This window comes from Pseudomonas sp. p106 (genome assembly GCF_003936645.1).
Taxonomy (GTDB): domain Bacteria; phylum Pseudomonadota; class Gammaproteobacteria; order Pseudomonadales; family Pseudomonadaceae; genus Aquipseudomonas; species Aquipseudomonas putida_E.
In genome coordinates this window covers 1-57194 of sequence record NZ_RHQR01000023.1, presented here as the reverse complement: position 1 = coordinate 57194, position 57194 = coordinate 1, and the positions used below count along the sequence as shown (strand labels likewise).

46 protein-coding genes (1 of these 46 running past the window's edge) are annotated in these 57194 nt (G+C 62.8%); 21 read left to right on the top strand and 25 right to left on the bottom strand.

The window, feature by feature from the left end; genetic code table 11:
* Together EGJ09_RS22830 and EGJ09_RS22825 are read right to left on the bottom strand one after the other, a co-directional pair.
* Positions 1-632 carry the 5' end (the start) of an AAA family ATPase gene (locus EGJ09_RS22830; protein WP_125924848.1) on the bottom strand. Its footprint begins 3013 nt before the window's first position, so the window shows 632 of its 3645 coding nt (coding positions 1-632); the start codon lies at positions 630-632; its stop codon lies beyond the left edge, outside the window.
* On the bottom strand, positions 629-1867 hold the full coding sequence (locus EGJ09_RS22825) for an exonuclease SbcCD subunit D C-terminal domain-containing protein (protein WP_125924847.1): 1239 nt from the start codon (positions 1865-1867) through the stop codon (positions 629-631). The genes EGJ09_RS22830 and EGJ09_RS22825 overlap by 4 nt, the downstream gene beginning before the upstream one ends.
* A gap of 308 nt (positions 1868-2175) precedes the next feature.
* On the opposite strand from EGJ09_RS22825, the gene EGJ09_RS22820 reads away from it, so the two are divergent.
* Positions 2176-2607, top strand: a complete 432-nt coding sequence (locus EGJ09_RS22820) for a DUF2628 domain-containing protein (RefSeq protein ID WP_046786507.1) — start codon at positions 2176-2178, stop codon at positions 2605-2607.
* Between the two features lie 85 nt (positions 2608-2692).
* Here the strand turns inward: EGJ09_RS22820 and EGJ09_RS22815 are convergent, their stop codons facing one another.
* The 6 genes from EGJ09_RS22815 to EGJ09_RS22790 are packed head-to-tail and all read right to left on the bottom strand — an operon-like array spanning position 2693 to position 9498.
* Positions 2693-4318 (bottom strand): BatD family protein, encoded by a 1626-nt coding sequence (locus EGJ09_RS22815; RefSeq protein WP_125924846.1) that lies wholly within the window; start codon positions 4316-4318, stop codon positions 2693-2695.
* Positions 4315-6033 carry a tetratricopeptide repeat protein gene (locus EGJ09_RS22810; RefSeq protein WP_119688550.1) on the bottom strand — a complete coding sequence of 573 codons (1719 nt, stop codon included), beginning with the start codon at positions 6031-6033 and terminating at the stop codon, positions 4315-4317. The genes EGJ09_RS22815 and EGJ09_RS22810 overlap by 4 nt, the downstream gene beginning before the upstream one ends.
* Positions 6030-7106 (bottom strand): VWA domain-containing protein, encoded by a 1077-nt coding sequence (locus EGJ09_RS22805; protein ID WP_115275435.1) that lies wholly within the window; start codon positions 7104-7106, stop codon positions 6030-6032. The genes EGJ09_RS22810 and EGJ09_RS22805 overlap by 4 nt, the downstream gene beginning before the upstream one ends.
* Positions 7099-7593: a DUF4381 domain-containing protein gene (locus EGJ09_RS22800; RefSeq protein ID WP_046786503.1), complete on the bottom strand. Its 495-nt coding sequence runs from the start codon at positions 7591-7593 to the stop codon at positions 7099-7101. The genes EGJ09_RS22805 and EGJ09_RS22800 overlap by 8 nt, the downstream gene beginning before the upstream one ends.
* Positions 7590-8534: a DUF58 domain-containing protein gene (locus EGJ09_RS22795; RefSeq protein ID WP_125924845.1), complete on the bottom strand. Its 945-nt coding sequence runs from the start codon at positions 8532-8534 to the stop codon at positions 7590-7592. Before EGJ09_RS22795 ends, EGJ09_RS22800 begins: the two co-directional genes overlap by 4 nt.
* Before the next feature lie 4 nt (positions 8535-8538).
* On the bottom strand, positions 8539-9498 hold the full coding sequence (locus EGJ09_RS22790) for a MoxR family ATPase (protein ID WP_012313500.1): 960 nt from the start codon (positions 9496-9498) through the stop codon (positions 8539-8541).
* Between the two features lie 216 nt (positions 9499-9714).
* Here EGJ09_RS22790 and EGJ09_RS22785 point away from each other — a divergent pair, with 216 nt between their 5' ends.
* Entirely contained in the window at positions 9715-11025 is a 1311-nt protein-coding gene (locus EGJ09_RS22785) for a DUF2235 domain-containing protein (RefSeq protein WP_371928100.1), read from the top strand.
* Between the two features lie 88 nt (positions 11026-11113).
* Here the strand turns inward: EGJ09_RS22785 and EGJ09_RS22780 are convergent, their stop codons facing one another.
* Complete coding sequence (locus tag EGJ09_RS22780; protein ID WP_012313505.1) at positions 11114-11467, bottom strand: hypothetical protein; 354 nt, start codon at positions 11465-11467, stop codon at positions 11114-11116.
* Positions 11468-11716: 249 nt separating this feature from the next.
* Between EGJ09_RS22780 and EGJ09_RS22775 the strand changes: the two genes are divergently transcribed.
* The gene (locus EGJ09_RS22775) at positions 11717-16582 is read left to right on the top strand and encodes an NAD-glutamate dehydrogenase (RefSeq protein WP_046786499.1); all 4866 of its coding nucleotides are present in this window, start codon (positions 11717-11719) and stop codon (positions 16580-16582) included.
* 210 nt (positions 16583-16792) lie between these two features.
* On the opposite strand, the gene EGJ09_RS22770 is transcribed toward EGJ09_RS22775, so the two are convergent.
* Positions 16793-17611: a pyruvate, water dikinase regulatory protein gene (locus tag EGJ09_RS22770; RefSeq protein WP_012313507.1), complete on the bottom strand. Its 819-nt coding sequence runs from the start codon at positions 17609-17611 to the stop codon at positions 16793-16795.
* Positions 17612-17786: 175 nt separating this feature from the next.
* On the opposite strand from EGJ09_RS22770, the gene ppsA reads away from it, so the two are divergent.
* The 8 genes from ppsA to EGJ09_RS22730 all read left to right on the top strand — a co-directional run bounded on the left by ppsA (position 17787) and on the right by EGJ09_RS22730 (position 25941).
* Positions 17787-20162 (top strand): phosphoenolpyruvate synthase, encoded by a 2376-nt coding sequence (gene ppsA, locus EGJ09_RS22765; protein WP_012313508.1) that lies wholly within the window; start codon positions 17787-17789, stop codon positions 20160-20162.
* Between the two features lie 101 nt (positions 20163-20263).
* Positions 20264-21256, top strand: a complete 993-nt coding sequence (locus EGJ09_RS22760) for an alpha/beta fold hydrolase (RefSeq protein ID WP_223255122.1) — start codon at positions 20264-20266, stop codon at positions 21254-21256.
* Between the two features lie 139 nt (positions 21257-21395).
* A complete protein-coding gene (rraA, locus tag EGJ09_RS22755; RefSeq protein ID WP_012313510.1) occupies positions 21396-21887 on the top strand; it encodes a ribonuclease E activity regulator RraA in 492 nt (163 codons plus the stop codon).
* A 27-nt stretch (positions 21888-21914) separates the two neighbouring features.
* Positions 21915-22910, top strand: a complete 996-nt coding sequence (locus EGJ09_RS22750) for a zinc transporter ZntB (RefSeq protein ID WP_046786497.1) — start codon at positions 21915-21917, stop codon at positions 22908-22910.
* Between the two features lie 112 nt (positions 22911-23022).
* The gene (locus EGJ09_RS22745) at positions 23023-23286 is read left to right on the top strand and encodes a CrfX protein (protein ID WP_115275429.1); all 264 of its coding nucleotides are present in this window, start codon (positions 23023-23025) and stop codon (positions 23284-23286) included.
* Between the two features lie 2 nt (positions 23287-23288).
* The gene (locus EGJ09_RS22740; RefSeq protein WP_012313513.1) at positions 23289-24113 is read left to right on the top strand and encodes a mechanosensitive ion channel domain-containing protein; all 825 of its coding nucleotides are present in this window, start codon (positions 23289-23291) and stop codon (positions 24111-24113) included.
* Positions 24114-24226: 113 nt separating this feature from the next.
* Positions 24227-24793, top strand: coding sequence for an RNA polymerase sigma factor SigX (gene sigX / locus EGJ09_RS22735; RefSeq protein ID WP_039603739.1), 567 nt, complete (start codon positions 24227-24229; stop codon positions 24791-24793).
* A gap of 110 nt (positions 24794-24903) precedes the next feature.
* A complete protein-coding gene (locus tag EGJ09_RS22730) occupies positions 24904-25941 on the top strand; it encodes an OmpA family protein (protein ID WP_039603738.1) in 1038 nt (345 codons plus the stop codon).
* Between the two features lie 97 nt (positions 25942-26038).
* On the opposite strand, the gene cobA is transcribed toward EGJ09_RS22730, so the two are convergent.
* The 5 genes from cobA to EGJ09_RS22705 form a co-directional block, all read right to left on the bottom strand.
* The gene (cobA, locus tag EGJ09_RS22725) at positions 26039-26779 is read right to left on the bottom strand and encodes a uroporphyrinogen-III C-methyltransferase (protein ID WP_125924843.1); all 741 of its coding nucleotides are present in this window, start codon (positions 26777-26779) and stop codon (positions 26039-26041) included.
* Between the two features lie 27 nt (positions 26780-26806).
* On the bottom strand, positions 26807-28474 hold the full coding sequence (locus tag EGJ09_RS22720; protein ID WP_119688552.1) for a bifunctional protein-serine/threonine kinase/phosphatase: 1668 nt from the start codon (positions 28472-28474) through the stop codon (positions 26807-26809).
* Positions 28475-28483: 9 nt separating this feature from the next.
* Entirely contained in the window at positions 28484-29695 is a 1212-nt protein-coding gene (locus EGJ09_RS22715; protein ID WP_046786493.1) for a NarK/NasA family nitrate transporter, read from the bottom strand.
* Positions 29696-29860: 165 nt separating this feature from the next.
* Positions 29861-30436, bottom strand: a complete 576-nt coding sequence (locus EGJ09_RS22710; protein WP_039602393.1) for an ANTAR domain-containing response regulator — start codon at positions 30434-30436, stop codon at positions 29861-29863.
* 11 nt (positions 30437-30447) lie between these two features.
* Positions 30448-31650: a CmpA/NrtA family ABC transporter substrate-binding protein gene (locus tag EGJ09_RS22705; protein ID WP_115275427.1), complete on the bottom strand. Its 1203-nt coding sequence runs from the start codon at positions 31648-31650 to the stop codon at positions 30448-30450.
* Between the two features lie 128 nt (positions 31651-31778).
* Here EGJ09_RS22705 and EGJ09_RS22700 point away from each other — a divergent pair, with 128 nt between their 5' ends.
* Entirely contained in the window at positions 31779-32804 is a 1026-nt protein-coding gene (locus tag EGJ09_RS22700) for a quinone-dependent dihydroorotate dehydrogenase (protein ID WP_115275426.1), read from the top strand.
* Positions 32805-32902: 98 nt separating this feature from the next.
* Here the strand turns inward: EGJ09_RS22700 and rmf are convergent, their stop codons facing one another.
* On the bottom strand, positions 32903-33118 hold the full coding sequence (rmf, locus tag EGJ09_RS22695; RefSeq protein WP_003248687.1) for a ribosome modulation factor: 216 nt from the start codon (positions 33116-33118) through the stop codon (positions 32903-32905).
* A 562-nt stretch (positions 33119-33680) separates the two neighbouring features.
* Between rmf and rlmKL the strand changes: the two genes are divergently transcribed.
* Complete coding sequence (gene rlmKL, locus EGJ09_RS22690; RefSeq protein WP_119688554.1) at positions 33681-35873, top strand: bifunctional 23S rRNA (guanine(2069)-N(7))-methyltransferase RlmK/23S rRNA (guanine(2445)-N(2))-methyltransferase RlmL; 2193 nt, start codon at positions 33681-33683, stop codon at positions 35871-35873.
* Between the two features lie 94 nt (positions 35874-35967).
* Complete coding sequence (locus tag EGJ09_RS22685) at positions 35968-38358, top strand: diguanylate cyclase (protein WP_125924842.1); 2391 nt, start codon at positions 35968-35970, stop codon at positions 38356-38358.
* Between the two features lie 63 nt (positions 38359-38421).
* Here EGJ09_RS22685 and dacB read toward each other — a convergent pair whose 3' ends face one another.
* Positions 38422-39885 (bottom strand): D-alanyl-D-alanine carboxypeptidase/D-alanyl-D-alanine-endopeptidase, encoded by a 1464-nt coding sequence (dacB, locus tag EGJ09_RS22680; protein WP_046786488.1) that lies wholly within the window; start codon positions 39883-39885, stop codon positions 38422-38424.
* A 187-nt stretch (positions 39886-40072) separates the two neighbouring features.
* Between dacB and EGJ09_RS22675 the strand changes: the two genes are divergently transcribed.
* Positions 40073-40417, top strand: coding sequence for a YggL family protein (locus EGJ09_RS22675; protein ID WP_012313525.1), 345 nt, complete (start codon positions 40073-40075; stop codon positions 40415-40417).
* Positions 40418-40456: 39 nt separating this feature from the next.
* Here EGJ09_RS22675 and EGJ09_RS22670 read toward each other — a convergent pair whose 3' ends face one another.
* From EGJ09_RS22670 to EGJ09_RS22645, 6 genes are all read right to left on the bottom strand, one after another.
* On the bottom strand, positions 40457-44059 hold the full coding sequence (locus EGJ09_RS22670; protein ID WP_125924841.1) for a transporter substrate-binding domain-containing protein: 3603 nt from the start codon (positions 44057-44059) through the stop codon (positions 40457-40459).
* Positions 44060-44067: 8 nt separating this feature from the next.
* Positions 44068-44688: a response regulator transcription factor gene (locus EGJ09_RS22665; protein ID WP_046786486.1), complete on the bottom strand. Its 621-nt coding sequence runs from the start codon at positions 44686-44688 to the stop codon at positions 44068-44070.
* A 279-nt stretch (positions 44689-44967) separates the two neighbouring features.
* Complete coding sequence (locus EGJ09_RS22660; protein ID WP_046786485.1) at positions 44968-46299, bottom strand: deoxyguanosinetriphosphate triphosphohydrolase; 1332 nt, start codon at positions 46297-46299, stop codon at positions 44968-44970.
* Positions 46300-46461: 162 nt separating this feature from the next.
* Positions 46462-46791 carry a hypothetical protein gene (locus EGJ09_RS22655; protein WP_046786484.1) on the bottom strand — a complete coding sequence of 110 codons (330 nt, stop codon included), beginning with the start codon at positions 46789-46791 and terminating at the stop codon, positions 46462-46464.
* Positions 46788-47162, bottom strand: a complete 375-nt coding sequence (locus tag EGJ09_RS22650; protein ID WP_115275423.1) for a phage holin family protein — start codon at positions 47160-47162, stop codon at positions 46788-46790. Before EGJ09_RS22650 ends, EGJ09_RS22655 begins: the two co-directional genes overlap by 4 nt.
* Before the next feature lie 9 nt (positions 47163-47171).
* Positions 47172-47486 carry a YqjD family protein gene (locus EGJ09_RS22645; RefSeq protein ID WP_012313531.1) on the bottom strand — a complete coding sequence of 105 codons (315 nt, stop codon included), beginning with the start codon at positions 47484-47486 and terminating at the stop codon, positions 47172-47174.
* A 313-nt stretch (positions 47487-47799) separates the two neighbouring features.
* On the opposite strand from EGJ09_RS22645, the gene EGJ09_RS22640 reads away from it, so the two are divergent.
* The 5 genes from EGJ09_RS22640 to EGJ09_RS22620 all read left to right on the top strand — a co-directional run bounded on the left by EGJ09_RS22640 (position 47800) and on the right by EGJ09_RS22620 (position 51174).
* Positions 47800-49008 carry an ammonium transporter gene (locus tag EGJ09_RS22640; RefSeq protein WP_119689136.1) on the top strand — a complete coding sequence of 403 codons (1209 nt, stop codon included), beginning with the start codon at positions 47800-47802 and terminating at the stop codon, positions 49006-49008.
* Positions 49009-49082: 74 nt separating this feature from the next.
* The gene (locus EGJ09_RS22635) at positions 49083-49322 is read left to right on the top strand and encodes a glutaredoxin family protein (protein WP_039603811.1); all 240 of its coding nucleotides are present in this window, start codon (positions 49083-49085) and stop codon (positions 49320-49322) included.
* Positions 49323-49426: 104 nt separating this feature from the next.
* Positions 49427-49858, top strand: a complete 432-nt coding sequence (locus tag EGJ09_RS22630) for a D-Ala-D-Ala carboxypeptidase family metallohydrolase (RefSeq protein WP_125924840.1) — start codon at positions 49427-49429, stop codon at positions 49856-49858.
* 71 nt (positions 49859-49929) lie between these two features.
* Positions 49930-50238, top strand: a complete 309-nt coding sequence (locus tag EGJ09_RS22625) for a hypothetical protein (RefSeq protein ID WP_039603809.1) — start codon at positions 49930-49932, stop codon at positions 50236-50238.
* A 51-nt stretch (positions 50239-50289) separates the two neighbouring features.
* Positions 50290-51174, top strand: a complete 885-nt coding sequence (locus EGJ09_RS22620; protein WP_046786480.1) for a pseudouridine synthase — start codon at positions 50290-50292, stop codon at positions 51172-51174.
* A gap of 40 nt (positions 51175-51214) precedes the next feature.
* Here the strand turns inward: EGJ09_RS22620 and EGJ09_RS22615 are convergent, their stop codons facing one another.
* Positions 51215-52780 (bottom strand): PAS domain-containing methyl-accepting chemotaxis protein, encoded by a 1566-nt coding sequence (locus EGJ09_RS22615; protein ID WP_046786479.1) that lies wholly within the window; start codon positions 52778-52780, stop codon positions 51215-51217.
* Between the two features lie 260 nt (positions 52781-53040).
* Entirely contained in the window at positions 53041-55782 is a 2742-nt protein-coding gene (acnA, locus tag EGJ09_RS22610; RefSeq protein ID WP_115275419.1) for an aconitate hydratase AcnA, read from the bottom strand.
* Between the two features lie 223 nt (positions 55783-56005).
* Here acnA and rlmM point away from each other — a divergent pair, with 223 nt between their 5' ends.
* Complete coding sequence (gene rlmM, locus EGJ09_RS22605) at positions 56006-57073, top strand: 23S rRNA (cytidine(2498)-2'-O)-methyltransferase RlmM (RefSeq protein ID WP_046786477.1); 1068 nt, start codon at positions 56006-56008, stop codon at positions 57071-57073.
* Positions 57074-57194 lie beyond the last annotated feature (121 nt).

Sequence of the window (57194 nt, the reverse complement as noted above, 5' to 3'; positions counted from 1 at the left end):
GTTTCCCGCGCCTTGGTGAAGGCGCGCTGGCCGAGGCGGGTGTAGATGGCGGTGTTGGTAAGCTTTTCCAGCAGCTCGCTGCGTTCTCTGTCGTCGGCCTTGAGGAAGGCACTGAACTCGCTTTGGGCCAGCATCACCGCGCGGGTGAACTGCTCGAAGTTCAGGCCCAGGCGGGCTTCGATCAGCTGCTTGTATTCGTTCTTGCCGCTGCCCAGCACCTGCTCGCTGTCAAGGTCGTAGAGGCTCTGGCGGCTGAGCTGCAGCTTGCCGTTGGCTTTGTCGCGGGCGCGGTTGGCCTCCCAGCGTGCGCGGTAGCGGTGGCCGTCGATGCCGATGAAATCGACCTCGGCAAAGCCGCTGCCGGTACCGCGGCGCAGCAGGTTGCGCGGGTCGGATGTGGGGATGTCGCCATCGGCGTCCGGCACCTTGGCTTCGCGGCCGATGGCGTTGAGCCGCGGCACGGTGCCGAACAGGGCCAGGCACAGGGCGTCGAGCAGGGTGCTCTTGCCGGCACCGGTCGGCCCGGTGATGGCGAACAGCCCGGCACTGGCCAGGGGTTCGGCGGTGAAGTCGATGTCGACCGGGCCGGCCAGGGATGCCAGGTTCTTCAGGCGGATGGCGAGAATCTTCATGGCTGTTCCTCTTCCAGCTGAACGTCCTGCAGCAACAGGGCGAAGTCGGCCAGGGCCTGCTCGTCGACGGGGTTGCCGTAGGCCTGTTCCCAGGCGCGGCTGAACAGGTCCTGCGGGGTCATCTGCGACAGTTCGACGAACTCAAGATCGCTTTCTTCGTCGTTACCACGGCCAGCATATTCGGCGCCGATGCGGATCAGTCGCACCGCTTTGCCTTCCAATGCGCTTTCGATTTGCTGGCGCAGGTCGGGCTGCGGCTCGTCCAAGAGCACACGCACTTCGAGCCAGGGCTGGCGGTTGGGGTCTTCGAGCAGGTCGATCACCGGCAGCTCGGCCAGTTGCTCCAGCAGCTCGCCCAACGGCGCAGGGCCGATGCGCTGCAGGGCCACGGCGCGCGGCACCGGGCGCGCTTCGACGCTGACCAGTTCAGTGTCCTCGAGCTCGACTTCCAGCACCTGGTGCGGGTAATTGATTTCAGCGAACGACAATGGGATCGGCGAGCCGCTGTAGCGGATGCGGGTTTCGCGGTTGACCTTCTGCGGCTTGTGCAGGTGGCCCAGGGCAACGTAGCTGATGGCCGTGTCGAACAGTTTGGCCGGAAGGGCCTCGGCGTTACCGATGATCAGGCTGCGCTCGGAGTCTTCGGATACAGCACCGCCGGCCATGTGCGCGTGGCTGATGGCGACCAGCGCCTGGTCCTTCTTGCGTTTTTTCTGCGCGGCCGCGATCAGTTGCTGGTGCACCTGGTTGATGCCCTGCAGGTAGTCGTCGCCCAACTGCGGGCCGGTGACCTCGGCCGGGCGCAGGAAGGGCAGGGCCAGGCACCAGGCCGCCACTTTGCCGCGGCTGTTGGTGAGCGGGATCAGCAGGCGTTCGGCATCCAGCTGGCCTTCGTCGAGCCAATGCACACGGCCCAGCGCGTGGGTGCGCAGGCGGCGCATGAGCGCGGCGGGTAGCTCGATGCGCGAGCCGGAGTCATGGTTGCCGGCGATCATCACGATATCCAGCTTCGGCTGTTGCTCGTGGGCCTGGACGATGAAGTCGTAAAGCCGCTCCTGGGCTTTGACCGGTGGGTTGACCGTGTCGAAGATATCGCCGGCGATCAACAGCGCATCGGGCTGGCGCAGGTGCAGCTGGCCGAGCAGCCATTCGAGGAAGCAGGCGTGTTCGAAGTCGCGTTCCTGGCCGTGCAGGCTTTGGCCCAGGTGCCAGTCGGAGGTGTGAAACAGACGCATGGATGACCTGTTGGATTGGGACATGAAGGCTTCGGCATCTGGCGTCATGACAGCGCCAAGGTAGCCCTCGAGGGAGGGCGGTATGGTAACTCAAGTGGCTTGGCGATTGTCTGGAGCCGGGCAGTGTTCGATGCGTTGAAAGGGAGGGCGGTGCGCTACAGGGACATTCCATTATGCGAACGGGTCGACATAGTGGCCATTTGCTCGCTTGTTGCCGGCCATCGCCGATGATCTAATCTTCGCCCCGGCCGCGGCGCTTGCGATGCTGCTGGTGTGGGCTACCGGAACCAATTTGAAAAGGAATTTTTATGCAAAGCACGCCACAAATCCAGGCCGATTACGCCAACCTCAAGCCTAAATGGCAGGAGCGTTTCGCTTTCTTCGATCAGCATGGAGGGCCACGTGAAACGAGTTACAAAGCTGCTTTTCGCGCCTTGCCGTTTCGCAAGAAACTGTTGATCAACAACAATTTCCTCGGATTCTTCTTTGGCCCGATCTACTGGTTCGTCCTGGGCATGTGGAAGAAGAACCTGGTCATGCTGGCCATCATTATGGGCATCGGGCTGCTTGAAGGCGTTTACGAGGCTGCCACGGGTAATGCGGTGCCTCGGGCGCTGGACCAGGGCATCAGTGTGGCCTTTGCCGTGCTGTATGGCATGTTGACCAATTATGCCTATTACCTGAAACAGACCAAAGGGGAGCAGGGCTGGAACCCGTTTCAGGGGCATCGGTTCATCTGATCGCTGCCGGTGATCAGCGGGGGAAGGGTCAGGATTGCATCCGGGCTGAGAGGGGCCTGTCTTTAGTGCTGCGCCCCTCTCCCAATCACTTCGGATAAAGCGGCGGCAAGCTCCCCGGCTCACCCGAAGGCAACAACACCTGTTCCGCCGGTGGAATCGTGCCAATCGCCCGCCACAAATCCTCCCCCTGCCAATACTGCCCACTCTCGCTGTAAAGCGCCCCGTTCAACCCATCCAGCGCATCCGACAGCGGCACGAACCGCGCCGCCATCTCCGCCAAGGTCTCCGGCTGCTGCCGCGCCCAGGCGTCGAGTGCCTGGCGGGTGGCCTGTGGGTCGTTGGCCTGGCAGGCGCGCTTGAGGTCGTCCAGCAGGGTGCGTGGGCTTGGGCCGGTCTGCGCGGCGCGCAGTACCGCTGGTTGCGAGCGGGCGCGCCACCACAGGGTAAAACCGAGCGCCGTGGAGAGGGCGAAAATCACGGTGCAGAGTTGCCAAGGCCAGAGCAGATGGCTGGCGCTGCCGGCATCGCCTACCGGGGTGTCGGCGCTCAGGGCAGGGTTGTCCTGCACATTCAGGTTACGCGCCGGCAGGCTGCTGTGCTCCAGATGGTCCTCGCGGGTATTCCACCAGGTGACTTCCAGCGCCGGCAGGGCAAGTTCGCCGCTGTGGGTCGGCACCAGCGCTTCGCGTTCCTCGCGGTTGGCGGTCATGCCGCGCTCGCTGATTTCGTTGCGCAGCAGCGGTTGGTCCGGGTAGCGGCGCAGCCCGGCGATTTCTGTGGCGGGCAATTGCGGCAACTGGGTGCTGGACAGCCCTTCGGCGCGCAGCGTGATGCTGCGGGTCAGCGAATCGCCTATCTGGGTTTGCTGCCTGCCTGGGTCGGGGTTCCAGTGCTCCTCCAGGGTCAGGCTGCGGGCTGGCAACCACGGTTCGGCCGCGGGCCAGGCGGCGGGGATCGGGCGTACGGTCAGGCGCAGCGGTAGCGACCTGACCTGTACCTGGCGAGCGGTGCGTGCAGCGCCCTCAGGCTGCTGAGCGTTATCGGCGGCGGTGGCGGTGAACGTGAGCGGCGCGATTTCCAGGGTGCCGCTGTGCTGCGGATAGAGTGCGTAGCGTGTCTCGATCACCCCGTGGCGTACGCCGTTGATGTCCTTCTCATAGGTGCGTGAGTCACCCAGCGGCTCGACCTTGGCGTTTTCCAGCTGCAGCGGGCTCAGGCTGCTGTCATCGTACAGCGACACCGAATGGTAGATGCGCAGGGTCAGCACGGCCTGGGCCTGGACATAGACCTCGTTGCTGTCCAGCGTGGCTTCGACGAATATCTGGGACGCAGTGTCCGGGCGGCTGGCGTCGGCCTGCAGCACCTGCAGATCGATGGCCTGGCTGTGTGACTGGCCCAGTCGCAGCTCAGGAATACGCAGGCTGCCGCTACGCCTTGGCAGTAGGGTAATGATCCAGCGGGTGCTGGCGCGGGTCTCGCCGTCGAGGGTATGCAGGCTGTTCAACTGGCGCGTGCCGCGCACTTCGAAGTCGCCGTCCAGGGCGCGCAGGTCGGGCTTGCCGAACTGGGTCACATCCTGGCTTTCGAGGGTCAGTTCCAAAGTTTCGCCGGCGCCCAGGCGAGTGCGATCGACGCTGGCCTGCAGGGTCGGCTCGGCCTGGGCCAGAAGGGCCCAGAAGAGGCTGAAGAGAAAGACGCCGAGGCGACTCATCGTGGGGTTTCCTGATGCAATTGCTGTTCATACCAGAATTTGCGGCGTAGCAGCTGCGCCGGGTTGTCGGGGATTTCCCGCAGCCATTGTTCCAGGGCTTGGCGTTGCTCGGCGTCCAGGCTGGTGGAAACCGGCCGCTTGGGCGGCTGGGTGATGCTGTCATCGTCGCCACCCTGGTTTCCGGGAGTGGCCTGGCTGTTGTTGCTGTCTTGGCCGGGCTGTTCGGCGTTGGCCGGTTCATTGTTGCCGGGCGTGCCCTGCGCCGGGCTGCTGGCCGAGCTGCTGTTGCCCTCGGTCTCGCTGCCGGGTGTGCCTTGGGCATCGTCTTTGGCCGGTTGTTCCTCGGCCTGTGCTTCGCGTTGTTGCAACAGCTGCTGGATCAGTGCCTGGTTATCCAGCGCCGGCTTGAAATCGGGCTGGCGCTCGAGGGCTTGCTCATAGGCATCCAGGGCGGCTTCCAACTCGCCGCTGCGGGCCAGGGCATTGCCTCGATTGTAGTGGGCCGCTGTCGTATTGCCTTGGGCAAAGGCCTTGGCGGCCGCGGCGTAGTCGCCGGCCTGGTACAGCGCCATGCCGCGCCATTGCGGGTCCTGGAAGTGCCGGGCGGCGTCCGCCGGGCGGTTCTGTTCAAGCAGGCGCTGGCCCTGCTGGTCGGGGCGCAACCACAGGTCATTGAACTCCAAGGCCTGGCTTGGCTGCGGCAGGGCCAGCAGCAGCGGCAGGCAGAACAGCCAGCCGCGCCGACCCGCGCAGGCGGCCAGCAGTAACAGGGGGATCAACAGCCAGTAGCCTTGGTCGGCCCAGCTGTCGAGTTGCACGTTCTGGCCGTCATTGCGCAGGATGCGCGGGTTGTCGTACAGGCCCAGGCCACGCAGGTCGAGGTCGTCGATGCGGGCATGACGGTAGCGTCCGCCGGTGCTGTTGATAAACGCCCTGAGGCCGCCGCTGTCCAGGCGCGGTACCAGAATGGCGCCTTGCTCGTCCTTGAGGAACTCGCCGTTGGCCTGGCGCACCGGAGCCCCGTCGCTGGTGCCGACTCCGAGCATCAACAGGCTCGGGCCCTGGCGGCCCAGGGCCTGGACGATGCCTTGGCGTTCCGGGCCGCTCAATGCCGAACCGATCAGCAATAGGCGGCCTTGGCCCAGGCCGCTCTGCGCCAGCAGGGCCAGGCCTTTTTGCACGGCCAGGTCGGCGCGTTGGCCGGGCTGCGGCATGATCGAAGGGTCGATGGCCTCGAGCAGGTTGCGCGTGGTGCTCAGGTCGTCGGACAGCGGCACCAAGGTGTGTGCGCTGCCTGCGTAGACGATCAGGGCGGTCTGGCTGTCGCGGCGGTGTTCGAGCAGGTCCAGGACCTTGCGCCGAGCCTGCTGCAGCCGGTTGGGCGGGGTGTCCTCGGCAAGCATCTGCGGCGTCAGTTCGAGCAGGATCACCAGCGGGTCGGCCGGGCGTTGGCGGGATTCCTCCACACGCTGCCAGCTCGGCCCGAGCAGCGCCAGAACGACCAGCAACCAGGCAAGGCCGAGGGCCACCCAGGGCAGTTTGCTGTTGCTGCCACTGCCGCCACCGAGCAGCACCGGGTGGAATGCCTTGGGCAGGATCATCTGCCAGCGCCCGGCGCGCTTGCGCCGGTGCCACAGCTTGAACAGCAGCCAGGCGAGCAGCGGCACTACCAGCAGCCAGAGGGGGCGCAACCATTGCGGCCACAGATCGATCATCGCCGCTTCCTCAAGCGCAGCCGTTTAAGGCGCTCACGCCATTGCGGGTGGGGCTGCAGGAAGCGCGGTTTGCGCAGGCCCCGTTGCAGCAGGTTGTTTGGCCATTGCACCGCCACCACCAACAGCACGCTGAGCAGTAAGGCCAGGGCCAATGGCCAGGCATACAGGGCCTTGGCCGTGCGCGCCTGGGTCGGCTGCTGGGCGACGGGTTCTAGCTGATCCAGGGTATCGCCGATGGCGTCCAGTTCGGCACCGTCGTGGGCGCGGAAGTACGCGCCGCGGGTCAGCTCGGCGATTTCCTTGAGCGAGGCTTCGTCCAGGTCCAGGCTTGGGTTGAGGCCGAGCAGGCCGGGCGTGCCGCTGGCCTCGGGGTTGGCGCCGATGCCGATGGTGTAGATGCGCACGCCTTCCTGGGCGGCCAGGCGGGCGGCGGTCAATGGGTGGATCTGCCCGCCATTGTTGGCGCCGTCGGTAATCAGCACCAGCACGCGGCTTTGCGCAGGGCGCTGGCGCAGGCGTTTGACCGCAAGGCCAATGGCGTCACCGATGGCGGTGTTTTTGCCAGCTATGCCGATTTGCGCTTCGTCGAGGAAGGTACGCACAGTGCGCCGGTCAAAGGTCAGCGGTGCCTGCAGGTAGGCCTGGCTGCCAAACAGAATCAGGCCGACGCGGTCGCCTTCGCGGTCCTGCAGGAAGTCGCCCATCAATGCCTTGACCAGGTCGAGGCGGCTGACTTCGTCGTCCTTCCACTGCATGTCGGGGAAGTCCATGGAGCCGGACACATCCACTGCAACCATCAGGTCACGGCCACTGGCGGCCACCGGTAACGGGTCGCCCAGCCATTGCGGGCGGGCAGCGGCGAGCAACAGCAGCAGCCAGATCACCACGAACGGCGCCTGCTGGCGCCAGGTTGGCAGGTTCAGGCGCGCACGCCGGCCGGCCAGGCCTTCCAGCTCGTGGAGAAAGCCCACCTTGAGCACCGGCTCGCCGCTGTCAGCGGCGGGCAGCACCAGGCGCGCCAGCCACGGCAGCGGCAACAGCACGAAGATCCACGGCCAGGCCAGTTCAAACATGTTTGCGAATCCAGGTTTCGACGGCCTGGCTGAGCCCGACGATGGCCTTGTCGTCGAGCTTGCACTCGGGCTTGTACGCGCCCTCGACCAATACCATCCAGCGGGTCAGGCCGGCGGCCGGGCAGCGGTTGTCGAGGAACGCCAGCCACTGGCGGCCGTTGAGTGTATGGCTGTTGGCCCCGGGGTAATGGTTGCGGCACAGGCGTTTGAGCAAGGCGTTGATCTGCTGCAACCAGGCCCCGGCCGGCGCGCCGTCGTAGGGGCGGGGTAGGCGGGCAAGTTCGGCCAGCGCCTCTAGGCGCACCGGGTCGAGCGGCTGTTCGGCACGCACCACCCGGCGCTTGCCCGGGCGCCAGCGCCGCAGCCGCCACAGGCCCCAGGCCAGCAGTGGCAGCAAGGCGAGCAGCAGCCACCAGCCTGGTGCCGGTGGCCACAGGCCAATCGCCGAGGGTGCGATCAGCGGCTGCAGCTGATCCAGCGGATTCATTTACTGCTCCCAGGGCGCTGGGCATTGAGGTATTCGCGCAACTGCTCGATCATTTCGCTTTGGGTGCTCAGTGGCATCAGCACCACGCGCAGCTTTTGCGCCATCAAGTCCCAGCGTTCGATACGCGCTTCGGCCTGCTGACGGTAGGCCTGGCGCAGGTTGGTGTCCAGCGTGTCTAGCTCCAGCTGCGCACCGCGCTGGGAAAAACGCAGCAGGCCAGCAGCAGGCAAGGCGTGGTCGAGCGGGTCGGAGACCGGTATCAGCAGCAGGTCGCAATGGCGCGAGAGCATCGCCAGGTGCTGTTCAGCCTGGGCGCTGAGTGAGCGCTCGTCGCAAATGACGATGGCCAGGCTGCCTGGGCGCAGTACTTCACGTGCGCGGCGCAAAGCCAGGCCCAGGCTGTCAGCGTGGGGCGCGGCTTCGGTGTGCAGCGCCTGGTTGACCTTCGCCATACGGTTGAGCAACTGCAGCAGGCTTTGCTTGCTGCGCCGCGGCTTGATTTCGTGGTGCTCATCATCGCCGAACACCAACCCGCCGATACGGTCGTTGTGGCCCAGCGCAGCCCAACCGAACAGCGCCGCAGCCTGGGCCGCGAGCACTGACTTGAACATCAGCCCCGAGCCGAAGAACAGTCGCTGGCTTTGCTCGACGAGGATGAAGATCGGCCGCTCGCGTTCTTCATGGAACAGCTTGGTATGCGGCTCTTGGGTGCGTGCGGTGACCCGCCAGTCGATGTTGCGTACGTCGTCACCGGCCTGGTAGACGCGCACCTGGTCGAAGTCCACGCCGCGCCCGCGCAGTTTTGAGTGGTGCAGACCGACCAGCGGGCTGCGCTGGCCAGGGCGGGAGAACAACTGGATCTCGCGCACCCGGTGGCGCATGTCGATCAGCTCGGCGAGGCCGATGCGGATGCCGGGTTCGGCCTGCTGAGCGGTGGGCATCGGCTCAGGCAACGGCGACGACGTCAAGGATGCGCTGGACCACGCGGTCCTGGTCGATCCCTGCCGCTTCGGCTTCGAAGGAGAGGATGATGCGGTGGCGCAGCACGTCGAACAGCACGGCCTGGATATCCTCGGGGCTGACGAAGTCGCGCCCGGCCAGCCAGGCATGCGCCCGCGCACAACGATCCAGGGCGATGGAGCCGCGTGGGCTGGCGCCATAGGCGATCCAGTCGGCCAGCTCGGTATCGAACTTGGCCGGTGTGCGCGTGGCCATGACCAGTTGCACCAGGTATTCCTCCACCGCGTCGGCCATGTACAGGCCAAGGATTTCCTTGCGTGCGGCAAAGATGGCCTGCTGGCTGACCCGCCGTTCAGGCTTGACTTCGCCACCCAGCGCTTCACCGCGGGCCTGGGCAAGAATGCGCCGCTCCACCGCCGCATCGGGGAAGCCGATCTTCACGTGCATCAGGAACCGGTCGAGCTGGGCCTCCGGCAGCGGGTAGGTGCCTTCCTGTTCGATCGGGTTCTGCGTGGCCATGACCAGAAACAGCGGTGACAGGTCATAGGTACTGCGCCCGACACTGACCTGGCGTTCGGCCATTGCCTCGAGTAACGCCGACTGCACCTTGGCCGGTGCCCGGTTGATTTCGTCGGCCAGCACCAGGTTGTGGAAGATCGGCCCCTGCTGGAATACGAAGCTGCCGGTTTCCGGGCGGTAGATTTCTGTGCCGGTGATGTCGGCCGGGAGCAGATCAGGGGTGAACTGGATGCGATGGAACTGCGCTTCGACACCTTCGGCCAGCTCTTTGATGGCCTTGGTCTTGGCCAGGCCCGGGGCGCCCTCGACCAGCATGTGGCCGTCGGCCAGCAGCACGATCAACAGCCGCTCGACCAGTTTTTCCTGGCCTAGGATCTGGGAGGAAAGAAAGGTGCGTAGCGCGATCAGCGCTTCACGGTGTTCCATCGGCGGCGGTTCCTGGGATTGGGCCAGGGCGGGCGCGGAGCGCGACCGACCTGGCAGGGGTGGATACTTTAATCTATCCGGGGGGTGGCGACCAAATACGCCCCGGTTTTTTATGCGCATTGAAGCGGTGGAATATCCGCGTGCGTTTCAGGTGTTCTCCGATTTCCGGTGGCGGAGATCTGTCGCTTGCTTGTGCCCTTCGAATCATGAAGGAGCATGATGATGAGCAAGCACTCCGGTATACCTGCCCCGGTAACCCTGCGGGTGGGCATTTTTTTCGACGGCACCGGCAACAATCAGGGCAACGCTGCACCCTTGGCCTCCACCAGCCAAGGTTGCGCAGGGGGTAGTTATGCCAATGCCCGCAGCAACATTGCCTTGCTGCACGCGCTTTATCCCTTCGGGCCGGTGCAAGGGCAGGTCCATTTCAGCGTTTATGTGGAAGGTATCGGTACAACGCACGGTGCGCCTGACTCATCCTTCGCCCAGGCGACTGGTCGCGGAAGCGCGGGGGTGGAGGCCCGGGTAGAGCAGGCACTGGCGGAGGTTGGCAGGCAACTGCGCGATTATCGGGCCGAGCATCCTCAGGTTGTACCCGGGTGCATCGAATTCGACCTGTTCGGTTTCAGTCGCGGTGCTGCGGCGGCCAGGCACCTGGCCAACCGGCTGGGCAAGGATGAGGTGGGCTTGCCGGCCGAGCTGCACGGGCTCCGGGCGATCAACTTCATGGGTCTGTTCGATACGGTGGCGGCCATCGTTGCACCTTTGCAAGGCAGCTTCGACCCTGCCAGCGATCACTACGGCGGTTTGCGTCTCGGGCTGGACACGCTTATCGCCCGGCAAGTGGTGCAACTGGTGGCAGGTGATGAACGGCGCCACAACTTCCCGCTGGTGCGCAGCGACAACGACATTGTCGTGCCGGGTGTGCACTCGAATATCGGTGGCGGTTATCGGGAGCGCATGCGTGAGCAGGTTCTTTTGTGCAAACCGCAGTCGAGCCGGGTCGCGCGGACGACGCCGGCCGAATGCACAAGCGCCCATGCGGCGGTCAATGGGCTGCTGACCTCGACTTTTGCCGGCCTGATCGATCCGCGGCCAACCCTGCTCAGCTGGGAGGTGCCGATCGAAGGCAGCCGAGCCAGGCGTGATGACCCGGAAAAGCAGGTGTATGCCGCTGTGTACCGAGAACGTGAAGTCAGTGGCCATCTGTCACGTGTCTACCTCAGCATCATGCGTGAACTGGCCGTGCGCGGTGGCGTACCGTTCGCTCCCTTGGGCAGTGACGATGCGCATCACCTGCCGGCAGAGTTGCTGCCTGTCAGCCGCAAACTGCATGAGTTTGCCCTCGGGCAATGTGCGCAACTGCGCCTGACGCCCCAGGAACGAGCGTTGCTGCAGGCAAAGTATGTGCACACATCGGCGCACTGGAACGCCGTGAAAGGGCTGGATAACAGTGCGCTGGACGCGTTTTACATCGACCGGCCGGGCAAGGCGGGCAGGGTGCTGCACAAGAACCCGGTAGATTGAAGCAGGTACCGGCCTTGCCATGGGCTGAAGATATCAAGGGCGCTTCGATGCGCCGACACGCGCCGGGGGCCGACGCGCACATTGGCTATCAAAGCTCGCTGACGAAGGTCCCTGTCCCCTCCAGAATGTTGCGCAAGGTCAGTTCGACCTCTTCCAGGTCAGTCCCTGCCGATGTCAGCACGATCTCCAGCGTTTCGTCACCCTTCAACGCATCTCGATCCCCGGCCGCCACTTCGATCAGCAGGCGCTTTGCGCTCAGGGTCACCTTCAGGCCATCGAGCGTCGACGGTTCATCGTCCAGGGTCAGGTCCACGGTGTCCTCATCCGGGTAGCGGGTGAGCAGGAACATCTGCCCCTTGTCGCTGTGGCAGCACAAGGTCGCCATGTTGTCTTCCTCGTCATCGCAAGGGGTGGCGAACAGCAGGGCGGTGTTGATTTGCATGAAGGCGGCTCGGGTCAATGGAAACGAAAGTGAATTCTGACAGCCTTGGGGGCATCGATAAACGTAAAGTTTCCCCCCCTTGACCGAAATTGTCGCAGCGCTGCAAGCGGTAATGACCGATCAGTCGTTAAGCTTCCGCGAGCCCTGAACATTACCGTCCGGCTTGCCACGGGTTGGCTATCGTTGATCCGTGATCGTCGGATGTACGCGACGCTTCAATTATTACAAAGCCCAAGCGGAGTACCACAGATGGCGTTCTTCACCGCAGCCAGCAAAGCCGACTTCCAGCATCAACTGCAAGCGGCCCTGGCGCAGCACATCAGCGAGCAGTCACTGCCACAAGTGGCGCTGTTCGCCGAACAGTTCTTCGGCATCATTTCCATGGACGAGCTCACCCAGCGCAGGCTGTCGGACCTGGCCGGCTGTACCCTTTCCGCCTGGCGCATCATCGAGCGCTTCGACCCCGCGCATCCGCAGGTGCGGGTGTACAACCCCGATTACGAGCGCAATGGCTGGCAGTCGACCCACACCGTGGTCGAGGTGCTGCACGATGACCTGCCGTTCTTGGTGGATTCGGTACGTACCGAGCTCAACCGCCGCGGCTATAGCATTCACACGCTGCAGACCACCGTGCTGAGCGTGCGTCGTGACGCCAAGGGCAATCTGCTCGAACTGTTGCCCAAGGGTACCCAGGGCGAGGGTGTGTGCCATGAATCGCTGATGTACCTGGAGATCGACCGCTGCGCCAACGCTGCCGAATTGACGGTGCTCACCCGCGAAATCGAGCAGGTGCTGGCCGAGGTGCGGGTGGCGGTGGCCGATTTCGAGCCGATGAAAGCCAAGCTGCAGGAAGTCATGGCGCAGGTGGAGCAAACCGCGTTTGCGCCAGCGCACCACGAAAAGGGTGAGGTCAAGGCGTTCCTCGAGTGGCTGCTGGACAACCACTTCACCTTCCTCGGTTATGAAGAATTCACCGTGCAGGCCGACAGCGCCGGCGGCCAGATGGTCTACGACGAGCAGTCGTTCCTGGGCTTGCCGCGCCGCCTGCGTGTGGGCCTGACGCCTGAAGAGCTGCGTATCGAAGACTACGCGGTGGCTTACCTTGCAGAGCCGCTGCTGTTGTCGTTCGCCAAGGCTGCACTGCCCAGCCGGGTGCACCGCCCGGCCTACCCGGATTACGTCTCGATCCGCCAGCTGGACGCCGATGGCAAGGTGCTCAAGGAACACCGCTTCATGGGCCTTTACACCTCGTCGGTGTACGGCGAGAGCGTGCACGCCATTCCATACATCCGGGTCAAGGTCGCCGAGGTCGAGCGCCGCTCCGGCTTCGACGCCAAGGCACACCTGGGCAAGGAACTGGCCCAGGTACTCGAAGTGCTGCCACGCGACGATCTGTTCCAGACCCCGGTCGACGAGCTGTTCAGCACGGTGATGTCGATCGTGCAGATCCAGGAGCGCAACAAGATCCGTGTGTTCCTGCGCAAGGACCCGTACGGGCGCTTCTGCTATTGCCTGGCCTACGTGCCACGGGAAATCTACTCCACCGAAGTGCGGCAGAAGATCCAGCAGGTGCTGATGGAGCGCCTGAAGGCCAGCGACTGCGAGTTCTGGACGTTCTTCTCCGAATCGGTGCTGGCACGCGTGCAGCTGATTCTGCGCGTCGATCCGAAGAACCGTATCGCCATCGACCCGCAGCAACTGGAAAACGAAGTGATCCAGGCCTGCCGCTCGTGGCATGACGACTACGCCGCGCTGGTGGTGGAGAACTTCGGTGAAGCCCAGGGCACCAACATTCTCGCCGATTTCCCCAAAGGTTTCCCGGCCGGCTACCGTGAGCGCTTTGCCGCCCATTCTGCGGTGGTCGACCTGCAACATGTGCTGGCCCTGTCCGAAAGCAAGCCGCTGGCGATGAGCTTCTACCAGCCGCTGACGCGTCTGGGCGAACGCTTGCTGCACTGCAAGCTGTACCACGCGGACACGCCATTGGCGTTGTCGGACGTGCTGCCGATCCTGGAAAACCTTGGCCTGCGTGTGCTGGGCGAGTTCCCCTATCGCTTGCGCCACGCCAGTGGTCGTGAATACTGGATCCACGATTTCGCCTTCACTTACAGCGAAGGCTTGAGCCTGGACATCCAGCAACTCAACGACGTGCTCCAGGACGCGTTCATCCATATCGTCCAGGGCGATGCCGAGAATGACGCGTTCAACCGCCTGGTGCTCACCGCCGGCCTGCCATGGCGCGACGTGGCGCTGCTGCGCGCCTATGCCCGCTACCTCAAGCAGATCCGCCTGGGCTTCGACCTTGGCTACATCGCCAGCACGCTGAACAACCACACCGACATCGCCCGTGAGCTGACCCGGTTGTTCAAGACCCGCTTCTACCTGGCGCGCAAGCTCACTGCCGATGACCTGGACGACAAGCAGCAACGCCTGGAACAAGCCATCCTCAGCGCCCTGGACGATGTCCAGGTGCTCAACGAGGACCGCATCCTGCGCCGCTACCTGGACCTGATCAAGGCCACCCTGCGCACCAACTTCTACCAGCCTGATGCCAACGGCCAGAGCAAGTCGTACTTCAGCTTCAAGTTCAACCCCAAGCTGATCCCCGAGCTGCCCAAACCGGTACCCAAGTTCGAGATCTTCGTCTATTCGCCACGGGTCGAGGGTGTGCACCTGCGCTTCGGCAATGTGGCACGCGGTGGCCTGCGCTGGTCGGACCGTGAAGAGGACTTCCGTACCGAGGTGCTTGGGCTGGTCAAAGCCCAGCAGGTGAAGAACTCGGTGATCGTGCCCGTCGGTGCCAAGGGCGGCTTCCTGCCACGGCGTTTGCCGCTGGGCGGCACGCGTGACGAAATCGCCGCCGAAGGCGTGGCCTGCTACCGCATATTCATCTCGGGCCTGCTCGACATTACCGACAACCTCAAGGACGGCGGCGTGGTGCCACCGGCCAACGTGGTGCGTCACGATGACGATGACCCGTACCTGGTGGTGGCGGCCGACAAGGGCACCGCGACCTTCTCCGACATCGCCAACGGCATCGCCATCGATTACGGCTTCTGGCTGGGCGATGCCTTCGCCTCGGGTGGCTCTGCCGGCTACGACCACAAGAAGATGGGCATTACCGCCCGTGGTGCCTGGGTGGGCGTGCAGCGCCACTTCCGCGAGCGCGGCATCAATGTGCAGCAGGACCCGATCACCGTCATCGGCGTCGGTGACATGGCCGGTGACGTGTTCGGCAACGGCCTGCTGATGTCCGACAAGCTGCAACTGGTAGCGGCGTTCAACCACCTGCACATCTTCATCGACCCGAACCCGGACCCGGCCAGCAGCTTCGCCGAGCGCCAGCGGCTGTTCGACTTGCCGCGTTCGGCCTGGAGCGATTACGACACCAGCATCATGTCCGAAGGCGGCGGGATCTTCCCGCGCAGTGCCAAGAGCATCGCCATCACGCCGCAAATGAAGGAACGCTTCGCCATCGAGGCCGACCGGCTGACACCGACCGAGCTGCTGCATGCATTGCTCAAGGCACCGGTAGACCTGCTGTGGAACGGGGGCATCGGTACCTACGTCAAGGCCAGCAGCGAAAGCCACGCCGATGTCGGCGACAAGGCCAATGACGCGTTGCGGGTCAACGGCAACGAACTGCGCTGCAAGGTGGTGGGCGAGGGCGGCAACCTCGGCATGACCCAGCTCGGCCGTGTCGAGTTCGGCCTCAACGGCGGTGCCACCAATACCGACTTCATCGACAACGCCGGTGGGGTGGACTGCTCCGACCACGAGGTCAACATCAAGATCCTGCTCAACGAAGTGGTGCAGGGTGGCGACATGACCGAGAAGCAGCGCAACCAGCTGCTTGGCAGCATGACCGATGAAGTGGGCGGGCTGGTGCTTGGCAACAACTACAAGCAGACCCAGGCGCTTTCGTTGGCGGCGCGTCGCGCCCGCGAGCGGATCGCCGAGTACAAGCGCCTGATGGCCGACCTCGAGAGCCGTGGCAAGCTGGACCGTGCCATTGAGTTCCTGCCGACCGAGGAGCAGTTGGCCGATCGCCTGGCGGCCGGCCAGGGCCTGACCCGTGCCGAGCTGTCAGTGCTGATTTCCTACAGCAAGATCGACCTCAAGGAGCAGTTGCTCAAGTCGCTGGTGCCGGACGATGACTACCTGACCCGCGACATGGAAACCGCCTTCCCGCCGTCGCTGGTCAGCAAGTTCGGCGAAGCCATGCGCCGCCACCGCCTCAAGCGCGAGATCGTCAGTACCCAGATCGCCAACGACCTGGTCAACAACATGGGCATCACCTTCGTCCAGCGGCTGAAAGAGTCGACCGGCATGAGCCCGGCCAATGTTGCCGGGGCCTATGTGATCGTGCGTGACATCTTCCATCTGCCGCACTGGTTCCGCCAGATAGAGGCGTTGGACTACCAGGTGCCGGCGGAAATCCAGCTGACCCTGATGGACGAGCTGATGCGTCTGGGGCGCCGCGCGACCCGCTGGTTCCTGCGCAGCCGGCGCAACGAGCAGGATGCCGGGCGCGACACCGCGCACTTCGGCCCGAAAATCGCCCAGTTGGGGCTCAAGCTCGACGAACTGCTGGAGGGCCCGACCCGCGAACGCTGGATGGTCCGCTATCAGAGCTTCGTCGATGCCGGCGTGCCGGAGTTGCTCGCACGCATGGTGGCAGGCACCAGCCACCTGTACACGTTGCTGCCGATCATCGAGGCGGCAGACGTGACCGGGCATGAGCCGGCCCAGGTGGCCAAGGCGTTCTTCGCCGTGGGCAGTGCGCTGGACTTGACCTGGTACTTGCAGGAAATCAGCAACCTGCCGGTGGAGAACAACTGGCAGGCCCTGGCCCGCGAGGCGTTCCGCGACGATATCGACCTGCAGCAACGGGCCATCACCATCTCGGTGCTGCAGATGGTCGATGCCCCGCAAGACATGGATGCCCGCGTGGCGCTGTGGGCCGAGCAACATCGGGTCATGGTCGAGCGCTGGCGTGCCATGCTCGACGACCTGCGCAATGCGACGGGTACCGACTATGCGATGTACGCGGTGGCCAACCGCGAGCTGGTCGACCTGGCGATGAGCGGGCAGGCGGTGGCAGTGCCGTCCTGATCGGACAGTTGAAATGAAGAAGCCCCGGCAGTGATGCCGGGGCTTTTTCATGCTGGCGCCCGCCTTACGGATGATCGGCCCCCAGGTAGGAGCGGCCTTGTGTCGCGAAAGGGTCGCGTAGCGGCCCCGGCAATATCAGCCTGATGCATGAATTGCGGGGGCGCTGCGCACCCCTTTCGCGACACGAGGCCGCTCCTACGGGGCCGTGTGTTATTTGAACCGCCGCTCCACGCCTTTTTCCACCAGGATTTTTGCCGAAATCTCCTCCACCGAAAAATGCGTGGAGTTGATGTTGGGGATGTTCTCCCGCCGGAACAGGCTCTCGACCTCGCGTACCTCGAACTCGCACTGAGCAAAACTCGAATACCGGCTGTTGGGCTTGCGCTCGTGGCGGATGGCGGTCAGGCGGTCGGGGTCGATGGTCAGGCCGAACAGCTTGTTGTGATGCTTCTTGAGCACCGCCGGCAGTTGCAGGCGCTCCATGTCGTCTTCGGTGAGCGGGTAGTTGGCCGCGCGAATACCGAACTGCATCGCCATGTACAGGCAGGTCGGGGTCTTGCCGCAACGCGATACGCCGACCAGGATCAGGTCGGCCTTGTCGTAATAATGGGTGCGCGCGCCGTCGTCGTTGTCGAGCGCGAAATTCACCGCCTCGATGCGCTCCATGTAGTTGGAATTACCGCCAATGGAGTGGGACTTGCCGACGGAATACGACGAATGGGCAGTCAATTCCTGCTCGAGCGGGGATAAAAACGTCGAAAAGATGTCGATCATGAAGCCGTTCGACGTCGCCAGGATCTCACGGATGTCCTGATTGACGATGGTGTCGAAGATGATCGGGCGCATGCCGTCGCGCTCGGCGGCGGCATTGATTTGCTGCACCATCGTGCGCGCCTTGTCCGGCGTGTCGATGTACGGACGGGTGAATTTGTTGAATGGAATGCTATCGAATTGCGCGAGCAGGCTTTGGCCCAGGGTTTCGGCAGTGATGCCGGTGCCATCGGAGATGAAGAACGCGGTTCGTTTCATTTGCGATCTGGGCCTTAAGCTGATGACGTTTCTTGGATATGATAAGTTCGGTTTGCCGAATGCGGCTGTCGGCATTCTCACTTATTTTCCAGGTACAGGCCACAAGCGTCCGGCCCAGTCAAAAGGCAGGCGGGCGCCCTTGAGCTTTTCCAATACAGTTAGTGGAGAGATCACCTTGGTAGAGTACGTAGTTTCCCTCGATAAGCTCGGCGTCCATGATGTGGAGCATGTGGGGGGCAAGAACGCATCCCTGGGCGAGATGATCAGTAACCTCGCCGGTGCCGGCGTGTCGGTGCCGGGCGGCTTTGCCACTACGGCTCAGGCGTACCGTGATTTTCTCGAGCAAAGCGGGCTGAACGACCGCATTCACGCCGCGCTCGACGCGCTGGATGTCGATGACATCAATGCCCTGACCAAGACCGGCGCGCAGATTCGCCAGTGGGTCATGGAGGCCGAGTTCCCGGCTCGACTGGATTCGGAAATCCGTACGGCCTTCGCCGAGATGGCCGCTGGCAACGACAACATGGCCGTTGCCGTGCGTTCCTCGGCCACCGCTGAAGACTTGCCGGACGCCTCTTTTGCCGGCCAGCAGGAAACCTTCCTCAACATCCGTGGCGTCGATAACGTGATCCGCGCGGCCAAGGAAGTGTTCGCCTCGCTGTTCAACGACCGCGCCATCGCCTACCGCGTGCACCAGGGCTTCGACCACAAGCTGGTGGCCCTGTCGGCCGGCGTGCAGCGCATGGTCCGCTCTGAAACCGGCACCGCCGGTGTCATGTTCACCCTCGACACCGAGTCGGGTTTCCGCGATGTGGTGTTCATTACCGGTGCCTACGGCCTGGGCGAAACCGTGGTGCAGGGTGCGGTCAACCCTGACGAGTTCTACGTACACAAGAACACCCTGCAGGCCGGCCGCCCGGCCATCCTGCGCCGCAACCTGGGCAGCAAGGCGATCAAGATGATCTACGGCGACGAGGCCAAGGCCGGTCGCTCGGTCAAGACCGTCGAAGTCGACCGTGCCGAACGTGCGCGCTTCTGCCTGACCGACGCCGAGGTCAGCGAGCTGGCCAAGCAGGCCATGATCATCGAGCAGCACTACCAGCGCCCGATGGACATCGAATGGGCCAAGGACGGTGACGACGGCAAGCTCTACATCGTGCAGGCCCGCCCTGAAACCGTGAAAAGCCGCGCCAGCGCCAATGTCATGGAGCGTTACCTGCTCAAGGAGAAGGGCACCGTACTGGTTGAAGGCCGTGCGATCGGCCAGCGCATCGGCGCGGGCAAGGTCCGCGTGATCAAGGACGTGTCCGAGATGGACAAGGTGCAGCCGGGCGACGTGCTGGTCTCCGACATGACCGACCCGGACTGGGAGCCGGTGATGAAGCGCGCCAGCGCCATCGTCACCAACCGCGGCGGGCGTACCTGCCACGCGGCGATCATCGCCCGCGAGCTGGGTATTCCGGCAGTGGTAGGTTGTGGCAACGCCACCCAGCTGCTCAAGGATGGCCAGGGCGTGACCGTGTCCTGCGCCGAAGGCGATACCGGCTTCATTTTTGAAGGTGAACTGGGCTTTGACGTCAAGCAGAACTCGGTCGATGCCATGCCCGACCTGCCGTTCAAGATCATGATGAACGTCGGCAACCCGGACCGCGCCTTCGATTTCGCCCAGCTGCCCAACGCCGGTGTCGGCCTGGCGCGCCTTGAGTTCATCATCAACCGCATGATCGGCGTGCACCCCAAGGCGCTGCTGAACTACGCCGGCCTGCCGCCGGAGCTCAAAGAAAGCGTCGACAAGCGCATCGCCGGCTACAACGACCCGGTCGGCTTCTATGTCGAGAAGCTGGTCGAGGGCATCAGCACCCTGGCGGCGGCCTTCTACCCGAAAAAGGTCATCGTGCGCCTGTCGGACTTCAAGTCCAACGAGTACGCCAACCTGATCGGCGGCAAACTGTACGAGCCGGAAGAAGAAAACCCGATGCTGGGCTTCCGCGGTGCTTCGCGCTATATCAGCGAGTCGTTCCGTGACTGCTTCGAGCTCGAATGCCGTGCACTGAAGCGCGTGCGTAACGAGATGGGCCTGACCAACGTCGAGATCATGGTGCCGTTCGTGCGCACCTTGGGCGAAGCCAGCCAGGTGGTCGACCTGCTGGCCGAAAACGGCCTGGCCCGTGGCGACAATGGCCTGCGCGTGATCATGATGTGCGAGCTGCCGTCCAACGCCATCCTGGCTGAAGAATTCCTCGAGTACTTCGACGGCTTCTCCATCGGTTCCAACGACCTCACCCAGCTGACCCTGGGCCTGGACCGCGACTCGGGTATCATCGCCCACCTGTTCGACGAGCGTAACCCGGCGGTGAAGAAGCTGTTGGCCAATGCCATTCAGGCATGCAACAAGGCTGGCAAGTACATCGGCATCTGCGGCCAGGGCCCGTCGGACCACCCGGACCTCGCCAAGTGGCTGATGGAGCAAGGCATCGAAAGCGTGTCGCTGAACCCGGACTCGGTACTCGAGACCTGGTTCTTCCTGGCCGAGGGCCAGGGCGCGGTCTGATAGATGAAATGCGGGGGCGCGTCTGGCGTGCCCCCGCCTGGTTTTTTCCAGGGCGAGTTCCAGTGATGGATCCCGCCCTTTTTTGTGCATCAAGCAACCTTATGCAAAGCAGCAGTGTTCTATTCCCAGTGGCCTTGCTCAGTGCCGAGCGCCGCGGTGATCTCAGTGAAGACGTCTACCGGATCAAAGCCGGCAACAGCCCTGACCCCAGCGTCGAACTGGCCGTGACCCGCCTGGGGCTGGCCGACCAGGGTGGCGCCCAAGGCGTGCCGGTTATTCTCCTGCATGGCAGTTTCTCCAATCGGCGTTTCTGGTATTCGCCCAAGGGCATTGGCCTGGGGGCTTACCTGGCACGTGCGGGCTTCGATGTCTGGATCCCGGAAATGCGTGGCCACGGGTTGTCGCCGCGCAACCACAAGTGGCGGCACAACCGGGTCGCTGACTATGCCCGCTATGACTTGCCGCTGATCGCGGCCTTCGTTGAAGAACAGTCCGGTTCAGCCCCCCACTGGATAGGCCATTCGCTTGGCGGTACCACCTTGGCGGCAGCGCTTGGCGGTGGTTTTCTGCAGTCCGGGCAGGTCGCCAGTGCCGCGTTTTTCGGTACCCAGATCAGCCGGGTGTACTGGCCGTTGAAGGTGCCACCCCTGACCTGGGGCGCAAAGCTGCTGCTCAGGCGTTGGGGGCAGATTTCCGGCCCGCGCTTCAAGCGCGGGCCTGAGGATGAGCCGATAGGCCTGGCGCTGGAAAGCATGCGTTGGCACGGCCTGTTTGGCCGTTTTGGTGACGAGGACAGTGACTGGTGGGCGGGGCTTGCCGAGGTGGATGTGCCGGTGCTGGCAGTGGCTGGCGCGGGAGACTTCCAGGACCCGGTGTGGGCTTGTCGCAAGCTGTTCGATCAGTTGGGTGGCGAGCGCAAGCAGTTCCTCAGGCTGGGGCGCGAGGAAGGCTTCGAGGCGTTCGGGCATGTCGACATGCTGGTGAGCAAGGCGGCGCAGGCGCAGGTGTGGCCATTGGTGCAACGCTGGTTGCGCCAGCCGTTGCTGCCAGTGCATGGGGCGACCGTGGTTACGGAGCCAGTCACGGTCAGCTGATTTTCTGCTGGGTGTCGTGGCCCGCTTGGGCTACGACAGGCGAAATACAGATGACCGAGCAGTCCCGGATGACTGCGACTGCCTCCCCGGTGTAGCCTTGGCAGACACCCGCTTTCGTTGTGACTGACAGGAGCTTCCCATGCAGCATTACGTAACGCCCGACCTGTGCGACGCCTACCCGGACCTGGTCCAGGTGCTGGAACCGATGTTCAGCAACTTCGGTGGCCGCGATTCATTTGGTGGCCAGATCGTTACCATCAAGTGCTTCGAGGACAACTCGCGGGTCAAAGAGCAGGTTGAGCTCGACGGCAAGGGCAAGGTTCTGGTGGTCGATGGCGGTGGTTCGCTGCGCTGTGCATTGCTCGGTGACATGCTTGCCGAAAAGGCTGCCAAGAACGGCTGGGAAGGCCTGGTGATCTATGGCTGCGTGCGTGACGTCGATGTGCTGATCCAGACCAGCGTCGGTGTGCAGGCGCTGGCCAGCCATCCGATGAAGACCGACAAGCGCGGTATCGGCGACCTCAATGTGGCTGTGACCTTCGCCGGCGTGACGTTCCGCCCTGGCGAGTATGTGTATGCCGACAACAATGGTGTGATCGTCTCGCCAAGCCCGCTGGAAATGCCGCAGTGATGCGCCGCACGCGCTGATGGAGCTTTGATGTTCGAGGAAGACAACGCGCAGTGGGGGCTGGTGCACGCCCTGGTGCTCGATGGTAAAGGCGGCGCGCGCTCGATCCCCCGGACCGAGCTGGACGATCTGCAGTTGCAGCCACAGCAAAGCCTGTGGCTGCACTGGGATCGCAGTCATCCCCAGACCCGTACCTGGCTGCAGCAAGAGAGCGGCCTGAGTGAGTTCGCCTGCGACCTGCTGCTGGAGGAAAACACCCGTCCGCGCCTGTTGCCGCTGGCCGATGAACAGCTGCTGTTGTTCTTGCGTGGGGTGAACCTCAACCCGGGCGCCGAGCCCGAAGACATGGTATCGGTACGTATTTTCGCCCAGGCGCGGCGGGTCATTTCGCTGCGCTTGCGGCCTTTGCGCGCCAGTGACGAAATTCTCCGTCTGCTGGACGAGGGCAGGGGGCCCAGATCGGCGTCCGAGCTGCTGCTGCTGATGGGCGAATTGCTCACCGAGAAAGTGCAGGGTTTGGTCAACGATCTGTCGGAGCTGGTCGATCTGGAGGAAGAAAAGGTTGAATCCGACGAACGGTACAGCCCTGAGCACGGCAGCTTGCAGCAGATTCGTCGCCGAGCCGCCGGCCTGCGGCGTTTTCTCGCCCCGCAGCGGGAGATCTATGCCCAGCTGTCGCGCAGCCGCTGGAGCTGGTTCGCCGATGCGGACGCAGACTACTGGAACGAGCTGAACAACAGCCTGATCCGCTACCTGGAAGAGCTGGAGCTGGCCCGTGAGCGGGCCGCGCTGGTGCTGGAAAGCGAGGACCGGCGGCGCAGCGAGCGGATGAACCGGACCATGTACCGCTTCGGCATCATTACCTGCATTTTCCTGCCCATGAGCTTCGTCACCGGGTTGCTGGGGATCAATGTCGGCGGCATTCCGGGGGCGGAAAACCCCTATGGTTTCCTGTTTGCCTGTATTGTCGTGCTCGGGCTTGCGGTGGGGCAGTGGTGGCTGTTCCGACGGCTGCGGTGGGTTTGAATGCTTATTGGAATGTACCGGCCTTGTCGCTGGCAAGCCGGCCGCCACATGAGCCGAAGTGTGACCCGGCGTCTGTCGCTCTCGTCTCTGACTGACATTGCGCGAGGTGCACATGCACGATCCGTTTGAACAATCCCTGCGTGACCTGCTCAACGCGTCGCCGTCCGGTGAGGACCGTGACGACGCTGCGTGCCTGGGTCGCGTGCTGAAAACCGCCAACCGCCAGGTTGGCGCCGGTGACCTGTTCAGCCTGCTTGGCCGCTGGAGCCAGGCGCTGCTGATCGCCGTGAACAATGGCTCGGCGCATGTCGCGCCGGTGCGCCGCACTTCTGCCCGTAACGCTGCCGACGGCAGCAAAGCTGATAAGGCCGATTGAATATGGAACTCGATCTCTGGACCCAGAGCCTGGTCACTGCCATGACCGCCCTATGGACCAAGGTGGCGAACTTCATCCCCAACCTGTTCGGCGCGCTGGTCGTGGTGCTGCTCGGTTTCGTGGTGGCCAAGCTGCTCGATACGCTGTTGTCCAAGCTGCTGGCCAAGTTTGGTCTGGATCGCCTGATGGCCGGTACCGGCTTGACCAAAATGCTCAGCCGTGGCGGCATTCAGGTGCCGATCTCGACCTTGATCGGCAAGATCGTCTACTGGTTCGTACTGCTGATTTTCCTGGTCTCTGCTGCCGAATCGCTAGGCCTCGAGCGCGTCTCCGCAACCCTCGACATGCTTGCCCTCTACCTGCCAAAGGTATTTGGTGCGGCCTTGGTGTTGCTGGTTGGCGTGCTGCTGGCGCAAGTGGCCAACGGCCTGGTGCGTGGCGCTGCCGAAGGTATCGGCCTTGAGTATTCCGCAGGCCTTGGGCGCATTACCCAAGGCCTGGTGATCATCATCAGTATTTCGGTGGCGATCAGCCAGCTCGAGGTCAAGACCGACCTGCTCAACCACGTGATCGTGATCGGGCTGATTACCGTTGGTCTGGCCGTTGCGCTTGCGATGGGGCTCGGCAGTCGCGAAATCGCTGGGCAGATTCTGGCCGGTATCTATGTGCGTGAGCTTTACCAGGTCGGCCAGCAGGTGCGGATTGGAGAGGTCGAGGGGCAGATCGAGGAGATCGGCACGGTAAAGACGACGTTGCTGACCGATGATGGCGAACTGGTGTCGTTGTCTAATCGTGTGCTGCTCGAGCAACGCGTCAATAGCCGCTAATTGTCCAAAAGCTGTTAATGTATGCCGCCGCAGAAATCCGCCCACGTGGCCGAGCGGCGACATTGACCTGACTGTCGGCCAGATCCGTTTTGAATAAAGTTCATTCGCCGCCCATGCGTTACGACCCGCGCGAGCTCACCGACGAGGAGTTGGTGGCGCGTTCGCATGAGGAGCTGTATCACGTTACCCGCGCCTATGAAGAGCTCATGCGGCGCTACCAGCGGACCCTGTTCAACGTGTGCGCGCGTTATCTGGGGAACGACCGGGATGCTGACGATGTCTGTCAGGAGGTGATGCTCAAGGTGCTTTACGGTCTGAAGAACTTCGAGGGTAAATCCAAGTTCAAGACCTGGCTCTACAGCATTACCTATAACGAGTGCATTACCCAGTACCGCAAGGAGCGCCGCAAACGTCGGTTGATGGATGCCTTGAGTCTTGACCCTGTTGAAGAGGCGTCTGAAGACAAGGCACCCAAACCCGAAGAAAAGGGTGGCCTGGACAAGTGGCTTGTGTATGTGAACCCGATCGACCGGGAAATTCTGGTGCTGCGATTTGTTGCGGAACTGGAATTTCAGGAGATCGCGGATATCATGCACATGGGTCTGAGCGCAACGAAAATGCGCTACAAGCGCGCGCTGGACAAGCTTAGAGAGAAATTTGCAGGTATGGATGAAACTTAGCCCCTTGCGAATATCTCTAACGAATCGGCAAGTTCTGCTAGACTTGCCGTCGAGTTGTCCGCCGGATTTTGGTGGGACTGCTTAACTATCACCAGATGGGGATTTAACGGATGAAATTGAAAAACACCTTGGGCTTGGCCATTGGCTCGCTCGTTGCTGCTACTTCGTTCGGCGTTCTGGCACAAGGCCAAGGCGCTGTCGAAATCGAAGGCAACGTGACCAAGCAGTACTACGACAGCGAGCGCAACTTCCAGAACGACGGCACCAACCCTGGTGTTCGCCTCGGTTACTTCCTGACCGATGACGTCTCCCTGGACCTGGGCTACAACGAGACCCACAACGCTCGTGGCGAAGTCTTCAACAAAGACATCAAAGGTTCCAAAGCCAAGCTCGACGCTACCTACCACTTCGGTACCGTAGGCGACGCGCTGCGTCCGTACGTTTCCGCTGGTTTCGCTCACGAGAGCCTGGGCCAGGCCACTCGTAGCGGCCGTGACCACTCCACCTTCGCCAACGTTGGCGCTGGCGCCAAGTGGTACATCACCGACATGTTCTTCGCCCGTGCCGGCGTTGAAGCCATGTACAACATCGACAACGGCAACACCGAGTGGGGCCCGACCGTTGGTGTGGGTCTGAACTTCGGTGGCAGCGGTGGCAAAGTTGCTCCGGCTCCTGCTCCAGTTGCTGAAGTCTGCTCCGACAGCGACAACGATGGCGTTTGCGACAACGTCGACAAGTGCCCAGACACCCCAGCCAACGTTACCGTTGACGCTGATGGCTGCCCGGCTGTTGCCGAAGTCGTTCGCGTTGAGCTGGACGTCAAGTTCGACTTCGACAAGTCGGTCGTCAAGCCTAACAGCTACGGCGACATCAAGAACCTGGCTGACTTCATGAAGCAGTACCCACAGACCACCACCGTGGTTGAAGGTCACACTGACTCCGTGGGCCCAGATGCTTACAACCAGAAGCTGTCCGAGCGTCGTGCCAACGCCGTCAAAGACGTGCTGACCCAGCAGTACGGTGTTGAGTCGACTCGTGTTGACTCGGTTGGCTACGGCGAAACCCGTCCGGTTGCCGACAACGCCACCGAAGAAGGCCGTGCTGTCAACCGTCGCGTTGAAGCTCAGGTAGAAGCCCAAGCCAAGTAATTGGTTGAAGCTTCACTGAAAAACCCGGCCTCGGCCGGGTTTTTCGTGTCTGGAGCAGGTGGTTTCCAGGCAAGGCATTAAGCCGATGAACACCGCATCAACCGGTTGCCGCCATCCGCTGATGGGCCTCCAAGTTCCCTGCCACCTCGCCAATCACCAGGATTGCCGGGCTGCGCAAGCCGAACGCCCGCGCATCCTCCAGCATCCCCCGCAAGTCGCTGCGGCACTCGCGTTGCCTGGGCAGTGACGCATTCTCGATCATCGCCACCGGCATCCCCGGCGCCATGCCGCCGTCCAGCAAGCCCTGGCGAATCTGCTCCAGCCTCGCTACCCCCATGTACACCACCAGGGTTGTGCCACCCTGTGCCAGCGCCGTCCAGTTCAGCTCGCTGTCATCCTGGGTGTGCGCGGTCACCAGTGTCACGCCACGGCTGATCCCGCGTGAGGTAAGCGAAATGCCACACTGGGTCGCGCCTGCCAGGCCTGCAGTAATACCGTTTACCACCTCCACCTCGATGCCATGCCCTTGCAGCCACAAGGCCTCCTCGCCGCCACGGCCAAAAATGCACGGGTCGCCGCCTTTGAGCCGCACAACGCAGCGGCCCTGCCGTGCGTGGCGCAGCATCAGGCGCTGAATGAACGCCTGGGGCGTGGAGCGGCAGCCACCCCGTTTGCCCACGGCGATCACCCGTGCCTGCGGGCAGTGTTCCAGCACGGCCGGGTTGACCAGGTCGTCGATCATCACTACATGGGCCTGTTGCAGCGCACGCACGGCTTTCAGGGTGAGCAGTTCGGGGTCACCAGGGCCGGCACCGACCAGCCAGACTTTCGCATTCATCAGGGTTTCCTCATCGGCAAGGCGTGCTCAGCCCTTGAACAGGCTGAACAGCAGTATCAGGTTGAGCAGCAGGGACAGCAGGGCCAGGGTGCGCCAGACCTTCAGTGGCTCCCGTTCAAGCAGTGGGCGTGGATGGCTGTTGAGCGCCTGGCGGTCACCCCGTTCGAGCAGCAGCAACCACTGTTCAGCGGTTTCGAAGCGCTGCGCCGGGTCCGTGGCCACGGCTTGCTGCAGGTTGTGCTGCAGCCATTCCGGCAAGTCGGGGCGATAGCGCGCGGCATTGACCGATTGGCCAAAGCGCGGGCGCTGGAAAGCTTCGACCTCGCCATAGGGGTAATGCCCGGTCAACAGGTGGTAGAGCGTCACACCCACTGCGTAGAGGTCTTGGCGCGGGCTCGGCGGCTGGCCGTCGAAGGCTTCCGGGGCGATGTACGAAGGCGTGCCGGGGAGTTCGTGGCGCGGGTCCTCGGACAGCCCTGGGCAGTACGCCAGGCCGAAGTCCAGCAGGCGCAGTTGGCCGTCTTCGCCCAGGTGCAGGTTGTCGGGCTTGATGTCACGGTGCAGCAAGTTGCGTCGGTGCAGCACACCAACGGCCTGCAGTAACTGGCGGGCCACTTCCAGCCACTGTGCCAGTGGCAACGGGCCCTGCTCGGCCAGCTGGGCGGCCAGGGTTCGGCCGCTGTGTTCGCGCATCACGTAATACAGGTGCTGGCGCTGGCTGGCGGCGTGCAGTTCGGGGAAATGGCGGCCGGCTACGCGGCGCAGGAACCATTCTTCAAGCAACAGCGCCTGGGCAGCGCCCGGCTCTTGTTCGCGTTCCGCGGGCAAGGTTTTCAGTAGCCACGGCTGGCCCTGGCTGTCGCGCACGCGGTACAACAGCGATTGGCGGCTTTGTGCCAGGCGCGCCTCGATCTGCCAGCCATCGATTGCCTGGCCTTCGCGCAGTTCGCGGGGTAAGGGCCATTGCTGCAGTTGGACCAGGGTATCGCCAAGGTTGGCCGTGCCCACGCGCTCGACCCGTACCAGCAGGGCGCTGGCATTGTCCTGGCTGCCATTGTGGTGGGCGCTGGCGACCAGTGTATCGGCGGCCAGTTGCAGGTCGGGCTGCTCGCGCAGTACGGCCTGGATGTGCTGGTCACCCAGGCTGGCCCAGACGCCGTCACTGAGCAACAGGTAGCACTCGCCGGGCTGCAGCTCACCGTCCAGGTAGTCCACCAGCAGGTGCTGGTCCAGGCCCAGTGCGCGTTTGAGCACATGCTGCATGCCGGGTTGGTCCCACACATGGTCTTCACTCAGGCACTGCAGGCGGCCGTCGTGCCAGCGATAGGCGCGGCAGTCGCCGACGTGTGCCAGGGTGAAGCGGCGCCCGCGCAGCACCAGCGCGCTGAGCGTGGTCAGGAGCGGCTGGCTGCCCTGAGCGCGCAGCCAGCGGTTCTGTGCCGACAGCAGGCGGTCCAGTGCCTGCGCCACGCCCCAGGTGGCGGGGGTGGCGTAGTAATCCATGGCCAGGGCCTGCAAGCTGGCACGTGCTGCAAGGCCGCCGTCAGCACATTGGCTGACGCCGTCGGCAAGGGCGAACAGGTAACCCTTGCTGGCGGCAAGCTCCGGCGCCGGGGTGACCAGGCGCAAGGCGTCCTGGTTCTCCTCGCGCGGCCCCGTGGCGCTGGCCTGGGCGAAACTCAGTTGCAGGCTCATCGGCTCGCCTCAGACCCGCGCCGCGGTGACCGCTGCAGAACCCCAGGTGGTGCGCCAGCGCTGCTTGACCCCGTGCAGCCCGAACCAGGCCAGCAGGCCCAGGCTGGCAAACAGCCACAGGCCCATCTGGTAGTCACCGGTGTGCTGCTTGATGGTGCCGAGCCCGGCTGCCAGCAGGAAGCCGCCGATGCCGCCGGCCATGCCGATCAGTCCGGTCATCACGCCGATTTCCTGGCGGAAGCGTTGGGGGACCAGCTGGAACACCGCGCCGTTACCCGCACCCAGGCCGAGCATGGCGCTGACGAACAACGCCAGGGCCGCTGTGGCGCTGGGCAGGTTGAAGCCGACGGCAGCAATGCAGATGGCGGCCACGCTGTACATGCCAAGCAGGGTGCGGATGCCGCCGAAACGGTCGGCCAGGGCGCCGCCCAGCGGGCGCATCAGGCTGCCGGCGAACACGCAGGCGGCGGTGTAGTAGCCTGCCGTGATCGGGCTGAGGCCGTACTGGTCGCTGAAATAGCCGGGCAGGGCGCTGGCCAGGCCGATGAAGCCGCCGAAGGTGACGCTGTAGAAGAACATGAACCACCAGCTGTCACGATCACCCAGCGCCTTGAGGTAGTCGGCCATGGCCTTTGGCTTGGGCCGTTGTGGTGCATTGCGCGCGAGCAGGGCGAACACCACGACCGTCACCAGCAGCGGGATCACGGCGAAACCGAATACGTTGTTCCAGCCAAAGCCTGCGGCCAGCACCGGGGCCAGCAACGCGGCGAAGACGGTGCCGGAGTTGCCCGCGCCAGCGATGCCCATCGCCTTGCCCTGGTGTTGCGGCGGATACCATTGCGAGGCCAGCGGCAGCGACACGGCGAACGAGGCGCCGGCAACACCGAGAAACACACCGAGCAGCAGGGCTTGCTCGTAGGTGTGCACGCCCAGGTACCAGGCACAGGCCAGGGCGACAATCACGATGACCTGGCCGATCAGCCCGGCGGTTTTCGGTGAGAGGCGGTCGACCAGCAGGCCCATGACAAAACGCAGCACGGCACCGGCGAGGATGGGTGTTGCGACCATCAGGCCCCGTTGCTGTGCACTCAGTTGCAGGTCGGTGGCGATCTGTACGGCCAGCGGGCCGAGCAGGTACCACACCATGAAGCTCAGGTCGAAATACAGGAACGCAGCGAACAGCGTGGGCACATGCCCGGATTTCCAGAAGCTGGTACTCATCGAACACCTCACTCGGCAATGCAACGGAAACGAAAAGACGCCGCTACCCGGTCCACTGGCATGGAGGGGTGAGCGACGTCTTTGTCGGGGTTTGTGGGCAACCGCCGTTGGCTACCGGTGCGATATCTTCAGCAAGAGCTGGGCCAACATTGTACGGTCGCCTGCTTACCCCAGCATCTCGTGCATGGCGATGATCTGCTCAGCCACCTGGATCAGCTTCTGCTGGCGGCTCATGGCCTGCCGGCGCATCAGGGTGTACGCCTGTTCTTCGTTGCAGTCTTTCATTTTCATCAGCAGGCCTTTGGCCTGCTCGATGCGCTTGCGCTCGGCCAGTTGCTGGTCGCGGGCCTGCAGCTGGGCCTTGAGCGCCTGGTCGCTCTCGAAGCGGGCCATGGCCACGTCCAGGATTGGCTGCAAGCGGGCGGCGTGGATGCCCTCGACGATGTACGCGCTGACCCCGGCCTGGATCGCCTGGCGCATCACTCCGGGGTCATGCTCGTCGGTGAACAGCACGATCGGCCGCGGCTGGTCGCGGCTCACCATCACCACCTGTTCCATCACGTCGCGGTCGGGTGAGTCGGTATCGATCAACACCACGTCCGGGTGCACCATCTCGACGCAGGCGGGCAGGTCGATGGTCAGGTCTGGCGCCTCGATCACCTCGAAGCCGGCTTCGCGCAGTGCAGCCTTGAGGCGGCCGAGCTTGTTCTGGGTATCGTCGATCAGCAGGATGCGCAGCATGTTGGTGACCCTCACAGACCGATACGGGCATCGGGCGTATCGCCCAAGGCGTGCAGGCTGAAGCTGCGGGCGTAGCCGTATGGGTCGCTGCCATCCCAGCGGATACCGTCGATCAGCAGGCTGCTGCGCATGGGCGTGCCAGGGCAAGCCACGCCCAGCGCCTCGGCGGCTTCTTGGTAAAGCGCCAGCTGCTGGACCTGGCGCGCCACGCCGAGGTAGTCGGGATCATCGCGCAGCAGCCCCCAGCGACGGAACTGGGTCATGAACCACATGCCGTCGGACAAGTAAGGCACATTGGCCCGCCCCTGATCGAACAAGCGCAGGGCATGATGGTCCTGCCAGTGGTTGCCAAGGCCGTCCTGATACACCCCGAGCAGCCGCGGTTCGATGTTTTCAATGGGCGTATCCAGGTAGGCGCTGCCGCTGAGCAGTTGCGCGGTGCCGTGGCGATTTTCCTGGCTTTGTTCGATGAAGCGGCTGGCGGCGAGGATCGCTTTGACCAGCGCCCGGGCGCTGTTTGGGTACTGCTCGGCAAAGGTGCGGGCGCAGGCCAGGACCTTTTCCGGGTGGTCGGGCCAGATCGACTGGCTGGTAGCCAGGGTAAAGCCCTGGCCCTGCGCTACGGCGGCGCCTGCCCAGGGTTCGCCGACGCAGAAGCCATCGATCCGGCCAGCCTGGATGTGCGCCATCATTTGCGCCGGTGGCACCACCACGCTATTGACGTCGTGCAGGGGGTGAATGCCTTGGCTCGCCAGCCAGTAATACAGCCACATGGCATGGGTGCCAGTGGGGAATGTCTGGGCGAAGGTCAGTTTTGCACCCTGCTGGTGCACGTGACGTGCCAGTGCTTCAGGTGTGGTCACAGCCTTGCGCTGAAGGGCGGGGGAGAGGTTGATGGCCTGGGCATTCTGGTTCAGCCCCATGAGCACCGCCATGTCGCTGGCCGGCACCCCGCCGATGCCCAGGTGCACGGCATAGACCAGGCCATAGAGGCAATGAGCGGCATCCAGTTCACCGCTGGCCAGTTTGTCGCGCAGGCCGGCCCATGAGCCCTGGCGTTTGAGGTTGAGTGTCAGGCCGTGTTGCTGGGCGAAGCCCTGGGTGGCCGCTACCACAACCGAAGCACAATCGGTCAGGGCCATGAAACCGATATCGAGGCTGGGTTTTTCTGGCGCATCGCTGCCGTTGACCCATGCCAGGGGTGATGTATTCACGTAGATCCTCGCCTGTACTGAATAGGCTGTGTGCAGGCGATGTAGCAACGCATGTGCCAAGGCGCTGTCATGCCGGCCGCACGCTGGCTATAATCGCAACCTCACTCACCCCTGAGCCTTGCCCGCCCATGTATACCCTGGCCCGCCAGCTGCTGTTCAAGCTTTCCCCGGAAACCTCCCATGACCTGTCCCTGGACCTGATCGGCGCCGGTGGCCGCCTCGGGCTCAACGGCGCGCTGTGCAAGCAGCCGGCGGCATTGCCGGTGTCGGTGATGGGCTTGAACTTCGCCAATCCGGTCGGCCTGGCGGCAGGCCTGGACAAGAATGGCGCGGCCATCGATGGCTTTGCCCAGCTGGGCTTCGGTTTTGTCGAGATCGGCACCGTGACCCCGCGAGCGCAGCCGGGCAACCCGAAGCCGCGCTTGTTCCGCCTGCCAGAGGCCACGGCAATCATCAACCGCATGGGCTTCAACAACCTGGGCGTCGATCACTTGCTCGAGCGGGTGCGCGCCGCGCGTTATGACGGTGTGCTGGGCATCAACATCGGCAAGAACTTCGACACCCCGGTAGAGCGCGCGGTCGACGATTACCTGATCTGCCTGAACAAGGTCTATGGCCACGCCAGCTACATCACCGTGAACATCAGCTCGCCCAATACCCCAGGCCTTCGCAGCCTGCAGTTCGGCGATTCGCTCAAGCAGCTGCTCGATGCCCTGGCCGAGCGCCGCGAACAACTGGCCGGCGAGCATGGCAAGCGTGTGCCGCTGGCGATCAAGATCGCGCCGGACATGAGTGATGAAGAAACTGCGCTGGTGGCGGCAACGCTGATGGAATCGGGCATGGATGCGGTGATCGCTACCAACACCACCATGGGCCGTGAAGGTGTGGAAAACCTGCCGTATGGGGGGGAGGCGGGCGGCCTTTCCGGTGCACCGGTACTGGCAAAGAGCACCCATATCGTCAAGGTGCTGTCGGCCGAGCTGGGCGGCAAGATGCCGATTATTGCTGCCGGGGGTATCACCGAAGGCCGGCATGCCGCAGAGAAGATTGCCGCTGGCGCGAGCCTGGTGCAGATCTACTCAGGCTTCATCTATAAAGGGCCGGCGCTGATCCGTGAGGCAGTGGACGCGATCGCCGCAATGCCGCGGGCATGATCACGCAGGCATAAAAAAGGGCCCCGTCAAGGGGCCCCTGGGCCTTAGCCCGCCGCCCGGATGGGGCGTGCATGGTGACTCGAATTCAGTGTCCTCGTTCAGCCAACGGCGTGATTTTCGTTGAGTCTATGGATGCCAGCGGTGCCAGTCATTCCGTCCCAGTTATCACCGCGACCTTCACGCCAGCCGTTGATCCAGGCTTGGCGAACAGAAGGAAGATTGAAGGGGCAAAGTTCGCGGGATTTGCCGGTGACCCCATATTGGTAGCCACGTGAATATGCTCTTTCCAACGGATCACGCTTAAGTCTTCTCATAGGGTGTTGCCCTCACTTGTTGACTGTAATGTCCCGTCGGCCTCTCCGAGGCCGGGCAGAGTCTTTCTGCCGGTTTGCGCCCGCTGCCGGCGTGGCGGGCTGAAAGTGCCACTTCGTTGCGAAGCGGCCTGAGACCAGTTCTAACGAATGCGAGTCACCGAGGGAATGATCGATTTGTCATAAGCACGTAACGTTTCCAAGGGTGAAGGGATAAGTAAATAAATGCGACTCAACCTTGTTTGGCGTTGAGCCCGCTATGGCCGGGGTTTGCTGAACCTTGACGTCATTTCGCCAGCGTTGCGCTGCGATGAAAGAAATATTTGGTAATGCGACGAAGGGTCACATTGACCCTGAAGTCGACAGAAATTTTTTGTACTGCCTGATGATCTAAGCTGTCTCTGCCACTGGCGAGAGCAGATCGATCAGGCGGCCCGGCCCATCAGCTGCTGCATACTGCGCAGATCAAGGCCACTCGGACGCTTGCTGGAAGGGCGTTCGGGCAAACATCGGCGGGGCGATGCGTCGCTTCGTCACTCAAATAGCCCAAGGCTCTGGAATACACATGTCGGACCGTTTCGAACTTTATCTCACCTGCCCCAAAGGCCTGGAAGGCCTGCTTGCCGAAGAGGCCAAGGGCCTGGGCCTTGACGATGTGCGCGAGCACACCTCGGCCATCCGCGGCGCGGCCGACATGGAAACCGCCTACCGCCTGTGCCTCTGGTCGCGTCTGGCCAACCGCGTGCTGCTGGTGCTCAAGCGCTTCAACATGAAAAATGCCGACGACCTTTACGATGGCGTGAACGCTGTCGACTGGGCCGATCACCTGGCGGCCGACGGTACCCTGGCGGTCGAGTTCAGCGGCCATGGCTCGGGCATCGACAACACCCACTTTGGCGCGCTGAAGGTCAAGGATGCCATCGTCGACAAACTGCGCAATCGTGAAGGTCTGCGCCCATCGGTAGAAAAAGTCGACCCGGACGTGCGTGTTCACCTGCGTCTGGACCGGGGCGAGGCGATTCTTTCGCTCGACCTCTCCGGCCACAGCCTGCACCAGCGCGGCTATCGCCTGCAGCAAGGTGCTGCGCCGCTCAAGGAAAACCTGGCCGCGGCGGTGCTGATCCGTGCCGGCTGGCCACGCATCGCCGCCGAGGGTGGCGCCCTGGCCGACCCGATGTGCGGTGTAGGCACCTTCCTGGTCGAAGCGGCCATGATCGCCGCCGATATGGCACCTAACCTCAAGCGCGAGCGCTGGGGCTTCAGCGCCTGGCTTGGCCATGTGCCGGCCACCTGGCGCAAGGTTCACGAAGAGGCTCAGGCCCGTGCACAGGCCGGCCTGGCCAAACCGCCGCTGTGGATTCGCGGCTACGAGGCAGACCCGCGGCTGATCCAGCCGGGGCGCAACAACGTCGAACGCGCAGGCCTGAGTGAGTGGGTCAAGATCTACCAGGGAGAAGTCGCCAGCTTCGAGCCGCGCCCGGATCAGAACCAGAAGGGCCTGGTCATCAGCAACCCGCCCTACGGCGAACGCCTGGGTGACGAAGCCAGCTTGCTGTACCTCTACCAGAACCTCGGCGAGCGCCTGCGCCAGGCGTGCATGGGCTGGGAAGCTGCAGTGTTCACCGGTGCGCCGGAGCTGGGCAAGCGCATGGGCATCCGTAGCCACAAGCAATATGCGTTCTGGAACGGCGCGCTGCCGTGCAAGCTGCTGCTGTTCAAGGTGCAGCCTGACCAGTTCGTTACCGGTGAACGTCGCGAGGCCCAGGCCGATAGCGGTGATACCCGCCGACCGCTGCCGGTAGCCAGTGAGCCTGCACGCCTGTCCGAAGGCGCTCAGATGTTCGCCAACCGCCTGCACAAGAACCTCAAGCAACTGGGCAAGTGGGCCCGCAAGGAACAGATCGGCTGCTACCGCGTATACGATGCCGATATGCCTGAATATGCCTTGGCGGTCGACCTCTATCAGGATTGGGTACACGTACAGGAATACGCTGCGCCGCGCTCGATCGACCCGGAAAAGGCCCAGGCGCGCCTGCTCGATGCCTTGTCGGCGATCCCCCAGTCGCTGGGCGTCGACCCGCAGCGCGTGGTGCTCAAGCGCCGTGAGCGGCAGAGCGGCACCCGCCAGTATGAGCGCCAGGCCACCGAAGGGCGCTTCCATGAGGTCAGTGAAGGCGGCGTCAAGCTGCTGGTCAACCTCACCGACTACCTCGACACTGGCCTGTTCCTCGACCACCGCCCAATGCGCATGCGCATTCAGCGCGAGGCCGCCGACAAGCGCTTCCTCAACCTGTTCTGTTACACCGCTACGGCCAGCGTGCATGCCGCCAAGGGCGGTGCGCGCAGTACCACCAGCGTCGACCTGTCCAAGACCTACCTGGACTGGGCGCGGCGTAACCTGTCGCTGAACGGCTTCTCCGAGCGCAACCGCCTGGAGCAGGGTGATGTCATGGCCTGGCTGGAAGCCAATCGCGACACTTACGACCTGATCTTCATCGACCCGCCGACCTTCTCCAACTCCAAACGTATGGAAGGCGTGTTCGACGTGCAGCGTGACCACGTGCAACTGCTCGACCTGGCCATGGCGCGCCTGGCGCCCGGTGGTGTGTTGTACTTCTCCAACAACTTCCGCAAGTTCCAGCTCGACGAGCATCTGGCTGCGCGCTACGTGGTAGAGGAAATCACTGCGCAGACACTGGACCCGGACTTCGCCCGCAACAACCGTATCCACCGCGCCTGGCGCCTGCAATTGCGCTAAAGCGACAGGCAACATTGCGTCGCTAATGGCCAATAGCTATAACTCAGCACAGGGCCATGATTTTCGCAGGACGCTGACGTGACGAGATCGATCTATGTCGAAGTATGGCGTGCGTGCGAAGGTGCTGGGCCTGTGCAGCGAGGCGATGGCTGCCTGGGCAGTGGCATTGGTGGCGTTGGTGGCCGGCAGCTTGCTGTCGATTGCCCTGGCGCTGGCCACGCATGCGTTTTACAAGCAGCAGCTGCGCCAGCGCTTCGAGCTGCTGGCCAGCGAGCGCTATAGCCGTATCGCCGAGCGCTTCGACGACCAGGAACAGCGCCTGGACAGCTTGCGGCGCTTTTTCAGCTTCTCCAACGACATCACTCCACGTGAATTCGACGGCTTCGCCCGCCCCCTGCTGCGGCGCACCCAGGCTTACTCCTGGGCGCCGCGGGTCGAGGGCGCGCAGCGGCGCGACTTCGAGCGCAAGGCCAGTGCTGCCTTGGGGCAGGCCTACCTGATCCGTGACCTGGACGAGCGCGGTAATTGGCACCCGGCGCCGCCGCGCGATCACTACTTCCCGGTGCTTTACACCCAGGCAACCCAGATGCAGGGGCAACCCTACGGGCTGGACCTGCGCGGCCAGGCGGTACGTGACCAGGCCCTGATGCGTGCCTTGGAACCCGGCAGCATGGCAGTGTCCGCGCCGCTGGACATGATAAGTGTGGCACCGGGCTACGCCCGCGGGCTGTTGATGGTAGCGCCGGTGTTCTACAGCGCGCAGGCCGGCAACCCCGCAGGGTATGTCATGGCGCTGCTGAACGTGCGGCAACTGATCACGGACGGGCTGCCGGCCATTGCCCAGGACAACCTGGTGGTGCGGATCGTCGATCCAAGTGGGCGCAATGGCCATGAGCTGTTGTTCGACTCGCAGAACCCGGCCGCGCCGTTGGCGTTGGTCAGCACGCAGCTGTTGCACCTGGCCGACCATCATTTCCAGCTTGATATCCGCCCAAGCCAGGTGTTCATGCAGGCCAACCGCTCCTCTGCGGCGCTGGCGGTGGGCTTGCTCGGTGGCCTGCTAAGCCTGTTGCTCAGTGCCTTGCTGTACAACCTGTTCAGCCAGCGGCAACGTGCGCTCAAGCTGGTGGAGCAGCGCACCGCTGAGTTGCGCGTCAGTGAGCAGTCGTTGCGCGAGACGCATAATCAGCTGCGCAGTGTGCTCGATGCCGCTACCCAGGTCGCTATCATCGCGACCAGCCTGAAGGGTGTGGTCAGTACTTTCAATGCCGGTGCCGAGCGCATGCTTGGCTACGCGGCCAGCGAAGCGGTCGGGAAACTGCAACTGGAAGACTTGCTTCTGCCAGAGGAGCTCAGCCTTCGCGCCCATGCCTTGGGCCTGCGCTACGGGCGCCACATCGATGGTGGCCAGGCGATGTTCGCCGAGACCATACAAGAGGGTGGCGCGCAGCCAGGCGAGTGGACTTTGGTGCGCAAGGATGGCAGCCAGTTGTTGGCCAACATGCTGGTGACCGCGGTGCTTGACGAGCAGGGGCTATGGGTAGGTTACCTGGCGATTTGCATCGATGTCACCGAGCGCCGTCGAGTGCACGAGGCGTTGGCAATGCGTGATCGGCTGCTGGAGAAGCTCAGTGCCGAGGTGCCGGGCGGCATTTATCAGTATCGCCTCGACGCTAATGGCCACTCGTGTTTCCCCTATGCCAGTCAGGGCCTGTTCGATATCTATGAGGTCGACCTGCAGTTGCTGCGCGAGGACGCCACAGTGGTGTTCGAGCGCATCCATGCCGATGACCTGGAGCGCGTTCAGCGCTCCGTGCGCTACTCGGCCGAACACCTGTCCCCTTGGCGTGAAGAGTACCGTGTGTGCCTGCCCAGGGCCGGGTTGCGCTGGGTGCGCGGGGAGGCGACGCCGGAAGTCGGTGAAGACGGTTGCACGCTTTGGCATGGCTACCTGACCGATATTTCCGACCTCAAGGGCGTGGAGGAGGACTTGCGGACCTTATCGGTGACCGATGCCCTGACCGGTATCCACAACCGCCGCTACTTCCAGGAGCGGCTGAAGGCCGAACTGGACCGCGCCCAGCGTGATGATCTGGAACTGGCAGTGATCATGCTCGACATCGACCATTTCAAGAGGATCAACGACCAGTACGGTCATGCCGTGGGGGATCATGTATTGCGCAGCCTCTGCCAGCGTATCGGCCAGCGTCTGCGGCGTACGGACGTATTCTGCCGGCTTGGCGGTGAAGAGTTCATGGTGCTTTGCCCTGGTAGCAATGCTGAACAGGCGCGGCTCCTGGCGATGGAACTGTGGCAAGGGGTGCGCAATGTGCCTGTCGACGGGGTTGGCAAAGTGACTGCAAGTTTTGGCGTGGCCGGATGGCGGCCGGGGGAGGGGGCCGATGCCTTGTTGCTGCGGGCTGATGCCGGCGTCTATGCGGCCAAGCAGGCTGGCAGGGACCGTGTCGAGGCAGAGTTGAGCTGAGCGGGCAGTGCGGGCCTCATCGCCGGCTTGCCGGCGATGAAGTTGGTATTTGCCCAAGTCAGATCATGGGTTGACGCCTACCGTCCGGTTAGCGGCTTTGGGCTGGCGATACAGGTCCAGCAGTACCTGGTCGAGTACCTGCGATGCCCCCCAGGGTTTCGGGTCGTTGAGAATCGCCGCCACTGCCCAGGTATTGCCGTTGCTGTCACGGCTGAAGCCGGCAATGGCGCGTACGGTATTCAGGGTACCGGTCTTGATGTGGCCTTCACCGGCCAAGGCGGTACGCTTGAGGCGCTTGCGCATGGTGCCGTCCATGCCCACCAACGGCATTGAACTGATGAATTCGGCGGAGTAGGGGCTATTCCACGCCGCCTGCAGCAGTGCGGCCATTTCGCGCGTGCTTACCCGTTCAGCGCGCGACAGGCCAGAGCCGTTTTCCATCACCAGGTGGGGCGCGGTGATACCTTTCTTGGCCATCCACTGGCGAACCACGCGCTGGGCTGCGCGGGCATCGTCGCCATCGGCATCGGTACGGAACTGTGCGCCGAGGCTCAGGAACAGCTGCTGGGCCATCGTGTTGTTGCTGTATTTGTTGATGTCACGGATCACCTCCACCAGGTCGGGCGAGAAGGCCCGTGCCAGCAGGCGAGCGCCCTTGGGTACGTTTTCGATGCGGTCACGGCCCTGGATGCTGCCCCCCAGTTCGTTCCAGATCGCGCGCACGGCACCGGCGGCGTAGGTTGGGTGATCGAGCAGCGCGAGGTACGTCTGCGAGTTGCAGCCATCGCCCAGCTGGCCGCTGACCACGACATTCATGCCATCGGCTTGAGGCACCGGGTTGTAGCGTACATCGCCAGTGCATTTTCTGGAGGCAACTGCCTTGACCTGATTGTCGATGCGAATGCTCGCAATGGGTGGCTCGACGGCGACGGTCACCTTGCCGCCATCGTTGCGGGCGACGAAGCGCAGGGCCTTGAGGTTGACCAGCAAGGAGTCGGGCTTGACCAGGAAGGGCTTGTTCACGTCACCGCCGTCATCATTGAAGTGCGGCAGGTTGGGCTGTACGAAGTGGCTGCGGTCCAGCACCAGGTCACCGGTAATGGTGCGAACGCCGTTGGCGCGCAGGTCACGCATCAGCAGCCATAGCTTCTCCATGTTCAGCTTCGGGTCACCGCCGCCCTTGAGGTACAGGTTGCCGTTGAGCACGCCGTTGCTCAGGGTGCCATCGGTGTAGAACTCGGTCTTCCACTGGAAAGTCGGGCCGAGCAGTTCGAGGGCTGCATAGGTGGTGACCAGCTTCATGGTCGAGGCCGGGTTGACCGAGACATCAGCGTTGAACACGGTCGGCGTGCCGGGGCCATTGAGCGGCAGCATCACCAGCGACAGTGCTGTGTCCTGCAGTTTGCTGGCTTTGAGCGCCTGCTGAACCTTGGGGGGCAGCGTGGTGTTGACGGCTGCGGCCTGGCTGGGCAGGGCGAACGGCAGGAGCATGCCGGCGAGAACGAGGGGGCGGAGCGATTTGATCATATGAGATTCATACCCTGCGGACGAGGGAAAAAGACATAGGGGCTGTATGAGATGATCGCCCCTCTACGAAATATAGTGCGCATTATGCCCCAAGCGCCGCGCTCATGCGCCACGTTCGACGGAAAAGCGCCGTTGTACTGCGGAAACTGTTAAAGTGCCGCGCGTTATTACTCAAGAGGATTGTTTCATGGCTACCAACCGTTCCCGTCGTCTGCGCAAGAAGCTGTGCGTTGATGAATTCCAGGAGCTGGGTTTTGAATTGAACCTGGGTTTCAAGGAAGACCTGTCCGACGAAGCCATCGATGCCTTCCTCGACGCCTTCCTGGCAGAAGCCATGGACGCCAACGGCCTGGACTACGTCGGTGGTGATGATTTCGGCCTGGTCTGCCTGGCAGAGCGTGGCTCGGTCAGCGAAGAGCAACGCGCCACTGTCGAAGCCTGGCTCAAAGGCCGTAGCGAACTGACCTCCATCGAAGTCAGCCCGCTCTTGGACGCCTGGTATCCGGAAAAGCCGATCAACCCGGCTTCCTGATGCATGGCTGAAGCGGCGCCCGCTCGGGCGGCCGCTTCATCAAGGCTTGGTCAGTTCTCTGGCCAAGGCTTTCTCCACGCGGCGCATGTGCCGTGCCAAAGCCTGTCGCCGCAGTTTCAGCTGTGATGCGGGCAACCCGCTTTGTTCAAGGGCCTCACAGGCCGCCATCAAGTGCTGTGCTTCCAGCATCCGCGCCGCGCTGAGGATCTTGTGTGCCTGCTCGCCGACGGCCTCAGCCTCGAGGTCAGGGTCCAGGGCCATGAGTTTTGTCAGGTCCTGCTGCAGGCTCATCAGCAAGGCCTTGAGAAACAGTTCACGGTCGTTGGGGTTGTCGCCAACGATACTGTTCAGACCTTTGATATTGAACGGTACCTTTGTTGCGGCCTGCTCCCGTTTGGGAGCGATATTCGCCAGGCGTTGGCTGAGTGTGCGCAGGCTGATGGGTTTGAGCAGGCAGTCGTCCATGCCGACACTGAGGCATTTTTGCCTGACTTCGGGCTGGGCGTTGGCGGTATAGCCCAGGATCACGCAGTGAGGGCGCCCGTTTTGGCGTTCTTCTGCGCGCACGGCGGCCGCGAGCTGGTAGCCGTTCATGTGCGGCATGTTGCAATCGAGGACGATCACGTCGAATTGCCCTTCACGCCATTTTTCCAGGCCTTCGCGGCCATCGCTGGCAGTGGCCTGGCTCAGGCCCAGGTACCCCAGCTGTTGCGCCATCAGCATCAGGTTGGCCGGGTGGTCGTCGATCACCAGCACCTTCAGCCGGGCATCGGGTACATCCATGTCATCGGCTTCCAGCACCTGCGGCGGCAGTGCGTCGACACGTTGCAGCGGTACGCTGAAGCGAACCTGAGTGCCGAAATCCGGCACGCTCTTGATGCTCAGGCTTGCGCCCATCATTTCGCACAGGCTACGGCAGATGGCCAAGCCCAGGCCCGTGCCTGCGCGAGCCCCCTGGCTATGCGGGTTGGCCTGAACGAAGGGGTTGAACAGGCGTTGCAAGTCATCGTCGTGAATGCCAATGCCGGTGTCACGCACTTCCAGGTCAAGGCTTGGGGGCGCTGACGGGACTTCTTCGCGCAGGCTGAGGCTGATGCGCACCTGGCCCTGCCCGGTGAACTTGATGGCATTGCTGATCAGGTTGGACAGGATCTGCTTGAAACGCAGTGGGTCGAGCAGGACGTGGCAGCGTGCGCTGGAGTCGATGACGACGTCGAAGGCCAGGCCTTTTTGCCGTGCCTGGCCATCGAACACGCGGCTCACCGATTCGACCAGCGCCGCAAGGTCGACAGGCTCGGGCGCAAGGGACAGGTGGCCGGACTCGATGCGCACGATATCCAGGATGTCACCGATCAGGCCCAGCAGGTCCTTTGCCGAATGGTGGGCGACTTCCAGCGAGGTGCGATCGATCTGCCCTTGATGGGCACGCTTGACCGCCAGTTCGAGCATGCCGATGACCGCGTTCATCGGGGTGCGAATCTCATGGCTGATGGTCGCCAGGAAGGTACTCTTGGCGCGGTTGGCATCATCAGCCAGTTGCTTGGCCTCGCGCAGCTCCTGCACCAGCTTGCGCCGCTCGCTGATGTCGATCCAGCCACCGATGATGCCCTGGACTTCACCGAGTGAATCACGGTACGGCAGTATCCAGTGGTAGATCGTGATTTCGCGATCCTTGAGCCGCAAGGGGCGGTCGATGATCAGCGGAACCCCGGCCGCCATCACCTGCAGATAATCGGCATGGATCTGCCGGGTACTTTCCGAACCCGCGAACAGACTGTCTTCCAGGCGCCTGCCTATGACCTCGTCGTGGGTCGCCTGCACCGCTTCCAGATAACTGGCATTGCAGCTTTGCAGGCAGCCCGCCCTGTCCCGCACGTACATGGGGTGCGGCGTGCCATTGAGCAGTGCGCCCATGAACTCCAGCTGATCGTTCAGGGCGCGCTCGGCGTGCTGGCGCTGTTTGATCTGGCGGCGCAACCGGGCGTTCCACAGCAGCGCCGCCAGCAGGAGCAAAGCGGTCCCCAGCAACACTTTCAAGGCAAGGCGCCTGAAGCCTAGCCAATTGCTGTCATCATGCTGGCTGTAACCACTCCAGCGGTTGTTGATCACCCCCAGTTCTTCCGGCGAAATGCTCAGCAGGGCCTTGTCCAGAATCGATGCCAACTCTGTTGCCTGCGCCGAGGTGGCCATGGCGAAGCTCGCAGGATCGGTACCGACCGTGCTGCGGATGACCAGTTTGGCGTTACCTGCTATGGCGTGGTTGGCATCGATCAAGGTCGTGATGACGGCATCGACTGCGCCACTGCTCAACAGTGCCATGGAATAGTAGGGGCTTTCGGTCTCGATCCAGCCGGTCTGCGGATACCGGGTTGCCAGCAGTTCGGACATCTCGCTGTAGCGGGTGATGGCGATGCGCCGGCCCTGCAGTTGTTCCAGTGAAGTGTACTGGGGCGTTTCGGTGCGCGTGACCAGCACATAGGTGCTTTCCAGGTAAGGTCGGCTGAGTTGCAAGTGCTCCTCGCTCATGTCATCCACGGCAAGCGCTGCGATCATGTTCACGCGCCCGTCCTCAAGCCGGGCGATCATCTCGGCAATGCCGTTGGCACGCTGAACGTCGAAGCGCAGCCCTGTGCGCAGGCGGATCAGATCCAGCAGGTCGGCGGTAATCCCGCGGAAATGGCCATTGCCGTCGAAATAGGACAGCGGTGCGGCCGTCTCGTCGATAGCCACCTGCATCACAGGATGGCGGCGCAACCACTGCTCCTCTTCGGCCGTGAGCTGCAGCTTCCGGTCGCTCAACAGTAGGTCGCTGCCGGCGCTCCAGCGTTTGAAGATGCTGGCGCGCACGGCGGCTGGCTGGCGCTCCAGGGCCAGGTTCACCAGGTCCTTGAGATGGGTATCCTGGGCGCGCATTGCAAAACTGAAACCGACGCTCTCATGTTTGCCGAAGCTTGCCATGCGCAGGCGCGGCAGGTGACCGCGGTTGAGCTGATAGTGAGTGGATATGGTATCGCCGATGAATACGTCAGCCTGCCCGAACGCGACGGCATTGAGGGCTTGGGAAGACGAACCGAAGGCCAGCAGTTCGGCTTGGGGATATAAAGTGCTGACTTCTTCTCGGGGCAGGTAGTGATACAACATGCCCAGACGCATGCCGCCCATGCCGCGATTGAGCGTACGGCGTTCGTCTTCGCGGGTCACCAGCACCGGCTGGTCGACGGCATAAGGGTGCGAAAGCGCCAGGCCTTCGCTCGCTGCTTCATAGCCATTGGCGCTGCCGAGCAAGTCGATATCCCCCTTCTTGAGCGCCTCTACTGCAGCTTGCCGGTTGGGATAGCGCAACACTCGAATCGGCACCTGCAGTACCTTGCCGATCAGGCTGGCATATTCGGCGGTGAGTCCTTGATAGTCGCGCCCGCCACTGGTTATGTCGAAGGGCGGATAATCCGGTGCTGACGTGCCCAGCTTCAGGTATTGCCGGCCCATCAGCCATTCCCTCTGTGGCGCGGTCAGTGGCGGCGTTACCGGTGAGGCAGAGGAGCGGGCAAGAAGGGAATACGGTACCGCCTCAAGCTGAGAAGCCTGCGCTGCGCAGCAGGCCAATGACAGTGCAAGGGCCAGCCAGGCAAGGAGTTGCGCCATTTGACACCTCAGACCAGCGCGTTGCGTTTGGCCATCTCGATAAGGTCGACCAAGGTGTCGACCTGGAGTTTCTGCATCAGGCGCTTCTTGTAAGTGCTGACGGTTTTGTTGCTGAGAAACATGCCTTTGGCAATTTCCTTGTTGCTGCGCCCTTGGGCGAAAAGTTGCAGCACCATGAGTTCGCGATCGTTGACCTGCCGGAAAAGCCTGAGATCGGTGTCTGCTGTTTCGTGGCCCGTGTGGATGGCCTGGCTGGGAAAGTAGTTGTATCCGGCCAGTACCGCCTTGATAGCGCTGAGCAGTTCGCTCAGGTCTTCCTGTTTGCATACATAGCCTGCCGCACCTGAGTGCATGCAGCGCACGGCGAACAGCGCAGGCGATTGCGCGGTCAGGATCAGCACCTTCAGCGGCAAGGCCATGGTTTGAAAGCGCGAGAGGACCTCGAGGCCATCAAGCTTGGGGATGCTGATATCCAGAATCACCAGGTCGGGCATTGTTTCGCGGATCATCTGCATGGCGTCCACGCCATTGTCCGATTCGCCTACGACTTTGTAGTTCTGGTTTTCAAGCAGCATACGGACAGCCAGGCGGATGACCGGGTGGTCATCGACAATAAATACGGAGTGCATGTTCAACTTCCCTGCGGCGGATGACGAGGCAGGGGGCACATTAACCCAGTTGCATCTGACATGGGGTGTGAAGTGTGGCGATTAAACGTATATGGGAAATGGCTTACAGCAGAAAGCAATTAGAGCTACGAAGTGTAATGATTTGAGTCAGTGTCAAAGGACTCTTGGTAACTTTTTGTTTTGTAAATATTCGTTCTGTTTAACAAGTGGCGGCAGTTGTAGGAAATATCCCTCAATATAATGGGCCGCATGCGCAAAGGCATGCGGCAGTACCCAGGTTCAGGTCGGGCTGGACCGCCCGGTCATCTCGCGGGCCATTTCGCTGGCATAGCTGTCGGTCATGCCGGCGATGAAATCGATCATGCGCAGGTAGGCTTTGTGCAAAGAATCATGCGGGTGTGGGGCGTTGTTACCAATCAGATCGAGTACGCGGCGGCTCTTGAAGGAGGGGGTGCGCCCGCCATGCTGCTCAAGGGCCGCAGCACAGAACGTGTTGAGGAGGATTTCCAGGGTGGTGTAGGCACCGATTTCGTGCAGCGTCTTGCGCTTGTCCTGGAATATCTTGTTGCGTGCCATGTCCTTGGCCTGAAGCACGCAGCGCTTGGCCGGGCCGTGCATGTGCTCGACCAGGTCGCCACTCAACTGCCCGGCAAGCAATGCCTGCTGTTGCTCGACGAAGGCGCTCGCGGCGGCGTTGGTCAGGTGCTCGATGGCTTTGCCACGCAAGATGGCCAGCTTGCGTCGCCGCGAATCTGCAGGGCCAAGCTGGCGATACGTTTCTGGCAAGTCATCGCCCACCAGGTCGAGCAGCAGCGCCTCCACTTCGGCGTACTGCAGCAACTCCATCTCCAGGCCGTCTTCCAGGTCGATCAGGCCGTAGCAGATGTCATCGGCTGCCTCCATCAGGTAGACCAGTGGATGGCGCGCCCAGCGCTGCTCCTCAAGTAACGGCAGGCCGAGCTTGTGCGCGATCTGTTCGAGCAGCGGCAACTCGCTCTGGTAGCAGCCGAACTTATGCTTCTTGTACCCCAGGGCATCAGCGTGCCGGGCGGTCCAAGGGTATTTGAGATAAGTACCGAGGGTCGCGTAGGTCAGCCGGGTACCGCCGTCGAACTGGTGATACTCAAGCTGGGTGAGCACGCGAAACCCTTGGGCGTTGCCTTCGAAGTTGAGGAAGTCGCCGCGCTCGTCATCCGTCATGTCATCCAGCCAGCCGCGCCCTGCAGCCTGCTGGAACCAGTGGCGGATGGCATCTTCGCCTGAGTGGCCGAACGGCGGGTTGCCGATGTCGTGGGCCAGGCAGGCGGACTGCACGATCATGCCCAGATCACTGGGTTCACACCAGTCTGGCAGGCTGTCGCGCAGCGTTTCGCCGACGCGCATGCCCAATGAGCGCCCTACGCAACTTACCTCGAGGGAATGGGTCAGGCGCGTGTGAATATGATCGTTGCTGGAGACGGGGTGGACCTGGGTCTTGCGCCCCAGGCGGCGGAACGCGCCTGAGAAGATGATCCGGTCGTGGTCTTTGTGGAAGGGGCTGCGCCCCAGTTCATCGGGGCTGTACAGGGCTTTGCCCAGGCGCTCGCGGGTGAGCAGGGTGTGCCAGTCCAAGGCTCGCTCTCCTGTAGGTCGAATGGCGTAGCTTCCGGTGTCGCGCAGGGCTATGCAAGCGGAAAATCGATACCGGCCTGATCGTCGGCAAGCCGTCTCTCACAGGTGCTTGCCACGCTTGAAACGCGTGGGTCACCTGCGAGTGAAGACTCTGGAGGTGGCTCAGGAGCGCCGCGAGCCTTGCAGATACACCTTCAACAGCGGCAGCAGCGTAGTGCCCAGGCGCACCAGGCGTGACAGGTTGCCGCTGCGCACCCCCTTGCCGGTCAGAAAGCCCAGCGCAACCACCGCACCAATGCCCCATAGGGGAGCGTGTTTGATGCCCAGGCCATCTTGTAATGAGCCGCCCATGCCACGCAGGCGGTGCAGTGGCTGCAGCATTTGCCCGGACTCCTGGCGGATCTGCTGGCGATGCATTTCCATGCGCAGGCGCAGCAGGGCTTTGCGCAGCTCCCGTGGGTTACGCGTATTGGGTAGTTCAGGCAGGCTCATGGCAGCAGGCGCTCCCGGTCCTTGGCAAGTTCTTCGAGGGTGGCGCCAAACGGCGAGGACTCGTCGAATACCGCCGCCCTCAGCCGTAGGCCGCAATACAGCGCAGCCACACCATAAAACACACACAGGCCGATGATCCCTGCCAGGCGGTAGCTGTCCCACAGCAACACCAGCAGCAGGCCCGACAAGGCTGTCAGCAGCAGCAGTGCGAACACCAGCGCCAGGCCAGCGAACAGCAAAAGGCTCAGGGTGCGTCCTTTCTGCTCCTGCAGTTCGATACCGAACAGTTCGATATGGCTGTGCAGCAGCCCCAGTATCGCGGCGCCCAGGCGCCTGCCCGAGGCACCGGTGCCAATGGCGTCATTCTCCATGGAGGCTCCTTAGCGCCGATTGGCCAACAGGCCGATCAGCAGGCCGACACCTGCGGCTATGCCGATGGCCTGCCAAGGGTTTTCCTGAACGTAGTGCTCGGCACTACCCAAGGCCGCCTGGCCACGCTCACGCACCGATTCCTGAGTCAGTTGCAAGGTTTCGCGGGCCTGCGTGAGGCGCTCGTGGATCTGCTCACGCAGCTCATCGGCCTGGTCGCCCGCCAGATTGGCGGTGTCGGCCAGAAGCTTCTCGGTGTCACGGACCAAAGCCTGGAAGTCCGCCATCAATATCTCTTGTGCAGTCTTTGCCGATTTGCTGGCCATGGTGCTCTCCCTGTGTAGGTGTGTAGGTAATTCGAGTTTCGCTGTGCGCTGAAGGTTCACTTCGTCGCTGGTATGGGCCTTGCTAATGAAGATTGCCACAACGCGGGGCGTAGACCGGAGCGATGCGCCGATACAGGGCGTCGACCCCGGCAGATACCGATAAACCTTAACCCAATCCACGACAAACCCAAGAAAAAACCACGCAGGCTTCGCTCGGTTCACCGTACCCGGGCAATGGGCTGGCACCGATCCGGTGCATGGATGCAGGTTCTTGAACTGTCCTGGTGCCTTTTTTCAGTAGGTCTGCCTTTTCATGGACAACATGCACAGCGCCATGGACTCCCTGGTCCACGGTTCCAACACGCTCTTCATCCTCATGGGCGCCATTCTGGTGCTTGCCATGCACGCGGGCTTCGCATTTCTCGAAGTGGGCACCGTGCGCCACAAGAACCAGGTCAATGCCTTGTCGAAGATACTCAGCGATTTCGCCATCTCGGCGCTGGTGTACTTCTTCATCGGTTACTGGGTTGCCTATGGTGTGAGTTTTCTGCACCCGGCATCCCAGCTGGCCGCCGACCACGGCTATGCCCTGGTCAAATGCTTTTTCCTGTTGACGTTCGCGGCAGCGATACCGGCAATCATCTCCGGGGGTATCGCCGAGCGTGCGCGGTTCGTGCCTCAGCTGTGTGCCACAGCGTTGATCGTAGCCTTCATTTATCCGTTCTTCGAGGGCGTGGTATGGAATGGCAACTTCGGCGCACAGGCATGGCTGCAGGCGCGTTTTGGTGCGCCTTTCCATGACTTTGCAGGGTCTGTGGTGGTGCATGCGATGGGCGGCTGGCTGGCACTGGTGGCAGTGCTGCTGCTGGGTGCACGGCGGGGGCGGTACCGTGATGGTCGGCTGGTGGCCTTCGCTCCGTCGAGCATTCCGTTTCTGGCGCTGGGCTCGTGGATCCTGATCATCGGCTGGTTCGGCTTCAATGTCATGAGCGCGCAGACCTTGCAAGGCGTCAGTGGCCTGGTGGCGATCAATTCGCTGATGGCCATGGTAGGCGGCACCCTGGCAGCGTTGTTGGCCGGGCGTAACGACCCTGGATTTTTGCACAACGGGCCGCTGGCGGGGCTGGTGGCGATCTGTGCAGGTTCGGACCTGATGCATCCGATCGGTGCACTGGCTACTGGCCTGGTGGCCGGTGTTCTGTTCGTGTGGAGCTTCACCGCCGCGCAAAACCGCTGGAAGATCGACGATGTGCTGGGCGTGTGGCCATTGCATGGGCTATGCGGCGTATGGGGCGGGATAGCCTGTGGCATCTTCGGCCAGGCAAGCCTTGGCGGTATGGGGGGCGTCAGCCTGACCAGCCAGTTGATCGGGAGCCTGGCAGGGGTGCTGATCGCGCTGCTTGGGGGCTTTGTCGTGTACGGGCTGATCCGCGCGGTACTCGGCCTGCGCCTGAGCCATGAACAGGAGTTTCAGGGCGCCGACTTGTCGCTGCACCGCATCGGTGCCACCAGCCAGGATTGAACGAGGTCAGGTGCACATGGGGCGGTGGCGACCTAGAATAGGCTTCTCATCCATGCCAAACCGGGTCCCGCCCCATGCTGCCTGAATGCCAACTCTTCGGCACCGTCGGGTGCCACTTGTGTGAAGTGGCCGAAGCCGTTCTCATGCCTTTCGTCGATCATGGCCTGCTGGTCGAACTGGTCGATATCGCCGAGAGCGAGGCGCTGTTCGAGCGCTACGGGCTTATCATTCCCGTGCTGCGTCGTTGCGATACCTCGGCCGAACTGCACTGGCCGTTCGATCCTGAACAGGTTGTAGCCTTTCTCGCGCAATGACAACGGCAGGGGAAGCATCGCCTGCCTGCATGAGCTGAGCTGTTACCCGAAGATGCCGTGCCGGCGACACACGCCGGAACCTCATCATCGTCGAGAATGCAGTCATGTTCATCACACCAAATTTTACCCTGGAAGAGATGATTGTCTCGCAGGTCGCCGCTCGGGAAGGGCTGGACAATACGCCCTCGCAGCAAGTCATCAGCAACCTGCACCTGCTGTGTGAAGCCCTTGAGCAGGTGCGGGCCCTGTTTGGCCTGCCGGTAATCATCAGCAGTGGCTACCGGTCCCCCGCGTTGAACAAGCGTATAGGCGGCTCCCCGCGCAGCCAGCACCTGCACGGCTTGGCTGCGGACTTCGAGATATTCGGCATCAGTAACCGGGAAGTGGTCCGCCGGGTGAGCGCAAGCGCAGTGAATTTCGACCAGATGATTCTGGAGTTCGACAGTTGGGTCCACCTGTCGGTAACGCCGAGCGTCCCGCGCCGTCAAGTGCTGACCATCCGCAGGGGTACAGGCTACCTGCCAGGTTTGCAGTGAGCAGGGGATGAATTGACGGCGGGGTGTGCAAGTTCGTATGCTGTATATAAATACAGTATCGAGGTAAGCCCATGCTCAATGTCGAGCAACTCAAGTACAGCGTCAACCGCATGCCGGTGGAGCGGGTATGTGACGCCGTGCTGGAACTGCGCCTCGAAGGCTTGGTCACCGATGACCGTACGCCGTTCGGCAAGGTTCATTTCAATACCTGCTTCGCCGAGATCGAGGCGCTGTTCCAGCGGGCCGGCTACCATCGAGGGTTGGATGTGGTGGGTTACCAGGGCTTGCTGTATGCGCTCTATGATCCCGGCCGCTGGGAGCCCGTGCAGGTTCTGCGCTGGCTGAAGGCGCGCAGCGAGGCCATGGTCCAGGCTGGTTGAGCTGGCGGGGTTGGGGGATAATGCCCGGCCCTGCCTGCCCCGAGTCTCGCCATGACCACGCCTTTCGACCCCGCCCGCCAGCAAGCCAGCACGGTCTGCCTGCCACCTGGCAACTGGGCGACGGTACTTGATTGCCTGTGCGACCATTTCAAGGCAATCGAGCGTGCGCAGTGGCTTGACCGCTTTGCTCGTGGCCGGGTGCTCAACGCCGAAGGCCAGGCGATCGCTGCCGACCTGCCTTACCGTCGCGGCATGCGCCTGCACTATTTTCGTGAGGTGCCCAACGAGCGGCCGATCCCGGTAGAGGAAGCCATCCTGCATGTGGATGAGCATCTGGTGGTGGCCGACAAACCGCATTTTCTGCCGGTTACGCCAACCGGCGAGTATGTCGAACAGACGTTGCTGCGCCGTTTGATCCGGCGCCTGGATAACCCTCACCTGGTGCCGTTGCACCGCATCGACCGGCATACCGCAGGGTTGGTGTTGTTCTCGGCCAACCCGCAAACCCGCAGCGCGTACCAAAGGCTGTTCCCCGAGCGCCGCATCGACAAACGCTACCACGCCATCGCCCCGGCCTTGCCCCAGCGTGATTTTCCGCTGGTGCATAAAAGCCGTCTGGTGCATGGCGAGCCGTTTTTCCGCATGCATGAGGTACCGGGGGACGATAACAGCGAAACCCTGGCCGAGGTGCTGGAGAAGCAGGGTGAGCTATGGCGCTACGGCCTTTCACCGGTGACCGGCAAGACGCATCAACTGCGGGTGCACATGGCGGCACTGGGCGCGGGGATCTGTAACGATCCGTTCTATCCTGAGTTGCTCAAGGTAGAAGATGATTACCAGCGGCCATTGAAGCTGCTGGCACACAGCTTGCGCTTTGCTGACCCGTTGACGGGGGAGGAGCGCTATTTCGAGAGTCGTCTGACCCTCGGTTGGTAGTGCCCCTTCGCGGGCAAGGTCGCGAAGGGGCGCAGTGTTGTCAGCGGTTAAACCGCTCCACCAGTGAGTACTGGCCACCGGCGGTGGTGGTCAATGCTTCGCTGAGCAGCGCCGAATGCTGCGCCTGCTCGGCTGTCTGGTCGGCCAGTTCGGCGATCGTGCTGATGTTGCGGCTGATCTCGTCAGCCACGGCTGTCTGCTCTTCAGTGGCGGCAGCGATCTGGGTCGCCATGTCGGTAATGTTGGCCACCGCCTCGCTGATCCCCATCAATGCCTGGTCAGCCTGCATCACTCGTTCTACACCTTCCTGAGCCTGGCGATGGCCAGATTCCATGGTGAGCACGGCGTTGTTGGCTGTCTGTTGCAGCTTGGCAATCAGGCCATGGATCTGCCCTGTGGACTCAGCGGTACGCTGGGCCAGCTGGCGCACTTCGTCGGCCACCACGGCAAAGCCACGGCCCATTTCGCCAGCGCGGGCTGCTTCAATGGCGGCGTTCAGGGCCAGCAGGTTGGTCTGGTCGGCAATGCCCTTGATCACATCGACCACGCCACCGATTTCGTCGCTGTCCTTGGCCAGTTGCGTCACGGTCTGGCCGGTTTCACCCACGGCCGCCGACAGGCGCTCGATGGCGTCGCGGGTTTCACCGGCGATCTGCCGGCCCTGGCTGGTCAGGCGATTGGCTTCCTGTGTGGCATCGGCGGTGCGCTGTACATGGTTGGCCACTTCCTGGGTCGTGGCGGCCATCTGGTTGACGGCGGCGGCAACCTGCTCGGTCTCGACCCGTTGGCGCTCCAGCCCCGAAGAGCTCTGGTGGGCCAGGACGTCGGACTGGCGTGCCTGGTCGCTGAGGTGTTCGGCGCTGTCCTGCAGGCGGGTCAGGCAGGTTTTCATGCGCGCATCCTGGCTGAGCAGGGCCATTTCCAGGCGTGCCTGCACGCCTCGGCTGTCGGTGTACATCTGCGCGATCAGTGGGTCGGAAGTGGTCTGTTCGGCCAGGCGTAGCAGGCGCTTGAGGCCGCGTTGTTGCCAGCTAAGGCCGAGCAGGCCGAGCGGCACCGACAGGCCGGCGGCCAGGGCGAAGCCCCAGGAATGCCCGAGCCAGTTGCCGATCAGGAAACCGATCTGGCTGACCAGGATGAAGGGCAGCCAGTCCTGCAGCACTGGCAGCCACTTGTCACGGCGCGGAACGGCGGGCTTGCCCTGATTCAGGCGCTGGTACAGGGCTTCGGCGCGGCGGATCTGCTCGGCGGTGGGCTTGACCCGCACCGACTCGAAACCTGTCACCTGGTTGTTGTCGAAGATCGGCGTGACGTAGGCGTTGACCCAGTAATGGTCACCCGACTTGCAGCGGTTCTTGACGATGCCCATCCAGGGCTGGCCTTGCTTGAGGGTCTGCCACATGTGGGCGAACACCGCAGGCGGCACATCAGGGTGGCGTACCAGGTTGTGCGGTGCGCCGATCAGCTCCTCGCGCGTGAAGCCGCTGATCTCGACGAACGCATCGTTGCAATAGGTGATCACACCCTTGGCATTGGTGGTCGAGATCAAGCGTTGTTGGGCAGGGAAAGTCCTTTCCCGTTGGGTAATCGGCTGGTTGTTCCGCATGGGCTGAGTAATCCGCAAGGCTTTCGACAGATATCGGCAAGCCAGTACTTTTATTGAATGGATATTTAACTTCGTTGATCTGGCGCAGGAACGGACTGCGGGGATTACGCTAGCAGGCCCGCACGTTCGCGAAAGATGGCGTCACTATTGCAAGTTTATTGCAGGGAGTGACGTGCAGGTCAAATCATGACTCATTGGCTGGCCAAGAGCCAGCCTCCGGCACAAAAAAGGGGCGCTTTTGCGCCCCGGTCAGCTGGCTTTCAGCTGGCGATCAACTGCCTCAACACATAGTGCAAAATCCCGCCGGCTTTGAAGTATTCCACTTCATTGACCGTATCGATCCGGCACAGTACCTCAATGTCTTGCTGCTGCCCGTCCTCACGGGTGATGCGCAGTTGCAGGCTCATGCCTGGCTTCAACTGAACCCCGGCCAACCCCAGTACGTCGATTCGCTCTTTGCCGGTGAGCCCCAGTTGCTTGCGATCGTGCCCGGCTTTGAACTGCAACGGCAGTACGCCCATGCCGACCAGGTTGGAGCGGTGGATGCGCTCGAAACTCTCCGCCAGTACCGCCTTGACCCCCAGCAGGTTGGTGCCTTTGGCTGCCCAGTCGCGGCTGGAGCCGGTGCCATATTCCTGGCCGGCGATCACCACCAGCGGCGTGCCTTCAGCCTGGTAGCGCATGGCCGCGTCGTAGATCGAGAGCTTTTCCCCAGTGGGCACGTACAACGTGTTGCCGCCTTCTTCACCGGCGAGCATCTCGTTGCGGATGCGGATGTTGGCGAAGGTGCCACGCATCATCACCTCATGGTTGCCCCGCCGTGAACCGTATGAGTTGAAGTCGTGAGGTTCGACGCCTTTTTCGCGCAGGTAGCGCCCGGCCGGGCTGTCGGCCTTGATGTTGCCGGCCGGGGAAATGTGGTCGGTAGTCACCGAATCGCCAAGCAGGGCGAGAATGCGCGCACCCTGGATGTTCTCGATCACCGGCAGTGGGCCGCCAATGCCGTCGAAGAAGGGAGGGTGCTGGATGTAGGTGGAGTCGTCCTGCCACACGTAAGTGGCCGCCTGCGGCACTTCGATGGCTTGCCACTGGGCGTCACCGGCGAATACCTCGGCGTACTCCTTGTGGAACATCGCCGTGTCGACCTTGGCCACGGCGTCGGCGATTTCCTGCTGGCTGGGCCAGATGTCGCGCAGGTACACCGGCTGCCCGTCCTTGCCGGTGCCCAGCGGGTCACGGGTAAGGTCCAGGCGAACGCTGCCGGCCAGGGCGTAGGCCACCACCAGTGGCGGCGAGGCCAGCCAGTTGGTCTTGACCAGCGGGTGCACCCGGCCTTCGAAGTTGCGGTTGCCTGACAGTACCGAGGCGACGGTCAGGTCGGCGCTGCCGATGGCGGTCTCGATGGCTTCGTCCAGTGGACCGGAGTTGCCGATGCAGGTGGTACAGCCGTAGCCGACCAGGTCGAAACCCAGTTGGTCGAGGTAAGGAGTGAGCCCGGCGGCATTGTAATAATCGGTGACCACTTTGGAGCCGGGCGCCAGCGAGCTTTTTACCCATGGCTTGCGCTGCAGCCCTTTCTCCAGGGCCTTTTTCGCCACCAGGCCGGCCGCCATCATCACACTGGGGTTGGAGGTGTTGGTGCAGGAGGTAATTGCGGCGATTACCACGGCACCATCGCGCAGGGTATAGGTCTGGCCTTGGTGGCTGTAGTCGATCTCGCCGGCCTGGTCGGCATTGCCCACTGCCACACCACCACCGCCTTCGCTTTCCAGGCGGCCGACCTCTTTGGCCAGGGGTTTGGGTTGCAGTTCGATGAAGTGGTCGAACGCCTGGCTGACTTGGCCGAGCGCAACGCGGTCCTGGGGGCGTTTTGGCCCGGCCAGGCTAGCTTCGACTTCGCCCATGTCCAAGGCCAGGGTATCGCTGAACAGCGGTTCCTGCCCCGGCAGGCGCCACAGGCCCTGTGCCTTGCAGTACTGTTCGACCAGTTGCACCGTCTGCTGCGGTCTGCCCGAAAGGCGCAAGTAGTCCAAGGTGACCTCATCGACCGGGAAGAAGCCACAGGTCGCGCCGTATTCCGGTGCCATGTTGGCAATGGTGGCACGGTCGGCCAAGGGCAGGTCGGCCAGGCCGTCACCATAGAACTCGACGAACTTGCCGACCACGCCTTTCTTGCGCAGCATCTGTGTCACGGTCAGCACCAGGTCGGTGGCGGTGATGCCTTCGCGCAGCTTGCCGGTAAGCTTGAAGCCGATCACTTCCGGGATCAGCATCGACACCGGCTGGCCGAGCATGGCAGCTTCCGCTTCGATCCCGCCAACGCCCCAGCCGAGCACGCCCAGGCCGTTGATCATGGTGGTGTGCGAATCGGTGCCGACCAAGGTGTCGGGGAACGCATAGGTGCGCCCATCGGCCTCACGGGTCCATACCGTGCGGCCCAGGTACTCCAGGTTGACCTGGTGGCAGATGCCGGTGCCCGGCGGCACTACGCGGAAGTTGTCGAACGCGCTCTGGCCCCAGCGCAGGAAGGCATATCGTTCGCCATTACGCTGCATTTCGATGTCGACGTTTTCACCGAACGCCTGGGGGGTGGCGTAGCGGTCGACCATCACCGAGTGGTCGATCACCAGGTCCACGGGCGACAGCGGGTTGATCCGCTGCGGGTCGCCCCCGGCCTTGGCCATGGCAGCGCGCATGGCCGCCAGGTCGACTACCGCCGGTACGCCGGTGAAATCCTGCATCAATACCCGCGCCGGGCGGTATTGGATCTCGCGATCGGAACGACGGTCTTGCAGCCAGTCGGCGAGGGCGCGCAGGTCGTCGCTGCTGACCGTCTCGCCATCTTCCCAGCGCAGCAGGTTTTCCAGCAGTACCTTGAGCGACATGGGCAGGCGCTGCAGGTCGCCTAGTTGTCGTGCAGCCTCGGTAAGGCTGAAGTAATGGTAGGTCTGGTCGGCCACCTTGAGGGTCTTGAGGGTTTTCAGGCTATCGAGCGAGGGCATTGCCAACTCCTTATGCACCGGTGCCCGGCATTGGCTGGATGATGCCGGTGTCACCGCTCTGTTTCGGCCCGCACGGTACGGACCTGGCTGAAGAGTCAGGTTAGACCGGTTTGTCTGCCCTGACCCTATTCTGGACCGGCGGGGCATGTCGCAGGTTCCGATCTTCCTTTATCATCGCCGCCCTGCCGGCGCCTGTGGTGCGCCAGCCGTAGTGGAGTGAGAGATGAATACCCTGTTCATGCATTGCCGGCCCGGGTTCGAGGGCGAGGTCTGCGCCGAGATCAGCGAACACGCTGCCCGCCTGGGGGTTGCCGGTTATGCCAAAGGCAAGCCGCAGAGCGCCTGCGCCGAGTTTGTCTGCGCCGAAGCCGAAGGTGCCGAACGGTTGATGGCGCAGCTGCGCTTTGCCCAACTGATCTTCCCGCGCCAGTGGGCGCGTGGCGGCTACATCGAACTGCCTGAGACCGATCGGATCAGCGTGTTGCTCGAGCATCTGGCAACACTGCCGGTGTTTGGCAGCCTGTGGCTGGAGGTGCTGGACAGCAACGACGGCAAGGAGCTGTCGACGTTCTGTCGCAAGTTCGAGGTGCCGCTGCGCAAGGCTTTGGAAAAAGCCGGCCGCTTGGTCGATAACGCCAGCCTGCCTCGCCTGTTGCTGACCTTCATCAGTGGTCGTCGGGTATTCGTTGGCGTTGCCGAGGCGAACAACAGTGCGCTGTGGCCGATGGGAATTCCGCGCTTGAAATTCCCGCGTGAAGCGCCGAGCCGCTCGACCTTGAAGCTTGAAGAGGCCTGGCACCAGTTCATTCCACGGGAGCAGTGGGAGCAGCGGCTGGGCGATGACATGACCGGGGTGGACCTCGGGGCTTCACCGGGGGGGTGGACGTACCAACTGGTGCGCCGTGGCATGCTGGTCACTGCTATCGACAATGGGCCGATGGCAGAGAGTTTGATGGACACCGGCCTGGTTCAGCACCTGATGGCCGACGGCTTCACTTGGCAGCCCAAGCAACCGGTGGACTGGATGGTCTGCGATATCGTCGAGAAGCCGGCGCGCACCACTTCGTTGATCGAGACTTGGTTGGGGGAGGGCTTGTGCCGGGAGGCGGTGGTCAACCTTAAGTTGCCGATGAAGCAGCGATATGCCGAGGTGCGTCGCTTGCTGGACCGCATGGAGGCGACCTTCAAGGCGCGCAAGGTCAAGGTGTCGATTGCCTGCAAGCAGCTGTATCACGACCGCGAGGAAGTGACGTGCCATCTGCGCAGGCTGGACCTGAAACCACGAAAGTAAGCCGTTGCCGTTGCCGTTGCCGTTGCCGTTGCCTTGCTTTTGCTTTTGCTTTTGCTTTTAAGCGCACGATAGTTCAGACGCCGCAGATTGCGACTTCAGGAGGCCGAGCGCAGGTCTTGCG

What these genes read in the sequence shown, in the direction of transcription:
- EGJ09_RS22620 (WP_046786480.1), top strand. Translation starts at nt 50,290, where the DNA reads ATGACCACGCCTTTCGACCCCGCCCGCCAGCAAGCCAGCACGGTCTGC.
- EGJ09_RS22645 (WP_012313531.1), bottom strand. Translation starts at nt 47,486, where the DNA reads ATGGCCAGCAAATCGGCAAAGACTGCACAAGAGATATTGATGGCGGAC.
- EGJ09_RS22630 (WP_125924840.1), top strand. Translation starts at nt 49,427, where the DNA reads ATGTTCATCACACCAAATTTTACCCTGGAAGAGATGATTGTCTCGCAG.
- EGJ09_RS22820 (WP_046786507.1), top strand. Translation starts at nt 2,176, where the DNA reads ATGCAAAGCACGCCACAAATCCAGGCCGATTACGCCAACCTCAAGCCT.
- EGJ09_RS22805 (WP_115275435.1), bottom strand. Translation starts at nt 7,106, where the DNA reads ATGTTTGAACTGGCCTGGCCGTGGATCTTCGTGCTGTTGCCGCTGCCG.
- EGJ09_RS22640 (WP_119689136.1), top strand. Translation starts at nt 47,800, where the DNA reads ATGGACAACATGCACAGCGCCATGGACTCCCTGGTCCACGGTTCCAAC.
- EGJ09_RS22775 (WP_046786499.1), top strand. Translation starts at nt 11,717, where the DNA reads ATGGCGTTCTTCACCGCAGCCAGCAAAGCCGACTTCCAGCATCAACTG.
- EGJ09_RS22670 (WP_125924841.1), bottom strand. Translation starts at nt 44,059, where the DNA reads ATGGCGCAACTCCTTGCCTGGCTGGCCCTTGCACTGTCATTGGCCTGC.
- EGJ09_RS22760 (WP_223255122.1), top strand. Translation starts at nt 20,264, where the DNA reads ATGCAAAGCAGCAGTGTTCTATTCCCAGTGGCCTTGCTCAGTGCCGAG.
- EGJ09_RS22710 (WP_039602393.1), bottom strand. Translation starts at nt 30,436, where the DNA reads ATGCTGCGCATCCTGCTGATCGACGATACCCAGAACAAGCTCGGCCGC.
- EGJ09_RS22780 (WP_012313505.1), bottom strand. Translation starts at nt 11,467, where the DNA reads ATGCAAATCAACACCGCCCTGCTGTTCGCCACCCCTTGCGATGACGAG.
- EGJ09_RS22745 (WP_115275429.1), top strand. Translation starts at nt 23,023, where the DNA reads ATGCACGATCCGTTTGAACAATCCCTGCGTGACCTGCTCAACGCGTCG.
- EGJ09_RS22750 (WP_046786497.1), top strand. Translation starts at nt 21,915, where the DNA reads ATGTTCGAGGAAGACAACGCGCAGTGGGGGCTGGTGCACGCCCTGGTG.
- EGJ09_RS22625 (WP_039603809.1), top strand. Translation starts at nt 49,930, where the DNA reads ATGCTCAATGTCGAGCAACTCAAGTACAGCGTCAACCGCATGCCGGTG.
- rraA (WP_012313510.1), top strand. Translation starts at nt 21,396, where the DNA reads ATGCAGCATTACGTAACGCCCGACCTGTGCGACGCCTACCCGGACCTG.
- rmf (WP_003248687.1), bottom strand. Translation starts at nt 33,118, where the DNA reads ATGAGAAGACTTAAGCGTGATCCGTTGGAAAGAGCATATTCACGTGGC.
- rlmM (WP_046786477.1), top strand. Translation starts at nt 56,006, where the DNA reads ATGAATACCCTGTTCATGCATTGCCGGCCCGGGTTCGAGGGCGAGGTC.
- EGJ09_RS22770 (WP_012313507.1), bottom strand. Translation starts at nt 17,611, where the DNA reads ATGAAACGAACCGCGTTCTTCATCTCCGATGGCACCGGCATCACTGCC.
- EGJ09_RS22740 (WP_012313513.1), top strand. Translation starts at nt 23,289, where the DNA reads ATGGAACTCGATCTCTGGACCCAGAGCCTGGTCACTGCCATGACCGCC.
- rlmKL (WP_119688554.1), top strand. Translation starts at nt 33,681, where the DNA reads ATGTCGGACCGTTTCGAACTTTATCTCACCTGCCCCAAAGGCCTGGAA.
- EGJ09_RS22800 (WP_046786503.1), bottom strand. Translation starts at nt 7,593, where the DNA reads ATGAATCCGCTGGATCAGCTGCAGCCGCTGATCGCACCCTCGGCGATT.
- EGJ09_RS22795 (WP_125924845.1), bottom strand. Translation starts at nt 8,534, where the DNA reads ATGCCCACCGCTCAGCAGGCCGAACCCGGCATCCGCATCGGCCTCGCC.
- EGJ09_RS22650 (WP_115275423.1), bottom strand. Translation starts at nt 47,162, where the DNA reads ATGGAGAATGACGCCATTGGCACCGGTGCCTCGGGCAGGCGCCTGGGC.
- EGJ09_RS22635 (WP_039603811.1), top strand. Translation starts at nt 49,083, where the DNA reads ATGCTGCCTGAATGCCAACTCTTCGGCACCGTCGGGTGCCACTTGTGT.
- EGJ09_RS22720 (WP_119688552.1), bottom strand. Translation starts at nt 28,474, where the DNA reads ATGAGCCTGCAACTGAGTTTCGCCCAGGCCAGCGCCACGGGGCCGCGC.
- EGJ09_RS22790 (WP_012313500.1), bottom strand. Translation starts at nt 9,498, where the DNA reads ATGGAACACCGTGAAGCGCTGATCGCGCTACGCACCTTTCTTTCCTCC.
- EGJ09_RS22815 (WP_125924846.1), bottom strand. Translation starts at nt 4,318, where the DNA reads ATGAGTCGCCTCGGCGTCTTTCTCTTCAGCCTCTTCTGGGCCCTTCTG.
- EGJ09_RS22665 (WP_046786486.1), bottom strand. Translation starts at nt 44,688, where the DNA reads ATGCACTCCGTATTTATTGTCGATGACCACCCGGTCATCCGCCTGGCT.
- EGJ09_RS22730 (WP_039603738.1), top strand. Translation starts at nt 24,904, where the DNA reads ATGAAATTGAAAAACACCTTGGGCTTGGCCATTGGCTCGCTCGTTGCT.
- EGJ09_RS22675 (WP_012313525.1), top strand. Translation starts at nt 40,073, where the DNA reads ATGGCTACCAACCGTTCCCGTCGTCTGCGCAAGAAGCTGTGCGTTGAT.
- sigX (WP_039603739.1), top strand. Translation starts at nt 24,227, where the DNA reads ATGCGTTACGACCCGCGCGAGCTCACCGACGAGGAGTTGGTGGCGCGT.
- acnA (WP_115275419.1), bottom strand. Translation starts at nt 55,782, where the DNA reads ATGCCCTCGCTCGATAGCCTGAAAACCCTCAAGACCCTCAAGGTGGCC.
- EGJ09_RS22655 (WP_046786484.1), bottom strand. Translation starts at nt 46,791, where the DNA reads ATGAGCCTGCCTGAACTACCCAATACGCGTAACCCACGGGAGCTGCGC.
- EGJ09_RS22825 (WP_125924847.1), bottom strand. Translation starts at nt 1,867, where the DNA reads ATGCGTCTGTTTCACACCTCCGACTGGCACCTGGGCCAAAGCCTGCAC.
- EGJ09_RS22700 (WP_115275426.1), top strand. Translation starts at nt 31,779, where the DNA reads ATGTATACCCTGGCCCGCCAGCTGCTGTTCAAGCTTTCCCCGGAAACC.
- EGJ09_RS22785 (WP_371928100.1), top strand. Translation starts at nt 9,715, where the DNA reads ATGATGATGAGCAAGCACTCCGGTATACCTGCCCCGGTAACCCTGCGG.
- dacB (WP_046786488.1), bottom strand. Translation starts at nt 39,885, where the DNA reads ATGATCAAATCGCTCCGCCCCCTCGTTCTCGCCGGCATGCTCCTGCCG.
- cobA (WP_125924843.1), bottom strand. Translation starts at nt 26,779, where the DNA reads ATGAATGCGAAAGTCTGGCTGGTCGGTGCCGGCCCTGGTGACCCCGAA.
- EGJ09_RS22615 (WP_046786479.1), bottom strand. Translation starts at nt 52,780, where the DNA reads ATGCGGAACAACCAGCCGATTACCCAACGGGAAAGGACTTTCCCTGCC.
- EGJ09_RS22715 (WP_046786493.1), bottom strand. Translation starts at nt 29,695, where the DNA reads ATGAGTACCAGCTTCTGGAAATCCGGGCATGTGCCCACGCTGTTCGCT.
- EGJ09_RS22810 (WP_119688550.1), bottom strand. Translation starts at nt 6,033, where the DNA reads ATGATCGATCTGTGGCCGCAATGGTTGCGCCCCCTCTGGCTGCTGGTA.
- EGJ09_RS22685 (WP_125924842.1), top strand. Translation starts at nt 35,968, where the DNA reads ATGTCGAAGTATGGCGTGCGTGCGAAGGTGCTGGGCCTGTGCAGCGAG.